Origin of the sequence: Paraburkholderia sp. BL23I1N1, from assembly GCF_003610295.1 — a bacterium.
Classification (GTDB): Bacteria; Pseudomonadota; Gammaproteobacteria; order Burkholderiales; family Burkholderiaceae; genus Paraburkholderia.
This window is the reverse complement of the sequence record NZ_RAPV01000001.1, coordinates 5,749,707-5,805,798: the sequence shown is the minus strand read 5'-3', so window position 1 is coordinate 5,805,798 and position 56,092 is coordinate 5,749,707. Positions and strand designations below refer to the sequence as shown.

Here is a 56,092-nt window from a genome sequence, read left to right as displayed (position 1 = left end):
ATCGAGCGTGCGCAGATAATGAAAATTGGCTTGCTTTTCGATTGCTTCGATACCCGGCAACGCAAGCCTCCTCGCGTGTCCACCGGTCGCGATCACGAGTTTCGTATAGCCGATTTCACGGCCGTCCGACAAGGAAACCGTATGCGCCGCGCGGTCGATGCGCTCGGCCCGCGTACCCGGAATGAACTCGATTTGCGCCTTGTCGTAAGTGGCTTGTGGCTTCAGATAAAGCTGTTCGGCGTTCAGTTCGCCCGAGAGGAATGCCTTCGACAACGGCGGCCGTTGATACGGCAGATGCGGCTCCTCGCCGACCAGCACGATGCGGCCCGCCCATCCCTGATCGCGAATGCTGGTTGCGCATTCGCCGGCAGCATGGCCGGCACCGACGATCAGCGCAGTGTCTTCTGGGGCTGCAGTGGTCATGAAGGCGAACTCCTGTCTCACGTCACCGTTGTGTGTTTCGTGACGCATGAATAGCTCTTGTAATTTGTGAATACTGTTCTTAATTGTGAACGTTTCCGTGGGCAGCTGTCAATGCTCGTGAATCCGGGGAGGACGAGATGGCGGTGTAAGTGCATCGATTCCGCCAACAGCGAAGCGAACGAGGTACGTATGCATCCGTTCGATCTCAGCCAACGACAGTGGCGCAGCACCTGCGTTCGAACTCGCCTTTGCGGCACGCGCATACAACTCATTCAGCACGAGATGAAATACCGATTCGACAAAACCCTGCACCAGCCTGATCGCGCCGGAATCCGCCGTGGGTAGCGCAAGCGCAAAGGCTTCGCGATAGCGCGCAGCGGCTGGCGAATACTGATCGTAGAAGGGCGCCGTCAGGTCGGGCCGTTCGAGCAGGCAACCGGTTTGCGTCAGCAACCGGAGATAGTTGTGCCAACCGCGCTCGCCGTTCTTCAAATGTTCGAACGCGGGCGTAGACAGTGCGGTAACAATCGCCTCGATGCCGGGTGGCACGTCGCCCGTGGCACCCAGCAACGGATCGAGCGAAGCGATCACCTGCTGGCTGATTGCCCCCGCGCGCCGAGCGATCGCTTCGCGAAACAGCGCGTCCTTGTTGCCGAAGTGATAGCGCGCAAGGCTGAATTCCAGACCGCAGGCCCGCATGATGTCGCGGATCGACGTGCCGAAGTAACCATGCAGCGCAAAGAGTTCTTCGGCGGTATCGAGAATGCGCTCGGCGGTCGTTCGCCGGGCGAGCGCGACGGGTTCGGTCGTGGTGGCAGTTGCGTTTGCGCTTGCAGCGCGCGCGGAGATGTTGCCGCGAGACGGCATGGTTTGATTCCTTGTAGTCGGCAGCGACGATGTCCCCGGTCGCTGATTTTGACACGATCTTTCGACAACAAATTTTCTTGCACAACCGTGCAAAGTCGAACATAGTTCATATATTAGCACCGTGCGGCGACTCTGCGTGCGAGCCTTTTTGACTTCATCAATTCAATGACAGGAGACGGCATCATGGGCGAGCGCCTGAGACTTCAGGATTTCGACGATCCTGCGTTCAATCCCTTTTTCGAAGATTCCCTGGCCTACGGCGCGCATAGCGATCCTTATCCGCGCATTGCCGCGTTGCGCGAGCAAGGCTCGGTGCAGAAGGGGGATTACCGTGTACTCATGGGCACGCATGCCGACCTGACCATGTCCGACGTCGAGCATTACTGTGTGTTCGGCTATGACGAGGTGGCGCAGGTGCTGGGCGATCCGGCGACGTTTTCGAACCGCTCTTACGAACGCAATATCGGTATCAGTTTCGGCCGCAGCATTTCGACCATGGACGCGCCCGAGCATCCACGCTATCGCCGCATTTTTCAGAAAGCCTTTCTGCCCAATACCGTGGCTGCATGGGGCGATACGCTGGTCGATCCGGTAGTGAGCGACCTGATGGAAAGGTTCACCGGCCGCGGTCATGCCGACCTCGTGCAGGAATTCACGCTGCACTATCCGTTCAACATCATTTACCGTCAGTTGGCGCTGCCGCCGGAAGACGTTGGGGTGTTTCACAAGCTCGCCATCGCGCAGACGCTCGTCTCGGTCGATATCGAGCACGGCGTCGAAGCGTCGACCAAGCTGGGCCGCTACTTCGCACAACTCGTCGCGCAACGCCGGGAAAGTCCAGGCGACGATCTCGTCAGCATGCTGGCCACCGCTGAAGTCGAAGGCGAGCGCTTGCCCGAAGAGGTCGTCATCTCATTCCTCAGGCAACTGGTGAATGCGGGCGGCGATACGACCTATCGTGCGACCAGCGTCTTGCTGCTTGGCTTGTTGCGCAATCCGGATCAGCTGAACGCGGTGCGTCTCGACCGCACGCTCGTGCCGCGAGCCATCGAGGAGGCGTTGCGCTGGGACGGACCGGTATTGATGCAATCCCGCATGGCGGCGCGCGATGTGACATTGGGCGGCGTCGAGATTCCTGCGGGCGCATTCCTCGACGTGCTCGCCGGTAGCGCCAATCGCGATCCCAGCCGTTTCCCGGACCCCGATCGCTTCGATATTTTTCGCACCGGCACACATCGGCATTTCGCATTCGCGTACGGGCCGCACGTCTGCATAGGCCAGCATCTAGCGCGCGTCGAGATGACCCGCGCACTCAACGCTATCCTCAATCGCTTGCCGACCTTGCAGCTCGATCCCGAGGCGCCCGCGCCGCTGATCAACGGAATCATGATGCGCGTGCCGCATTCGATTCCGGTCGTGTTCGATCCGGTTTGAACCTCCGCCGGAGATTGAACCGATGACCGGATTCGACTATATCGTCGTGGGTGCGGGGAGCGCTGGATGCGTGCTGGCCTATCGTCTGTCCGAGAATGGGCGCCATCAGGTGCTGTTGATCGAGGCGGGCCCTGAGGACGCGAGCCAACTCATTCGAATGCCGAAAGGATTTGGCAAGCTGCTCGGTGATCCCGCTCACGCGTGGTTCATTCCGGTGCAGCCGGAGGGCGGCAATGGCCATCGCAACGAAGTCTGGTTGCGCGGCAAGATGCTCGGCGGATCGAGCAGCATCAACGGCATGGTGTACATGCGCGGTCACCCCGAAGATTATGACGGGTGGGCGGCGCTCGGTGTGGAGGGCTGGGGATGGCAGGACGTGGCGCCATGCTTCAGGCGCATCGAAGACCACGCGCTGGGCGCCGATGAACTACGCGGCGCGGGCGGCCCGCTGAAAGTTTCGCTTCATGCACAGCGTAGCCGTCTCGATGAGGCAGTGCTCGAGGCCTGTCAGTCGCTTGGTGTGCGGCGTCTCGAAGACATCAACCGGCTCGATCACGAGGGTGTCGCGTATTTAACCTACACGATCCGCAACGGGCGACGGCAGAGTTCCGCGGAAGCCTTTCTCAAACCCGCGAGGAAGCGCAAAAACCTGACTGTCATCACGGGCACGGAAGTCAGTCGAGTTCTCTTCGAGAGCACTCGCGCCGTGGGCGTGCAATGCAAGCGCGGCGGCGTCGAGGCCACCTACAAGGCCAAACGCGAGGTTGTGCTGTCAGCGGGCGCGCTGGAGACGCCAAGGCTATTGCAACTCTCCGGCGTGGGCGATCCCGAGCATCTGCAGCCGCTGGGTATCCACGTGATTGCCGCGAGCCCTGGGGTTGGGCAGAACATGCGCGAACATTTGCTGTACATGATGCAGGCGCGCCTCGGACAATGGCGCGATTCGCAGAACCGGGAGTTTGCCGGAGTTCGTCTATGGCGCAATGCAATGCGCTATTTTCTGTTCCATAGTGGCGTCCTTGCGCTCGGTTCGTATCCGGTGGGCGGCTTTGTTAAAACCGGGCCCGGCGCCACCCGGCCCGACGTGCAATTGATGATGGCGCCGCATTCACTCGATTTCAGCGCAGGCGGGTATGGCTTCGAACCGTTCCCCGGCATGCAGCTATTCAGCTATCCGCTGCGGCCCGAGAGCCAGGGGCACGTGCGGATCGTATCGGGTGAGCACAACACGCCGCCGGAAGTGGCAGCCAATTATCTCGCCGATCCCTACGACCGGCGACTCGCGATCAACGCATTCCGGCTGATGCGCCAGGTGTTCGCAGCGAAGCCGTTGGCTGATCTGCTGGACGGGGAAACGCGACCCGGTTTCGAGATTCAATCCGACGACGAAATCCTCGACCTGTACCGGCGCGAAGGCCAATCGGGCTATCACGCCTGCGGCACCTGCAAGATGGGTGGCGATCGCCTTGCCGTGCTCGATTCGCGGCTACGCGTGCGGGATGTCGACGGACTGCGCGTGATGGATCTGTCCGTCACGCCGACGATGATTTCCGGCAACACGAACGGCCCGATGATGGCCATGGCCTGGCGGGCCGCCGACCTGATTCTGGAGGACGCACGATGACCCGGCCTCACGCGATTCATGCGGCTCGTGCGTCCACGCAAATTCATTTTCCGGGAGACATCACCCCATGGACGTATCGAGCCACACGTTGCATGACACGAAAATCGTCCAGCAGGCGCTGGACTATGCGACCCGCGAAGGCGGTGAAACCGGTGTGCAGGTCGCGGCTTATCTGAACGGCAAACTGGTGGTCGACGCATGGAGCGGAGTGGCCGATCCTGCGACGGGACGCCTCGTGGACGGCGAGACGCTGTTCAATGTCTACTCCGTGACCAAGGCCGTTGCGGCCACGGCGCTGCACATCCTGGCCGATCGCGGCCACATCGATTATGACGCGCCTGTTGCGCGCTACTGGCCGGAATATGGTGTGCGCGGCAAGGCACGCACGACGGTTCGCGATGTGCTGACGCATCGAGCGTGCGTCCCGCAGATGCCGGAGGGCGTGACGCCCGCGAGAATGTGCGACTGGAACTGGATGACGGCTGCGATCGCCGATCTGGAACCGCTGGCGGAACCGGGCACGAAGACGCTTTATCTGTCGATGACCTTTGGCTGGATCGTCGGCGAACTGGTGAGGCGGGCCGATCCGCAACGGCGTTCGCTGGGGCGCTTCGTGCGTGAGGAAATCGCGGAGCCGCTTGGCATTTCCGACCTCTGGATCGGCATCCCGGACGCGGCCGAGTCGCGCATCGCCAGGGCTCATCGACGCAATGGTGCCGGTGCCGGCGGAATATTTGCCGCCGCTTTTCCTCGCGTCGATGCCCGAGGAGGTGGCGCTCAATCCAACTGTCTTTGAGCGGGCCGATGTGCGTCGTGCGGAAGTGGCCGGCGTCGGCGGCATTTTCAACGCGCGCAGCGAAGCGTGCTTCTGGGCGATGCTGGCTGGCGGCGGCGAAATCGACGGCGTGCGGCTGCTGTCAAAAGAGCTTGTCGCGACGCTGAATACGCCGCGAGCGAACAGTGAAGAACCCGATCCGGTCATGTTCGGCTTCCCGATTCCGATCACCATCGGCGGATTCTGGTTCGGGGGCGCGCATCCGCCAGTGACGGCGGTTCATTCGCCGCGTGCGTTGTGTCATCCGGGGCAGGGCAACTCGATCGGCTGGGCCGATCCCGACACCGGCCTCGCCGTTGCGATTTGCCACAACAAGCTGTTCAATCCTGCCTCGCCGGAAGAAGATCCGTTGCTGCCCATCGCGAAGGCGATCCGCCAGGCGTTGAACCTGAGCTAGCCGACGTCGCTGGCGTGACCGGCAGTTGTTCGCTTTTGCTGGCGGCTCTGCGGCTGCCTCGTTCGAGGTTGCCGCAAAGACAACGAGCCCAGCGCGTGAAAAACGCGCGTTAAACCGGATCCCAAGGCGTCAGCGTGAGCGAAGGCACGTTCGGGAAGAAGCTGGATTCGAAGGCGGGCATGACCTGATCGGCGATCGATTCCGGCGTCCAGCCAGCGTCGCGGTGCAGCGAACGCACCATGCGGATCTGGTTGAAAAAATAGATTTCATTCGCGCGCACGCCGAAGATTTGCCCCGACACCTTCGCGGCACGATCCGATGCGAGGTAAACCGCGAGCGGCGCCACCTTGCGCGATTCCATTTTCTTCATGATCTCGACGCGGGCCTTTTGCTCCGGCGTGTCGGACGGAATCGACGCGGTCATCGCAGTCCATGCCCACGGTGCAATACAGTTCGAGCGCACGTTGAACTTCGCCATGTCGAGTGCGATCGACTTCGACAAACCCACGACGCCCATTTTCGCGGCCGAGTAGTTGGCCTGGCCGATATTGCCGATCAGGCCGGACGTCGAGGTCATGTGCACATAGCTGCCGCCGTTCTGCGCCTTGAAGTGCGGCGCGGCAGCGCGCGCCACAAAAAACGAACCATTCAGATGCACGTCGACGACGGCCTTCCATTCTTCCGGGCTCATGTTGAAGAACATCCTGTCGCGCACGATACCGGCGTTGTTGACCACGCAGTCGATCCGCCCGAACGTATCTAAAGCAGCCTGCACGATCTTTTGCGCCGAGTCCCATTCGGCGACGCTGTCGGTACTGGCAACCGTTTCGCCGCCTGCTTCCCTGATTTCCGCGACGACGCGATGCGCCGCGAACTCGCCGCTTTCCACATGGCGTCCCAGATCGTTGACCACCACCTTCGCGCCAGCCGCAGCGAACTGCAGCGCGAAATCGCGGCCGATGCCGGCCCCCGCTCCCGTTACCACCACAACCTTGTCTTTCACGATATCGCTCACTGTCGTCTCCAATTCGTTACGGGCGTTGATGTAGAAAGTTCGCGGATCTATAATAGCAAAACTGAACGACGTTGCACATTATGAACGAATAGCGATGTGGGTTCTAACCTGCAAGGAGACCAATCGATGAGGTATCCGGAGAACTGGAGCGTGCCCAGCCACGTGCCGCATGACCGGGTGGTGGATTTCGACTACATGAACCCACCCGGCGCCGCCGAAGATGTCCATCTCGCGTGGAAGGCGTTGCACAATGGGCCGGACATTGTCTGGTCTCCCTACTATGGCGGACACTGGATCGCAACGCGCGGAGACGATATTGAAACGATGCAGAAAGATCATACGCATTTCTCGCATCGCAGCGTCAACATTCCGTCTTTGAGCGCGGTGCAGCTCGTACCGCTCGAACTCGATCCGCCCGAGCATACCGCGTACCGGAATCTGATCACGCCGTCTTTTTTGCCGAAGGCAATCGCTTCGCTCGAAGAGGATGCCCGCGTTCTCGCTGTGGAGTTGATCGAAAAACTCACGCCGCGTGGCGAATGCGAATTCGTTTCCGAGTTCGCCAAGCTCCTGCCTATCGTGATCTTTCTGCGCCTCGCCGATCTGCCGCTGAGCGACCGCGAACGGCTGCTCGAATGGGCCGAAATGGCGGTGCGCGGCAAGGTCGAGGAGCGTATCGAATCGCAGAATCTGCTGGGCGCCTACATCTCCACCTGGGTGGCGCAACGCCAGGCCAACGCGGGCGGCGACCTCGTCAGCCTGATTGCGAATGCGCGCATCGACGGCGAACCGATGCGGGCCGACCGCATGTTTGGCATGTTTATCGTCGTGCTGTTCGGCGGCCTCGACACGGTCGCGTCGCTAATGGGTTTTATCGCCCGTTTTCTTGCTGAGAACCCTCGCCATCGGCGTCAGCTCATCGACCACCCTGAACTGATGGTTTCTTCCGTCGACGAACTGATCCGCAGATTCGGCGTCGCGAACACGGCGCGGCTCGTCGCCGAAGACCTGGACTATAAGGGAGTGACGCTGAAGAAGGGCGATCAGATTCAGTTGCCCAACGCGTTGTTCGGTCTGGATGAGCGCAAGTTTGCCAATCCGCTCGAAGTCGACCTGACCCGCAAGCCGGTGCTGCATGCGGCCTTCGGAAATGGGCCGCACCGCTGCCCTGGATCGTTCCTCGCGCGCACTGAAATCAAGGTGTTCTTGCAGGAATGGCTGAAGCGCATTCCCGATTTCGGCATTCGCGAAGGCGACAAGCCGCGTTGCAGTTCAGGCGCCGTGAACGGCATGCTGTATTTGCCGCTGACGTGGAACGTCGCGTCCTGAATCTTCTCCCTCAAACCATGACAGAACGACGGCGATGAAACAATGGCAATGCATTTTCTGCGGTTTTTTCTACGACGAAGCGGCCGGACTTCCGACTGAAGGTTTTCCGCCCGGTACGCGCTGGGCAGACATTCCCGACGACTGGGCCTGCCCCGAGTGCGGCGCAGCGAAGGTGGACTTCGTGATGATCGAAGTTTGATGCGGCGCGTGCACTACGTTTGCGTCGACGGTGTTGCAACGATCACCCTCGACTCCCCGCCGGTCAATGCATTGAGCCTCGCGGTGCGATCGGAAATGTTGCGAGCCTTCGAGTGGGAAAAAGCAGACGAGCACGCGAGAGCAGTCATTCTGACGGGGGACGGCAAGGGCTTTTGCGCCGGCGGAGATATCGGCGAATTCGGAACACCTGCGGCCGCCGCGCCGCCTGGACTATCGCTGCATATTCACTTGCTCATCGAGTCGATGAACAAGCCTGTCGTTGCCGCCATGCAGGTCATTTACAACATGTTGATGGCCTCGGATGAAGTGCGTCTTCAGCGCGAGCGGTTTTTCAATCGAAAATGAAACATGGCCATTTGACTGGTTGAAGAACAGCGCCGCTCAAGCACGCTCGAATAGCGCGGCCAGACCCTGGCCGCCTCCGATGCACATCGCCTCCAGACCATAGCGCCCCTTGCGGCGCTGCAGTTCGAAGAGCAGCGTGGTCATCATTCGCACACCGGTAGCGCCGATAGGATGACCCAGCGAGATGCCGGAACCGTTGACGTTCAAGCGGTCCGGATCGTTCCATCCCCATCCCTTGAGCACGGCCAGCACCTGGCACGCGAATGCTTCGTTCAGTTCGACGAGATCCATCTGATCGATCGACAGTCCGGTGCGCGACATCAGTTTCTGCACGGCGGGCACGGGGCCGATGCCCATGCGTGACGGCTCGCAGCCCGCCGCGGCCCAGCCATTGAAATACGCCATCGGCGCGAGGCCCAAGGCTTCCAGCTTGTCCTCCGCGACCACGAGGCACGCGGCTGCCGCATCGTTTTGCTGGCTGGAATTGCCGGCGGTGACGGTGCCGCCCGCGATCAGCGCACGCAGCTTGCCGAGGCTCGCGAGGCTGGTGTCCTCGCGAAAGCCTTCGTCTTGAGCAATGAGCAAGGGCGGCCCTTTTTTCTGCGGCACGGTCACCGTCACGACTTCATCGGCCATGCGGCCCGACGCCCAGGCATCGGCCGCGCGCCGATGGCTGCGCACAGCGCATTCATCCGCCTCTTCGCGGCTGATGTGATAATCGCTCGCGAGATTTTCCGCGGTTTCGATCATGCCCGAAATGTAGCCGAAGCGTTCCTCGGGCTGCGAACGCTCGCGGCCGCGTGCGAGCCGGTCATGAAACTGCACGGAACCCGAGCGGGCGCCCCAGCGCATGTCCGTGCTGTAGTACTCGATGTTGCTCATGCTCTCGACACCGCCCGCCAGCACGACATCGGCTGCGCCGGTCTGGACCATCATCGCCGCGGTCGCGAGCGCCTGCAGGCCGCCACCGCAACGCCGGTCGAGCTGCATGCCCGGCACATCGACGGGGAGTCCTGCCTGCAGCGCGATCCAGCGCCCGACACATGGCGTCTCACTATTCGCGTACGACTGCGCGAAAACCACATCGTCGATGCGGGCGGGATCGAGCCCGGTGCGCTTCAAAACCTCCCGGGTCACGAGCGCGCCGAGTTCTTCGACCGGCACGTTGCGCAGACTGCCGCCAAAAACGCCTACGGGTGTGCGCACAGGAGAGACGATCGCGGCTCGTTTCATACGGATTCCTTCAAATAACGCGTAAAGCGCGGGCCGACGTTACGTGTCTTGCCATGATCCGATTGCATCAGCCGGCTGCGCGGGTTGAGTGTTCGAGCAGGGCTCGGTGGTCCGGGTGAGCGATCGCCAGCAGACGCTCGCGCCGCTGTTTGAGCGTGAGTCCGCGCAGATCCGCTACGCCATATTCGGTCACGATGATGCCCGCGTCGCTGCGCGGCGTGCTAACCGGGCCGCTGAGCGTCGCCACGATGCGGCTCGCACCGTTGCTCGCGGTCGAAGGCAACGCGACCACCGGCAAGCCGCCTTTGGCGCTCCGTGCGCCGCGCAGGAAGTCGAGTGCGCCGCCCACCGCGCCGACGTAGCCGCCGCCGGCCACTTCAGCGTTGATCTGCCCGCCGAGATCGACCTCGAGCGCCGAATTGAGCGCGATGAAACGGTCAAGGCGCGCCAGCACATCCGGATCGTGCGTGTAGCTCGTCGAGCGAAACTGCACGGCGCGGTTGCGATGCGCGAAGTCGTGAATGCGGCGGCTACCCATCATGACGCCTGCAACCGTGATCCCTCGGTCCACGCTTTTTCGCGCATTGTTGATCACGCCGGCCTCCATCAGATCGGCGACCCTGTCGCCAATCGTGCCCGAATGAATGCCCAGGTCCCGCCGGTCCGACAGGCGTGCGAGTACGGCTTCGGGAATCACGCCCATACCGAACTGAAGCGTCGAACCGTCTTCGATCCAATCGGCGACGTGACCGGCTATCGCCAGTTCAATGGCGCCCGTTTTGCCACGCGCATTTTCGAGTGGCGCGCGCGACGTCGGCAGGATGAAGTCGAGATCGTCGTCGCGCAGATAACGCTCGCCATACGTCCATGGCGCCTCTTCATTGATCTCCGCGACGATCACGCGGGCCGTGTCGAGTGCCGCAATCAGATACTCGTGCGCGATCGACAAACTGTAGCGGCCTTCGGTATCCGGCGGCGCGAGTTGCAGCATCAGCACGTCCACCTTGAGCGCGCCGTTCCTGATCATCTGCGGAAACTGCGAGTAGTGGCATGGCAGCACATCGAGTACGCCCGCGCGCGCCAGCGCGCGATTCGCGCCGGTGCCGCAGTAGGCGACGAAGTCGATGCAGTCCGCGTGCTCGGGCCGGCACGTGTCGGTGGCGCTTGCGCCGAGAAACACGCGGAACCGGCCAATGCTGTGCCGTTGCGCGACGAGCTGTTGGGTCAACGGCAACGGCTCCGCGTTTGCCTGGCCCCACATCACCAGGTCGCCGGGACGAACGATGGAAGCGAATTCGATGGAGCTGGGTTGCAGCAGCGTGGGCATGAGGCTACGCCTTCTCGGTGGTGTTCTGCGTGCGGATCACGCCGGCGGAATCGAGTGCGGAGATGTGTTCATCGGCATAACCGAGCGCCTCGAGAATCTCCACCGTGTGCTCGCCGATGCCGGGGATTGACAGGACCGGTTGTGCCGGATCGCGCAGGAACCGGATCGCATTGCCGACGTGCCCTCGGCCAGCCGCATCGACGCTGACCATCTGGCGAGCCTGCGTGTGAGGATGCACGAGCGCTTCACTGAGCGACAAAACGGGCGCAACACTGATGCGGCGGCCCTCGAACCACGAGAGCCAATCGCTCAATGTGCGCGTCAGGAAAACCTCGGTGAGGAACGCACGCAGTTCGGCCTGTGCTTCGCCGCCGGGCCCGATGGCGACTGCAATCAGATCCGGCCGGCCGAGCGGCGTCAGCAGATGGGTCGCGAAGTCGAGTTCGCGGCCGCCGAGGCAAAGCCATTGCGAATCGGCTGTTCGATACGCGGCGAGCAGCGCAATCGCATTGCCGCCGTGCGCGGTTGCGCCGGTATCGACGAAGTCCTCCTGGCGAGCGCTGAGTGCGTGGCCTGTCAGATGCGGTTGCGCGTTCAGCGCCGCGTCGTGGAGCGAAATGTCGACGAAGTCGCCGCGACCCGTTTCGCGCGCGTGCAGCAATGCCATCAACACCGCGGACAATGCGGTCAACGAACCCGCGAGAGCGGCGACAGAGACGCCCGAGGTCACGGGCGCGCCGCGCTCGTCGCGCGGCAAGGTTCCCGCCAGTGACTGAATCACGGAATCATGCGCGGGCAATTGCGAAAGCGGGCCGGTCTGGCCGAAGGCCGTCAGCGAGCAGTAGACGAGGCGGGGATGGGCGCGGCTCACCGTGTCGTAATTGATGCCCAGACGCGCCGCGACACCCGGGCGCGACGACTCGATCACGACATCGGCCTCGCCGATCAATCGCAACGCGATGGCAAGGCCCTCGGGACGCTTCAGGTCGAGCGCGATACTGCGCTTGCCGCGATTGAGCCCCACGAAAAACTCGCTGTCCGATTCGAGCGGGCCGCGTGCCGCGTCGCCCGTCAGCGGTTCGACCTTGATGACGTCGGCGCCATGATCGGCAAGATTCGACGCGAGCATCGGCCCCGGCATGAACTGCGAGAAATCGACGACGCGAACGCCCGACAGCTTCATGCGGCCGGCACCTCGAACGGAAACGCGCGCTGCGCAATGGCGGCGGCCTCGCGCATAATTCTCGCGATAAGTTCGGCACAGGTTGGCAAATCGTGAATCAGGCCCGTCACCATGCCGGCCGGAAATGCGCCGCCCTCGACATCGCCGCTCGCAAATGCGTCCATCCAGTGGCTCGCGCCGGTCAGCGCATACAGATCGGCCAACGTGACGCCTCCCACGCGTTCCAGTTCGACCGCCGCGAGACTGACGCTGTTTTTGATCACGCGGCTCGAGTCGCCGAGCGTGCGTCCGACCAGCAACGTATCGCGTTCGGTGGCTTCCAGCATGCGTTGTTTGATCGCGGGATGAACACGCGATTCCTGGGTGAGCATGAAGCGCGTGCCCATATTGATGCCTTGAGCACCGAGCGCGAGCGCGGCCATCAAGCCACGTCCATCGGCGAAGCCGCCCGACGCGAGCAATGGAATCTTCAGACGGTCGGCGGCGGCGGGGATCAGGATCAGCCCCGGAATATCGTCTTCACCCGGATGTCCGGCGCATTCGAAGCCGTCGATACTCACCGCGTCCGCGCCGAGTGCTTCGGCTTTTAGTGCGTGACGCACCGCGACGCACTTGTGGATCACCTTGACGCCGCTTGCCTTGAACGCCGCGATGTACTTCGCGGGATTGCTTCCCGCGGTTTCGACGACCGGCACGCCCCGCTCGATGATCGTGCGCACGTAGCCGTCGTAATCGAGCCCGGCGTTGCTGCCGAGCAGCGTCAGATTCACGCCGAACGGTTTGTCGCTCAATGCCCGCACCCGGTCGATCTCTCGCGCCAGCGCATCGGCGCTCGCATGCGTGTGCGCGGAAATGAATCCGAGTCCGCCGGCATTGCCGACCGCTGCCGCGAGTTCCGCGCGCGCGACCCAGCGCATGCCGCCCTGGATGATCGGATAGTCGATGCCGAGCAAGTCTGTAATGCGATTCTTGTGAGAGTTCATGGCCGGTCGTTTAGCAGTAGGAGCGAATGACGGGTTGAGAAAGAATCAGTCGAATGCGGATTGATGCATGCGCATGGCGCTCAACAGTTGCGAAACACGGGCTGGCGCTTTTCCGCGAATGCGGCCATGCCTTCCTTGCGGTCTTCGGTCGCGAAGGTCGCGTAGGCCATGCGTCGTTCGAACAGGACGCCTTCGGCGAGACTGGACTCGTATGCGCGATTCACGCATTCCTTCGCGATTGCCACGACGGGTTGCGAGAATCCACTGATGGCGTTCGCCGTTTTCAACGCCTCATCGAGCAATTCGCCGAGCGGCACGATCCGGCTGACGAGGCCGCAACGTTCGGCTTCGGTCGCATCCATCTTGCGGCCCGTGAGGATCATCTCCATCGCCTTCGATTTGCCGAGCGCGCGTGTCAGACGTTGCGTTCCGCCAGCGCCGGGAATGGTCGCCAGTGTGATTTCAGGCAGCGCGAAACGGGCGTTGTCGGCAGCGAGAATGAAGTCGCACATCATCGCCAGTTCGCAACCGCCGCCCAACGCGAGGCCGGCTACCGCGGCGATCACCGGCTTGCGGCAGCGCGCCGTGCGTTCCCAGTTGGACGTGATGAACTGTTGTTTGAACACGTCCATGTACGTCCATTCGTTCATCATCTTGATGTCGGCACCGGCGGCAAATGCCTTGTCGTTGCCTGTCAGCACGATCGCGCCGATCGCTTCGTCGGCTTCGAAACCGTCGAGCGCAACGGTCAACTCGTCCATCAAGGCATTGTTCAGCGCGTTATACGCTTGCGGCCGGTTGAGCTTGATGAGGCCCGTTTTGCCGCGCGTTTCGACGATGATAGTTTCGTAGGCCATGAGTTTTCCTTGCATGAATCCAAACGAACAGGAGCGTCAGCCTGGCGCCGCTGCGACAAAGATCTCGACCTGCGCGTTCGCGCAGTGGCGCTGCATCGCAGCAAGTATCTTCGCCTGGCCGACATTGCTCACGGTTGCCTGTAATATGAACGATGTTTATAATTCTGAATGCGCAATGAGGCTTTGTCAATCGAGCTTCGAGTCGGCGCATCATCCAGAGACGCGAGGAGGCACAGCATGACGACACGCCATGAGGACGGACAGATTCGCGTGGAAGAGCGCGGCCGTATTCTGTTGATCGGCGTTGACCGTCCAGAAAAGCGCAACGGCTTCACCCCCAAGATGTTCGATGAGTTGGCCAAGGCGTACACGCGTCTTGAAGCGAGCCCCGAAATTTTCTGCGGGCTGCTTTACGCGGAGGGCGACCATTTCACCGCGGGCCTCGACATGCCCAAGATCGTACCGTTGCGCCGCGAGGGTAAGCCGCTGCTTCCCGTCGGCGAAGTCGATCCGTTCAATTTACGCGAACCGCTGCGCACCAAGCCGGTCGTGATCGCGCTGAAGGGCATCAGCTTTACGGTGGCGGTCGAACTGATGCTGGCTTCCGAGGTGGCGGTCGCCGCCGACAACTGCCGCTTCTCGCAGATGGAGGTCAAGCGCGGCATCATGGCGGGTTGCGGCGCTACGATACGGATGGTGCAGCGCGCCGGGTGGGGCAACGCGATGAAGATCCTGCTCACGGGTGACGAGTTCACCGCGCAAGACGCGTATCGCCTGAATTTCGTGCAGGAAGTCGTGCCGGCCGGCGAAGAGTTTCAGCGGGCGCTGGAGATCGCGGAGCGCATCGCCGCGCAGGCTCCGCTGGCCGTGCAGGCTACCATGGCAAATGCGCGCGTGTCGCTCGGATCGGGCTGGCAGAATGCCTATGCCGGGATCCAGTCGGCCCAGAAGATTCTCTATAACACCGAGGATGCAAAAGAGGGCGTCCAGTCGTTCGTCGAAAAGCGCACGGCGAGATTCATCGGACGCTAGCCCGGCAACAGGCGAGGCGCCAATGTACGCACAGGGGCGCTGGCGGGCGCCACTCGCGCTATCAGGCGAAGAGCCCGGACGCGGCGCCCGGCATGAGGTCAACGGAAACGGTTCGATATGACAAAAGCTGCTTTGTCCGGGGTTCGCGTGCTCGATCTGAGCCGCATCCTCGCGGGGCCATGGGGTGCGCAGATGCTGGCGGACCTGGGGGCGGAAGTGATCAAGGTCGAGCGGCCGGGCAAGGGCGACGACTCGCGCCAGTTCGGTCCGCCGTTCCTGAAGGACCGCGATGGCAACGACACGCGCGAATCGACTTTCTTCATTAGCGCGAACCGCGGCAAGAAGTCGATCACCTGCGATATCGCGACTGCCGAAGGCCAGGCGTTGATCCGCTCGCTCGCGGCGAAATGCGACGTGCTGCTGGAAAACTACAAGGTGGGTGACCTGAAACGATATGGTCTCGACTACGCGAGCCTGAAGCTCGTGAATCCGCGCCTCATCTATTGCTCGATCACGGGGTTCGGCCAGACCGGGCCTTACAGTTCCCGCCCCGGCTACGATTCGATTTTCCAGGCGATGGGCGGCCTGATGAGCATTACGGGCAATGGCGACGACATGCCCGGCGGCGGCCCGATGAAAACGGGGCCGAGCCTCGCCGATATTCTCTGCGGTCAGTATGCGGTCTCCGCTATCGTGGCGGCGCTTTATCATCGCGACGCCGGGGGCGAACCAGGCGGCGAAGGGCAATACATCGACCTCTCGCTACTCGATTCGATGATCGCCGCGACCTCGCACTATGCGAGCCAGTATCTGGTCTCCGGCGAGGTGCCGGTGCGACGCGGCACCGAGGGCAATGGCGGCATGCCGTCGCGCATGTTCCGGTGTGCGGATCGCGACATCATGATCGTGGCCGGCAACAATGAGCAGTACGCGCGGCTGTGCCAGGTGTTGAACCATCCGGAATTCGCAACGGATCCGCGTTTCAGCGAAATCGCGCTGCGTGTCAGGAATCGCCGGGCGCTCGGCGAGGTGTTCGAGCCGCTGATCGCACAATGGCGGAGCGACGAGTTGCTGCTCGCGCTCGACGCCGCCGGTGTGCCGGCGGGTCCGATCAACGATTTGCAGCAAGTGTTCGCCGATCCGCACGTTCAGACGCGGGGCATGTGCGTGGAAGTCTCGCATCCGCTCTCGGACGAAGCGGTGAGAATGGTCGCTAATCCGGTGAAGATGTCCGGCACGCCGATCGACACTTACACGCCGCCTCCCATGCTCGGGCAGCATACGGAGACGGTTTTGCACGATCTGCTCGACATGTCGCGCGCGGATATCGACGCGCTGCGCGCGCGCAAGGTCATCTAGTCGCCACACACAGGTTCAGCGCAAGAAACAGCCCTGACTTCGGTTAAGGAGTCAGGGCCAATTTCATCAACTCCACCCATTCCATCGCACTTTCGTCATGCCTTGCGCACATCTAGAGCATCGACTGCCCGCCATCGGCATTGATGGTCTGGCCCGTCACGTAGGCCGCGCTGTCGCTGCATAAGAATGCAACTACGCGTCCAATATCTTTCTCCGGGTCGCCCAAACGACCCAGCGCGATCTCGGATAGATAACGTGTGAGTTCGCTCGGATGCGCTTCCAGATACGTTTGTGCGGCAGGGGTGAGCGCCGCCGGGCATACCACGTTGACCGTGATGCCGTAAGCGCCCCATTCGCGCGCGGCGACCCGTGACAGGCCGCGGATGCCTTCCTTGGCCGCGGCATACGGAGCGAATCCGCGTGTGCCTTCAATGCCGGTGCGCGACGCGAAATTGACGATCCGGCCACTCCCTCGCTGCCTCATATGCGGCAGCACGGCCTGCATGAAATACAGCGTGCCGTAGAGGCCGGATTCCAGCGTTTCGCGCCAGTTTTCATCGGTGACGGCTTCCAGAGGCACGCCCGGTGTGCTGCTCTGCGCGTTGTTGACAAGCGCGTCGATACGCCCGAATTGCTCGATTGCGGCGGCGACGGCCTGGTCGGCGTCAGCGCGCCTGCGCGTGTCGCCAGGCACCACGAGCACCTGCACGCCATGCGCTTTCAATGCCGTTTCCGCCTGCCGTAGCTTCGCCTCGGTGCGGCCCGTGAGAACGAGGTTGACGCCCTCGCTGGCCAGCGCATGCGCTATGCCGAGCCCCAGTCCTTGCCCGCCGCCGGTCACGATGGCCACCCGGTCCTGTAATTCGCTCATGACTTGAACTCCTCCATAACAAGACGATTGAAGACGCGCGCTCGGTGCATGTCAAAGAGGCTAGTGCCGCCGCGTCGCGCCATCGAAAGCATATTCGTGAACGTCGTTCAATTATATCGCAGAGTGACCGTTAGATCGCCTTGGCGTTATCCCGGAGCCGTCAGGAATAAGTGTGCTAAACCCGCGTCCGACGTGAGACTATGTGAATGGTTCATTTATAATGAGCGAATTAATAGGAAGGGGAGTGATATGTCGAAAGAAATTCTGGCTTCTGCGGACAAGGATGTCACCGGACCGCGTTCGCTGACTCGCCTGCTCGGGCTGTTCGATGTGCTGGCAAAAGCGCCGGACGGAATGTCGCTTGCAGAGCTGAATGTCGCACTGGAGTCGCCCAAAAGCAGCTTGCTCAACCTGTTGCGGCCGCTTGTGGCAGAAGGGTTTCTGATGCACGACGGCGGCCGTTACCGGCTGGGACCGTCCATTTTCCGTCTCGCCGCGAACGTGATGGCGGTATGGAATTTCTCGAAGGTGCTGCGTCCGTTTCTGCTCGAACTCTCCGAGCTGACTCACGAAACGGTCTACATCGGCGTGCTCGACGCGGAGCATAAGGTCATCACGTACGTCGACGTGATCGAAAGTGCACAGTCCGTTCGATATTCGATGCTTGTCGGCATGCGCCGTCCGCTGTATTGCACTGCCGCCGGGCGCGTTTTGCTGGCTCACCAATCGGAAGAGTTTCTTGCCGAGTACCTGCGCACCGTCAAACTCGAGCGCCACACCGAACAAACTACGGTCAACAAGAAAGCGCTGCGCGAAGAGCTGCAGAACATCGTCGAGACAGGGTTGTCGGTCAGCCGCGGCGAATTGTTGCCGGACTCAGCGGGTCTGTCGTCGCCGATTTTTGGACCCAATGGCGATGTGATTGCGGCCATGGCGGTCGGTGCACCGCTGGAGCGCTTCGATCGCGAACGCGAGCGCCTGGAGCAACACATGCTTGCTGTCGCGCAGCGTGCGTCGGCATTGTGCAACGCGGACGAAGAAGAATAAATCTGCCAGCGTGCCCACGGGACGAAACCCGTTGGGCACCTTGGTGCGTCGTCAGCCGACGCGCTGCCCGAACATTAGCGCGTGCTTGCCTCGCCGCTCAATCCAGAGCCTTCCAGAACACGCGGACGGTTGTCCGATACGCGATGCCTCGGCAGCGCGTACGCGACAACGAGTCCGGCCAGCGCACTGCCGGCGACAAATCCGAACACGGTTTCGTAGCTTTGCGCCGCCGGAAACGACACACCGCCATCGCTCACGGACGCGCCTTGCAGCAACGTGAATACCGCTTGCGCCCCGACCGCGAAGAAGCACGAGAAAAACACGTAGAGCAGGCCGGTCGCTTCGCCAGTCTGTTCGGCAGGCGTCGCTTCGATAATCAGGTTGTAGACCGCCGTGTGCGCGAAAGCGAGGCCGAACGAGCAGAGCATCGCGCCGGGAACGAACAGCAGGAGACTGCGGTGCAGCACGATCAGCAATGCCCATACGAAGACCAGCATGGTCATGCCGATCAGCGCAGCCCGGCGCGCTTCGGAGCGTGCGGCGATGCGCCCGCTCCACGGGCTCGCAATCATCGCGACGATGTTGATGATGAACATCAGCAAGCCCGCCACGGTGGCGCTCAGTCCGAAACCTGCATGAGTCCATGCAGGCTGCTGTAAGAGCAGCGAAAACACTTGTCCGAGTTGCATCGCGCCGATCGCGACGCACATCATGCACACGTTGGCGAGGATCACCTGACGTTGCTTCAGAAGGCGGATATTGATAAGCGGATTGGCCGCGTCGCGCTGGTGTTTCGCCCAGAGCCACAGCACCACCAGGCCGCCGGCCAGCAAGCCCGCTATCCGCGGATCGCGCAGTCCCCACGCATGAATCTGCTGCACGGCAAACAGGATCGCGCACAATGCCGGCGCGAAGGCGAGGCCGCGCACGAAATCGATTCGCCTGGCAGATCCGCGGCGCGATTGCGGCACGCAGAAACGCACCGCCAGGATGGTTGCGACACACAACGCCACCTTGAACCAGAACCCGCCTTGCCACGAGTAGTGATCGATCACGACACCGGCGCAGATGTAGATCAACCCGGCCGACACCATACCCGCCGCGCCGATGAGTCCGACCGCTAAAGGTATCTGCCGGTCAGGCAGGTTTTCGCGGACGAGCCCCATCGAAAGCGGAGTGATGCCCGAAGCGATCGACTGCATGGCGCATCCGGCGATCAGCACGGCAATGCCTGGCGCACAAGCCGCCACCACGCCTCCGACGGCGGCAATCGCCAGCACGATGAGCAGGACGCGCCGGTAGCCGAGCAGGTCGCCCAGGCGCCCGCAGATGGCCGCGAAAGCCGCCGCGCCGAGCCAGTACGCGGTGACGGTCCAGCCCGTTGCCGCAGACCCGGGGAAAACCCGGTAGAGCGTCACAAGCATCGTGTAGATCACGGTGATTCCGGACGACGCCGCCACTGCCGACATCAGCACCGCAAAGAGAAACCAGCGCCGTGGACCGCCCGTGAGCGGTTCGCGCGAGGACGAGTGCGGCGGTGCGTCGGCGTGCATGGAATGTCTCCGTTCGACTGGATTTTTGCGTATCATCTCATAGTTGAATGGTGTGCGTATAGTTGTATTTTAGGGGTGGTTAGAGATGATCGCGTGGCGCGGGAGCGGTAGTCTTTGTCGATATCAATTCGATATGGCGGCTTTTCGTTTCGATATAGCGGTTTGTCTGTCGTGGACGTGCGCCGATACTTTCGTTCAAGGGCACGGCACCTATCTCACGTTCCATAAAGGGAGACTTCTTCATGCAGGCTTATCAAGGAAAGATCTACGACGCCGACACGCACTTCTACGAAGTGGAAGATGCGTTCAGCCGCTATCTGCCCGAAAAATTCCGGAAAGAATGGGGGTTTACGAGCCGGGTCACGCCGGAAGGCAACCGCTGCATGTACGTCGGCGATCGCAAGGTCGAGATCAGCGAAGGCTACACGTCAGCCGAAGGACTCGTGCCGCCGCCGGGAAAACTGCACGAATGGCTGCGGGCGATGAAAGACGGCAAGGACAACGTCGAAATGCGGGTTCCGCCCACGCCGGACATGTTCAACCGCGACGCGCGTCTCGCCAAGATGGATGAGTTCGGTGTCGAAGCGTGCACGATGTATGTCGGCGAAATGGTCGCCTGCATTTCCTATCTGAACGAACCGGTCGCGGCAAGCGCCGTGCTGCACGCGTACAACCGCTGGATGCTCGACGACTGGACCTTCAACTACAAGGATCGCATCTACAGCACGCCGATCGTCGCGCTCGACGATCTCGACGCCGCTGTGGCCGAGGCGAAATGGCTGGTGGCGAACGGCGTGCGCGTGATCCTGATGCCGATGGGGCCGTTCAACGGACGCGCGCCCGCCGACCCGTATTTCGATCCGTACTGGGCGATTCTCAACGAAGCCGGCGTGCGCGTCACGTTCCACGTTTCCGAGGCGATTTACATGAAGGACCACATGGCCGTGTGGGGCGAGCCTGTGCAGCGGTCGCGTCAGCGCCAGACGGCTTTTGTGTGGATGCATGGTTACGGTGAGCGTCCGGTAATCGAAACGCTCTCGTCGTTCATCTTCTACAATTTCTTCGAGCGCTTTCCGAACGTCAAACTGTGCAGCGCGGAAAATGGCGCCGAGTGGGTGCCGTCGATGCTGGTCAAGATGGACAAGTGCCGGGGCATGTCGAAAAACGGCTACTGGCCCTGCGGTCAGTTGAAGAGCCGGCCCAGCCAGATATTCAAGGAGAATGTCTTCGTGGTAGCGTATCCCGAAGACGACCTCGTGCAGATCGTCTCGCAAACCGGCTCGGCGGACTTTCTGCTGATGGGCTCCGACTATCCGCACGCGGAAGGCGTACCGGAACCGAAAGATTTCGCGCGTGAGGCGTGCGAACCGTTGTCCGCGCAGGACACCCAGAAAATCATGTACGACAACGGACGCCGCTTCATGCCGGTCAGCGTGTAAGCGGCCGGATGTCGCGAACAATGGAGAGGCACGTCATGAATTTTCCGGACTATCAGGCGTTATTGCTGGAGCGCGAGGGCGGCATTCTCACTGTCACGCTCAACCGGCCCGATACCTTGAACGCATTTGACGAGCAGATGGACATCGAGATGTCGCGGCTTTTCATCGATGTCACCGAGGATCCCGAAACGCGGGTCGTCGTGCTCACGGGAGCGGGCCGCGCATTTAGCGCCGGCGGCGATATCGAACACATGCAACAGGTGATCGACAATCCGGCGCTGTTCCTCGCCGGCATGCAGCGAGCGAAGAAAATCATCTTCTCGATGCTCGACTGCCCGAAGCCCGTCATCGCGAAGATCAACGGTCATGCAGTGGGTCTCGGGGCGACGATCGCGCTTTTCGCCGACCTGAGCTACGCGGCGAACCACGCGAAGATCGGCGACCCGCACGTGAAGATCGGTTTCGTCGCGGGAGACGGAGGGGCGGTGATCTGGCCGCAACTGATCGGCTACGCGAAGGCCAAGGAATATCTGCTGACCGGCGATCTGCTCGGCGCGGAGGAGGCGGCGCGCCTCGGGCTCATCAATCATGCGGTTCCCGCCGACGAGCTCGATGCGGTTGTCGCCGCGATGGCGAAGCGCCTGGCGACTGGCGCTTCACAGGCTATCCAGTGGACCAAGGCATCGATCAACATCGGTCTGAAACAGCTCGCGCACTCGATACTCGACGCGTCCATAGCGTATGAAGCGCTGTCGAATCAGACCGAGGATCATCAGGAAGCGGTGAACGCGTTTCGCGAGAAGCGTGACCCGGTGTTCAAGGGCCGCTAGTCGCCTGTCTGGCTGCGTGTTCGGCGCAGCCGTGGAAACAGGAGTCTTTCAGATGGAACGTGTAGTCGCGATTACGGGAGGGTTCGGCACACTCGGCCGGGCAGTCGGCAACGCATTTTTCGCGGATGGCTGGACGGTGGCCTTGCTCGACCGCGCTCCGGCGCCGGATGCTTCGAACACCGAGGGGCGGGACGGGCAATGGCGGCTCGGCGGTGTCGATCTGACCGATCTGGGCAGCGCGCGAACGGCGCTGTCGTCGGTGGCCGAACGTTTCGGCCCTTTGAATGCGCTGATCAACGTGGCCGGCGGCTTTCGCTGGGAAACCCTGGCGGACAGCGATCTGCAAACGTGGGACCTGATGTATCAGATGAACGTGCGGACCGCGGCGACCGCATCGAGGGCGGCGCTGGATCGTTTCGCGGCGGGGCCCGAAGGCGGCGGGCGTATCGTCAACATCGGGGCAGGCGCGGCGCTGCGGGCCGGGGCCGGGACCGGCGCGTATGCGGCCTCGAAGGCCGGTGTGCTGCGTCTTACCGAGGCGCTCGCCGACGAACTGAAGGATCGTGGGATCACCGTCAACGCGGTCGTGCCGGGCATCATCGATACGCCGCAAAATCGCAAGGACATGCCGGATGCCGATTTTTCGCGCTGGGTGCAGCCTGCCGACATCGCGGCGGTGATTCTCTTTCTCGCTTCGCGTGCTGCCTCCGCGGTGACGGGGGCGTCGATTCCGGTCACTGGCCGGTTGTAGATAAGCCGGCGTCGAGCCGAGTCCTGCCGCGGCAAATCCGACTCCGGCGTTCAGGTCAGGCGCGTCAAGGAATCCGTGCTGAAACCGAGGAAGGGCTCGCCCGTGCGTGCGCGTCGAGCCCACTGCGCATCGTGCAGCAATGATCGCCCCACGCCGACCAGATCGAATTCACCGCGCGCGAAGCGGGCGAGCAAGGGCGTCAGGTCGGGTTGCGCGAGCGTCTGCTCACCCGCCATCGAATCATAGAAGCCCTTGTTGATTCCGATTCCGCCGACGGCCATCGACAATTTTCCCGTCAGCTTTTTTGCCCAGCCGGCGAGGTTCATTTCCGAGCCTTCGAACTCCGCGCGGTTGAAGTACCGTGTGCTTGCCTCGAAGATATCGACGCCCGCTTCGGCGAGCGGCGCGAGAATCTGCTCGAGTTCGCCGGGCGTCGTCGCGAGACGCGCCTTGAAATCCTGCTGCTTCCACTGCGAGAAACGGAAACTGATGGGCATTGCATTGCCGATCTCCGCGCGGATTTCGCGGACCACTTCAGCGGCGAAACGACTTCTGGCCGTGCGGTCTTTGCCCCACACGTCAACGCGTTGATTGGTCTCGCTCCACAGAAATGAATCGATCAGGTAGCCGTGGCCGCCGTGAACGGCGATTCCGTCGAATCCGGCAGCCTTTGCATACGATGCACTCCGGCGATAAGCGGCGATCACATCGGCGATTTCTTCATCGCTCATTGGACGGGTTGCGGCACTCACGCGGGCCAGATAGCCGGCGTCCAGCGATGTTTGACGGCCCGCCGGACCCCACAGCCCGGACGGCCGGATCGGCGGCGCAGCGGGGACCGGTCCGGTATTGGCTTCCTTCATCGGGCCCATGTGCCACAGCTGCGGAAAAATCACCCCGCCGCTCGAGTGAACCGCATCCGTCACGTGCCGCCAGGCTCCGACCGACGCCGCGCATGACAGCGTCGGAATCGAATTTTCACCGAGCCCGGCTTCACCCAGTGCCGATGGATGATCGATCCCCACACCCTCGGTAATAATGAGTCCCGTCTCGCCTTGCGCGCGACGCTGGTAGTACGCAGCGACATCGGGCCCGGGCAGGCCGTCGGGAGAGAAGCCGCGCGTCATGGGTGACATGACGATACGGTTCGCCAGCGTGACTCCGCGAACTTGCAATGGCGTGAAAAGCGGCGCAGTGATCACCCTTGTCTCCGTACATATAGTTGACTTACGTACAGATAATGATACGCTACATTTTTGCCGTGAAAAAGCGTCTTGTTCTGCCGCAAGGCACAAAGGCGCGCATGAAGGACTACGTCAATGCACCCTCAGATTACTGCTGCTGCCCGCCTTGCGCCAGACGATGACGATGTCGCCCCGGAAGGATTCGAATTAATGCCGGCGTTCGGGCCGTTTCATGAACTCGTCGGCGCGCTCTGGCACAGGAAAAGCGAGCGGGGGCAGGTGATCGGCATGCGTGTACGGGAGCAACATCGCAATCGCGGGCAGATGATGCATGGCGGGATGATCTGCATGCTCGCGGACACCGCTATCACGTGGGCGAGCAAGTATTCGCGCGAGCCCGCGCTCAAGGTGTTGACCACCAGTCTGACGGTCAATTTCATGGGCAACGCTCAGCCGGGCGACTGGGTCGAGGCACACGTCAACGTGCTCAAAGCCGGTCAGCGCGTGGTGTTTTCCGATTGTCTGATCTGGGCGAACGGCCGACGCATCGCTCAGGCGTCGGCACAATTTCAGGTGATGGGGCAGACGGATGCGTAGGGCGAGGATAAAAAGCGCTACGCATGCGGCGCAATGGTCTTGCGAGGCACCTTGTAGCGCCACGCGGCGAGCAGCAGTTGCTCGATGTGTGCGGCACGCTGCTCGCGTTGCGCGGGCGTTGTCGGAATGCCCATCAGCACTTCCGTGCTGCCGGCCACCAGCGTCAGCAGATCGCGTGCGGCACCAGGCGCGTCGGACGCGCTGATCGTGCCGTCGCGATCAGCGCAGGCGATGAAGTCCGCGACCGGCTCCAGCATCTCGTTCACGTATTGAAGAAAGCCGTTCGCCACATCCGGAAAGCGATTCGATTCCCCGACTACGACACGCGTGATTTCGATCGTGCCCGTGGTCGCCATATGATCAGTGAGTATGCGCAAAAGGAGCGACAGTGTTTTCGTGAAGTCGCGGCGCTGCTTGAGCAGTTTCTCGATCCTGCCGCGCAGGTCCTGCATGCCGTGCCATATCGCGGCGCGAAACAGTTCTTCCTTGGTGCCGAACTGCCGGTAGACAGTGGTCTTGCTGATGCCCGCGCGTGCAGCGATCTCTTCGACCCTGGCTGCACCGAATCCTTCCGCGCGAAAGGTCTGTGTCGCGGCGCTCAGCAGTCTTTCGCGCAATTCGGCGGCGACATCCTGCGTGGGCCGTCCTGCCGCACGCGGAGCGGCGCTCGCCATCGTGTCGGCGGAAGGTGCGGGCGAAGCGGGAAGTGCCGGAGATTTGGCCATGGGCAGGTGACGACCAGGGAGAAACTGGCAGTGTACTCACCCGCCTGGCGGTCCGCCAGTAGGACGGACGCGGTGTTATGCGCGATGGCTGCCTGGCGCGCATCCATCGCGCAACGGCCGGTCTCGAAGTGGAACAGGTGGGCGCGTCACACGTCGATCATGCCGCGAACATATGACTCCATCGTTCCCGCGCACGAAAGCTTGTCCTCGCCTTCTTCGAGATCCGCATAGCGGCCGACCTGCCTGATGAGCGGCCCCTGAAGACCGTCGGTTGGCTCCTCGGGCGAGAAGTCGATGGTCACCTTGTCTCCGGTAATGAAACCGCCCCAGTAGCCTTCGGCAAGCAGGTCGAAGAACGCGAAGCGGCCTTCGACACGTCCTTTCCCGTCGACGGGATTCAGCAGCTTTTCGCCTGTTTTGTCGAGCACGAACGGAACGATCCACGGGCAGATCGCGTAGCCTTGCGCAAGGTCCGACCACGGGCCGGTGCCGATCATCTCGGACATGCCGTAACTGTTCTGAACGTTCTCGGGCTCGATGCCGTAGAAGCGGATGATCTGCTCGCGGAAATCCGCGGGCGCGTTGGTGCCCTTCAATCCGCCGCCCGTCGTGATGACGGTTTCACGATGACAGATGCCGTTCGCGACCCCGCGCCGGCGCGCGTGCTCGGCCAGCGTCCAATGCAGCGACCAGTTTCCTTGCACGAGCACAGGCACATCGCGACGCGCGAGCAGATTGTCCAGAAAGCGGTCGATCATCGCGCCGGTATGCCGCTGCCGCGCTGTCGCCTGTTCCTGGAATGCGGCGATGGCGCTAGGTTTTGCGCTGCCGTCCGCGATCGCGCGGCGCATGCGGCCCATCGCGATCGTCGACGATGCCAGCGACGGCTCGTCGAACATCAGTGTGCTTTCGCCGCCGAGCTGCACGGCGGCGCTCAGGACCGGTTCGATATGCCGATGGGCGCCGGCGGGCGGCATCATGAGGAATACCGGACGCTTGCCGAAATCGCGCTTGATGAGCTTGTTGCCGTACACGCCAAGCTTAACGCACGATGCCGTCACACGGTCCAGGTCGGCGCGTGTCTGGCTGATGAAACTGCATTTGCCGGACGTGCCGCTCGAACTGAACACATGGTGTCCGGCGCCGCGCAGGCGCTCTATCCATGCATCGACGTTGTCCACGCCATCGACGTCGACGTTAGTCACGGGTCTGCTTGTCAGCGTTTGCAGCCAGGTATTCAGATGCTTCCACCGGCCGTTTTCCAGGAACTGCTCTGGATAGCTCTTGTAGATTTGATGCGCGAACAGCAACGGGACCATATCGGCCTCGCTGCGGACTTCATCGATGCCCATGTGGGCGGCGCGCCGGCTCAGCAGCTTGATCTGCTCACGGCGCTGCGCGAAACGTTCGCGGATTGCCTCCAGTTGAAGTGTGCGCAGATCGTCAGGATGGCGAAACGGATCGCCGTCCTGTTCGAGCAGATCGTAAAAGCGGTTGAGGCTCGACATGGCGTCTCCAGCGTGACGTGGCTGCGTTATTGATCGAAATCGGTGGCAGTCGAGACTTCGGCCCATGCGTCGAGGTTGTCCTCCACGGACAACAGTTTCTTGCGCAGGATGCTGACTGCATCGGGGCCGAGAGGCAACCTCAGGGGCGGTTCGTCGGCACAGACGGCCCGGACGATTGCCGCGGCGGCCTTGGCCGGATCGCCGGACTGCGTGCCGTGATAGTGAGTCATCTGCTCGCGTATCCTGCCGACCGTTTCCGCGTAAGCCGGTAGAACGGCTTCGCTCCAACGCAGCGAATCGCCGGCGAAATTCGTACGAAATCCGCCCGGCTCGACCAGCATGACGCGCACGCCAAACGGCTGCAGTTCCAGCGCGAGCGACTCGGATAAGCCTTCTACAGCATGCTTGGAAGCGCAATAGAAACTGCATCCGGCGATGCCGATCAAACCCGCGACTGACGACAGGTTCACGATATGCCCGGAGCCTCGTTGCCGGAAGTGCGGCAGCACAGCGCGGATCGTGTTCACGGTGCCGAAGAAATTCGTGTCGAACAGGCGCCTCGCTTCGGTATCCGACACTTCTTCGAGTGCGCCGAACAAACCGTACCCGGCATTGTTGACGAGCACGTCGATGCGGCCCGCGCGGGAGAGTGCCTGCTCGATCGCGTGGGGCACGACCGCCGCGTCGGTGACGTCGAGTTGCAGGCCGTGCGCGTGGCCATGAGAGGACAACGCTTCGAACGCCGCGATCTGCGATGTGTTGCGCACCGTGCCCACCACCTGGTCGCCACGTGCGAGCACGGCTTCGGCGAGACATCGTCCAAAGCCGGACGACACGCCCGTGATTAGCCAGACAGTGGCGGATGTCGATAGAGCAGTCATCTAAAGTTTCTCTCGAATAAAAGCGAATGCTTCATCGGGTTGACACCGAGGGGCTGTTATCGCCGGCTTCTTCAGAGACCCACTTCACGAAGCGATGGACGGGAAACATGCCGTCGTGCGGATAGCCGCCGACGCCGTCCGAAATCGATTCGCCCAGCGTCACGATGCGCTGTACGCCCGCGCATGCAAGCGCATCGCGAACTTCGGCGGCGCGTTGCGGCGGATAGATACCGACAGTCTGCGTCGCCACTGTGGCAAAGCGGGTCGCGTCGCGCAGGCTCTGCACCGGCACGACGTTCACGGTCTTGCAGATTGGATGGAAATCGACCCGTTCGTCCGAGCGCACCACGAGACCTTTTCCGTCATAGCCGCCGAACACGCGATAGAAAGGTTCCATTTCACGCAATACGTCGACGGCTTCGCGGATATCGTTCGGCACCACCGGACCCTGGCCGTCGCCGTAGCGGAAGTCTTCCCCGAGTGCGGCGGCCAGGTATTCGCAGTAGCGGTCGGCGCCGTCTTCATTGCCTTCGATGAACTGGTAGCGGCTCGCGTTGCACGCGTCCTGATTGAACGATTGCACGTCGGCCGCGCCGGCGCGCGCAACCTGCCGCAGCAGTTCCTCCGAGGCAAACGCCTCGCGGCCGATCAGCGAGATCGATACCTTGGGATCGAATGCGACCAGTTCGAGGCCCGGGCCTGCATAACGCATCGCGTGGCGCACGGCGCTTTCGCCGCCCCACACCACGAGCTTGTCGAAGTATTGCGCGCGATACAGGGTCGACTCGACGTTCTCGTCACCGCCACGCCAATACGCCGCGGAAAACGATTGTGTCAGCGGATGCGCCGCGTCGATTTCCGCCATCGTGCGCAGGATCGCGGTCGCCGTAAACAGATCGTTGGACGGCAGTTTCAGCAGATGCACGCCTTTGGTCAGCGCGGCGCGCATTACGGTCATCGCGGCCACCATCGGCGAATTGCCCGCGAGGATGTGCACGAGACGCGGCGGAAATGCGCGTAGACGGCTTGGGCGGCCGCGCAACGTGCGCGGCATCCAGCCGTCGATCACGCTGGAGTCGCCAAGACTCACGCGCAATTCGTCTTCAATGACGCCGCGCGCGAACAGGTTCGGAATGTCGCGATAGCAGTTCTCCAGAATCCGGCGACCGAGCGGGCTGACTTCGATCATTGATTCGAGCGCTTGCTGCATCAACGGATTCGCATCCAGATGCAGGCGCGGGCCGAGTTCGACGAGAAAATCGATCACTTGCGCGATCGGCAAATCGAAGGCCGGACCTGCCTGCGTGCGTGACCAGACGAGATTGTCCAGTTCAACCGCCGGAGTGCAGAACCTTTTGCCGAGATCGCGCGATACGTGCATGACAGCGTCGCCGGAAACCGTACGACCGCGATAGACGTGTGGCACAGGCAACGGTGCGCCGGCGCCATTGTCGAGCGCCGGTCCGGTTTCCTGAGTAGGGGTATCGAGGTGATTCATCTGGTGTTCCTTCTCGAATCGATGCAATGAAATTCGCGCGCGACGACAGTGGCGCGATCTGCGAGTTCGACGTGGCGTTTGTCAGGAGAGGTTGGCGATCATGCGACGAATAAACCCACGCGTTTCAAGGAAATCGAGTTGGCGAGTCATCGCGCCGCTGTCGAACGGCAGGATGCGGCGGAGTGCAGCAGGTGTTCAGTTTCGACGAATGGTCCACAAGATATCTGCTAAAAAAGTAACGTCGATTGAAGGCAAATATATGTACGTCATTCGATATTTGCAACGTATTTCGCCGTCTGGTTTTCCCTGGGATTTATGCGTGAGTCCGAACGATGTTCGCTCAGAAATGCAACTGATAGTTGCATTAAAGCGTGCTGGAGCCTACACTGATTTCAGGTTCCCGCCGTGCGGAGCCATTGACCGTATCGATGAAATACGGCGAACAGCAAGGAGACGGAATGCTCACAGAGCTGGAAGCTGGCGTATTGCCCGCCATGGCGGAACTACACGTATCGAACGATATTCTTGACGACCGCGCTGCGCTCGAAGCCGCGTGGGAACGCGACGGCTACTGGTTCTTTCGCGATGTGCTGGACAAGAGCGCGGTAGGACGGCTGCGTAGTGTCTTTCTGAACGAACTCTCGCAATTCGGTGTGATCGATCCGGATGATCCGCTTGCCCGATACAACGGCAGGAGTCTGGAGGAGTTCCCGTTCCGAATGGAGCCGCTTGCCGAGCGCAAGATATGGAAGCCATTCGTTACAGAGCCGGCGATCCATCAATTTTTCAGTCGCCTGCTTGCCGACGATCCGTTCTGGATTCCAACGGTCGAGTATCGTGCCACGCCGCCGGTGCAGGACCGCTCTCGCGCGCGGTTCGATTACGTCCATCAGGACGGTTTCTACAACGCGGGCATCCCATTCGCTATCTGCTGGATTCCGCTTGCGGAAATCGATTCGGACGTCGGTGGCCTCGTTCTTGCAGAAGGACTGCATAAGGGACCGTATCTGCACGATCTTTCGCAACCGCCGCTGTTTCCGATTCCGGATGGCGCAGTGCCGGCGCATGCGTGGCGCCGCACGACGTATCGTCCGGGCGATGTCGTCATCATGCATCTGAATACGCCGCATACCGGCGTGGCGAACTACTCGGATCGATTCCGGCTTTCGATGGACATCCGCGTAATGGCGGCTTCCGGCGATACACCGATCATCGGCAGGATTACCACGGTTTCGCAAGATGCGGTGGCCGTGCAAGGCGAAGATGGCCGCAGTGGCACGTTCGCGCTCGATGACAGCACGTATAGCCGCGGACTCGACGGCAGGAAGGTCCCGGTCGACGAGATTCCATTGCACTTTCACACGGGCGACGAGGTGATTCTGGCGTCACGTGGTGGGCGCGTAACGGTGTTGCGTCCTCCGCACTGAGCCCGCGCCGTCAACACTCACATCGGGATAAACATGCCTTATCCAAAGACATTTCATCAGCGTCTTGCGGGCAAGGTTGCAATCGTGACCGGTGCCGGTTCGCAAGGTAGCGGCGTAGGGACGGGCAAGGCGATCGCCTGCCTCTTCGCGCGCGAAGGCGCGTCGGTTTGCCTCGTCGATCAGAGCAGGGAACGGGCCGGCGAGACGCTGGCAATGATTCTCGAAGCGGGCGGCAAGGCCTTTGTCTGCGAAGCCGACGTTACCGACGGCGACGCATGCGGGCGTGTCGCGGCCGCCACCGTCGAGCACTATGGCGCGTTGCACGTGCTGGTTAACAACGTCGGCGTGGCGGGTGCCGGCAGCCGCCTCGAGAATCTCGATGAAGCCATGTGGGACCGCACTATCGACGTGAATCTGAAGAGTGCTTTTCTCATGAGCCGAAGCGCGGCACCGCATCTGGTTGCAGCGAGAGCCGGCGCCGTGGTCAACGTCAGTTCGACCGCGGGCATCCGAAGTCATGGGGCGGCGGCGTACGGCTCGTCAAAGGCGGCCCTGATCGCGTTGACGCGCGAGCTGGCCGTGATGTACGGACGCGATGGCGTGCGCGCCAATGTCATTGCGCCGGGGCACATCTTCACGCCGATGGTGGAGAGCATGCTGGACGAAGAGGCGAAAGAACGGCGACGAAAAATCGCGCCGCTCGCCATCGAAGGTGACGCATGGGACGTGGCGGCCGCAGCCCTGTTTCTCGCAAGCGATGAAGCACGTTTCATTTCAGGCGTATGCGTGCCGGTTGACGGCGGTGTGACGGAGATCGCGGCGCTCTGTGCCTTCGAGCAGATGCAGCGGTGAAGGGGAATTGCAAGTGTTCGCCAGGGTCTTCCGGGCCGTTTGGCATCGGGGGAGTGCGGCACGGCGCGATAGGCACGGGCTATGACGGGTAGAGCCCATCGATAGTAGCCGGATCGGGCGAATTCGCGTGTAATAAACGAAACGGCTTATGCAAACGCATGCCCATTAGTTTAGCGAGGAGACCCAGTGTACTTTGACCGGAGCAGCTCGAAGGCGGCCCAGGTACTCCGCGACGAAATCGGCAACGCCAGCTTTTCGCCGCAGTCTTTCCTGTTCGTGCCGGGGAGCCGACCCGATCGCTTCGATCGTGCGCTATTGAGCGGTGCGGACACTGTCATCATCGATCTCGAAGACGCCGTCGAGCCCGCCGCCAAGGAGGCGGCGCGCGAGCACATTGCCAACTGGGTGTCGCGCAGGCATCCTGTGCTGGTGCGGATCAACGGGCGCGCCACGCCGTGGTTCGAGCAGGATGCGAAGCTCGGCGCGCTGGACGGCGTGGCGGGCATCGTGCTGCCGAAGGCCGAGCAGGCCGCCGATATTGCGGCGACGGTTTCTATCGCGCGTCGCCGCGTGCCGGTTTTTCCGCTCGTCGAGAGCGCACTCGGGATGTGGAGCGCGCTGGAGATCGCGAAGGCGCCGTTCGTCAAGCGGCTGATGTTCGGCACGCTGGACTTCATTGCCGAGATGGGAATGGACGACGACGGCGAGCCCTTGAATCAATATCGCGCGCAACTCGCGCTAATCTCGCGTGTAGCGGGCATCGAGACGCCGATCGACGGCGTCACGCCCGACATCCACGATAGCGGCCGGCTCGAGCGCGACGCGTTGAACGGCAAGCGCCAGGGCTTCGGGGCGAAGCTCTGCATTCATCCGAAGCAGATTGAAGCCGTGCATCGCTGCTATCGTCCGAGTGAGCAGGAACTACAGTGGGCCGCGCGCGTCGTCGAGGCGGCGGCCGCGTCACAAGCTGGAGCGATCACGCTGGACGGCAAGATGATCGACCGGCCCGTGCTGCTGCGCGCGCAGCAACTGCTCGCGCTCGACAATGCCGTGAACCGCGGAAATGGGTAGCCGATCGAGCCGGCCGGTAGCGTTGACAAAAAAACCGCCATGGTTGTTTCCGACGTCACGACGCCTTGGCATCTGAAGTGATGCCGAGGCGTTTGCTTTTGCTGGAACGTCGAGGGACGGGGACCGACTCAGACTGTGCCGGTTCGGTGCAACTCCTGGATGCAGTCGTCGGCGTAGCCAAGCTCCTGCAAAATCATGTCCGTGTGTTGGTCAAGCGCGGGCACCGGGTCCATGCGAGGGGTGTCCTCCTGCGTGATGCCTGGGGGATACAGGGCGGGGATTTCACCGGCTGGCGTGGCGACCCGGGTCCAGCGCTTTCTCGCGACGAGTTGCTCGTGCGCCCAGACCGCCTGCATGTCGTTCATATGCGCGTTTGCAATCCTGGCCTCTTCGAGACGTTCAATGACCTGCCGCGCTGTCAGGGCAGTGAACGCTTCTTCGATGAGATGGCCGAGTTCGGCGCGGTTCTTGACGCGGCGGCTGTTTGAACAGAAACGCGCGTCGACCGCGAGGTCCGGCTTCTGGATCACCGTTTCACAGAACCTTTTCCATTCCCGCTCGTTCTGGAGGCCGAGCATGACGGTCTGGCCGTCGCCGGCCTTGAACGGACCGTACGGATAGATCGTCGCATGCGAGGCGCCGGCGCGGTTGGGAGGCGCCTTTCCGTCGATCGCGTAGTACAACGGGTAGCTCATCCATTCGACCATGCTTTCCAGCATCGATACATCGATGCGTCGGCCGCGTCCGGTCTTTCCGCGTTCGATGAGCGCCGCGAGAATGTTGGTGTAGGCGTACATGCCTGCCGCGATGTCGGCGATTGAGCAGCCTGCTTTCGCCGGCTCGCCTTCTGATCCTGTGATGCTGAGAAAGCCCGACTCACTCTGAATAAGCAGGTCATAGGCCTTCTTGTCGCGGTAGGGGCCGTCGAGCCCATAGCCGGAGATGTCGCAGACAATCAGTTTCGGGTAGCGTGCCTGCAGGGCGTCGTCATCGAGCCCGAGTCGCTGCGTGGCGCCGGGCGCGAGATTCTGCACGAACACGTCCGCATCGGCCAGCAGCCCATGGACGACTTCGATAGCGTCCGGCCGCTTTACGTCGAGCGTGATGCTTTCCTTCGAGCGGTTCGTCCACACGAAGTGCGACGCGAGACCGTGAACGCGCTCGTCGTAGTGGCGCGCGAAGTCGCCGGTGCCGGGGCGTTCGATCTTGATGACGCGGGCTCCGAGGTCTGCGAGTTGTCGCGTGCAGAACGGCGCCGCAATCGCATGCTCGAACGTAATGACCTTGATTCCTTCGAGAGGGCGCATGATCGGAAAGTCCTCGTCAGAACGAACGGGGCAGACCGAGGATATGCTCGGCGACATAGGAGAGAATCAGGTTCGTCGAGATCGGCGCAACCTGATAGAGCCGCGTCTCGCGGAACTTGCGTTCGACGTCGTACTCGCAGGCGAAGCCGAAGCCGCCATGGAATTGCAAACAGGCGTTCGCGGCTTCCCACGATGCGTCAGCGGCGAGCAGCTTCGCCATGTTCGCCTGTGCGCCGCACGGCTCATGCGCATCGAAGCGGCGCGCAGCCTCGAAGCGCATCAGGCTGGCCGCTTCGACATTGATGAACGAGCGCGCGATCGGGAACTGGACACCCTGGTTCTGTCCGATCGGACGTCCGAACACGACTCGATCCTTCACGTACCGCGAGACCTTGTCGACAAACCAGTAACCATCACCGATACATTCGGCCGCAATCAGCGTGCGTTCGGCATTCAGGCCGTCGAGAATGTACTTGAAGCCTTTGCCTTCCTCGCCAATCAGGTTCTCGGCGGGAATCTCGAGATTGTCGAAGAAGAGTTCGTTGGTCTCGTGGTTGACCATGTTAGGGATCGGGCGCACGGTCATGCCGTTGCCGATCGCATCCGCCAGATCCACGATAAAAATGGACATGCCTTCGCTCTTCTTCGCCACGTCGGACAGCGGTGTGGTCCGTGCCAGCAGGATCATCAGGTCGGAGTGCTGGATGCGCGAGATCCAGACCTTCTGACCGTTGATCATGTAACGATCGCCTTTGCGCACAGCGGTTGTCTTGATCTTCGTCGTATCGGTGCCGGTCGTCGGCTCCGTTACGCCCATCGACTGCAGCCGCAACTCGCCCGAGGCGATCTTCGGCAGATAGAGCGCTTTCTGTTCGGCTGAGCCATGACGCAGCAGCGTGCCCATGTTGTACATCTGGCCGTGGCAGGCGCCCGAATTGCCGCCGTTGCGGTTGATTTCCTCCATGATCACCGATGCCTCGGTGAGGCCGAGACCGGAGCCGCCGTATTCCTGCGGGATCAGCGCGGCTAGCCAGCCCGCCTTGGTGAGCGCGTCGACGAAGACTTCGGGATAGCCGCGCTCTTCGTCGACCTGACGAAAGTACCCGGCTGGAAACTTGCTACACAGGTCGCGGATGGCTTCGCGGATGTCCTGGAACGGGTCGGCTGCAGCATTCATGGTGTGAATTCCGGGTGAAGGGTTGGGTCAGGCGAGCACGGCGCGAGCCGACATCGTCAGGTAGCCCTCGTGGTCTTTTGCCCACAGATCGGTGGATTGGCCGTCGGCCGCGCGCCGGCCGCAAATGGCGAATGTGTTGCCAAGGAAGGTCGGCCTCACTGCCTTGAACGTGTATTCCCGCACGACCGCTTCAGGCGCGAAGCGCGCGACGGTGTCGAGCAACAGGGTGGCGATAAGTGGTCCGTGGACGACGAGGTCGGGATAACCTTCGATTTCGCGCGCGTAATCGCGGTCGTAATGGATACGGTGACCGTTCAAGGTCAGCGCGGAAAAGCGAAACAGCAGCACCTCGGTCGGCGCAATGATGCGTTCCCAATCGGGGCCGGCCGGCGCGGGTGTGGGCGCGGATTTCAGCTGCGGCTGCGGCTGGCCGGGTTGCGCGGGTTCGCGATAGACGATGTCCTGCTCTTCGCGGATTGCCGTGACGCCGTTCGTCCTGATTTCGTGCTCGAGGGTCACGAATGCGAGCCGGCCGCTGCGGCCTTCCTTGTGCTCGACGGACATGACACGCGAGACGCGCTCGGCGCTTGAACCGATGGTGAGCGCGGCGTTGAAGGTGATCCGGCCGCCCGCGGCCATGCGCCGCGGCAGCCCGAGGTCGGGGAGGAACCCGCCTTTCCGCGGATGGCCGTCGCTTCCCAGTTCCGCTTGCGGTGAGGGTGTCCAAAAATAGAGCCAGTGCCAGATTGGAGGCAGTGGATCGCCGCTACGGGGCGCTTCACGACAGTCGAGTGTGGCGCTGAGCGCGGCAGCCGGCGCAGGGGCAATGATGTCAGTGACGGTCTGAACCGACTGTGGATCCGGGGCGGGCGCTGGCGTAATCATTGGGGTCGTCTCCAGTGCTGGGTGGCCAGCACTTTCGAATTGGAATTAGACGACTCTATGTGAATGATCCGTACTCTGGAAATATCGGTTGAATGTGCCGGGCATAAGCGTATCCTATGGCGCTTCGCTTTCCGCAGGCTTCGATCATGGACATACGCCAGCTCCGTTATTTCGTGAACATCGTCGATTACGGGAGCCTCGGCAAGGCCGCGGAAAAGCTGTACGTCGCGCAGCCGTCGCTCAGCCAGCAGATCGCGAAACTGGAGGACGACGTTGGTGTTCCGCTGCTCATCCGCAGTTCGCAGGGCGTGAAACCGACCGCCGCCGGGCAGGCCATGTATCGGCATGCGCGTCTCGTCCTGCATCAGATGGAGCAGTTGCGTCAGGAGGTTCGGGAAGGTGTCGGGGCGGAATCGGGAACGGTTGCTGTCGGGCTGCCCACCACGATGGCGTCAATCCTGGCGATGCCGGTATTTGAGCGTGTCAGGCAGCGTTATCCGGGCATCCGGTTGCAGTTCTTCGAGAGCATGAGCGGCTACCTGAACGAGTTGCTCGCCAATGGCCGGCTCGATCTTGCGATACTGTTCCGTGATACGAATACACCGGGCATCAGTGCCTTGCCGGTGCTCGACGAAGAGCTGTATGTGATGGGCGAGCCTGGTGGCGCGGTGACGGGACGCTCGCGCACCTGCGCGCTGTCGGCGCTGACCGACGTACCGCTCGTGGCGCCTGGCGTGTCGAACGGATTGCGACTGCTGCTCGAACGCACCTTCGCTCGCGAGCAGGTGCCGCTGAATATCATCGCGGACGTCGATTCGCTTCCCATGTTGCTGTCGATCGCACAGTCCGGGGCGGCCTGCACGATTCTGCCTGCGTCGGCGCTTGCGCTGCGTGCGCCGGCAGATCGGCCCAGGATGCGTCGCCTCGTCGACCCGGTGATCCGTCGGCCGGCGAGCATTTGCTGGCCGAATGCGCTTCCTGTCAGTTCCGCATCGCTTGCGGTACGTCAGTGCATCTGCGAACTGATCGCGGAGCTTTGTTCGCGCGGCGTATGGACCGGCATCGAACTGCGTGACGCTTCGCCTGCTGCTGTCTGATTAAGCGGCTTTCGAACTGACATCACGCTCCCAGCCAGCGCACAGAAGGCCAGTCTCCGCGCTCAGGACCGTTACCAATGCCTACGTGGCGTTTGCGCTGATCGTTGTGGCGCTTGCCGTACTGAGCCTGTAACCGTCTTTCGCTTCGCGCGGAAACAGGAAGGCGGCATACGAGGCTTTCTCCGCGAAGAATCGCTCAGTACGCAGATGCTTTTGCCCCTCGTGCAGCGCAGAAAGTACAGATGCTACGGAAGGCAGTTCTGGGCTCATGCGATCGAGGACCGTTGTGATCCAGCAGGTATTGAACTGGATCCCGCGTTCGCCGCGAGGCGAGGCATCCACGACCACAGAGAAGGTGTAGGCCGCGGATTGAAAGATGCCGCAGGCGTCCCGATTTTCGGTGCAGGTCGTCCCTTGCCTGCTGTACCACTGCCACGTGGCAGGGCTTCGGTCGTTCATTCGAGTGTCGCGAAGGAGACGATGAGATCGACGCGCTCGCTGATCATTTTTTCCCGGGCTGCGTCCCCGTTGCTTGCCGCCGCGATTGCATATTCGAAGTCCCGGTGCTTCTGCAGTGCGTCGAACTGCGAACTGATGTACGTGCGCATTGCGGGATCCGCATGCAGTATTTCGTCGGCAATTTCGGAACGACCATCGATTAGAGTCAAAATGTCTTCAACATCATGGCTGTCCAGCGGGTCGTTATTTCCACGCGAGAGATAGGCCGCGAGCTTCGTGGCGAGGAAGTGTGCAGGGCGGACAATCTTGACCGTCACGCCTTCGCCGATATCATGGGGTTCGGCGCTTTCAAGCGCGTCCCGGTACCAACTGTTTCCGAACTTCAGGATTTCTGCGTCATCGGGCATGAAATCGACCCGCAGGCTATTCAGGAACATCGCGCAGATCGGCGCGTCATTGTCCAGTTGTTCGCGGAAGCCTTTTTCGCGCAGCTGCTCTTTCAGTTTTTCCCAGTGTGGATAGCTCAATACATGCACAATGAGGTCAACGTCATCCGTGTGCCTGACCTGTTGCCTCGTGTAGAGGTCGGTTAGCAAAAGAGCTGTCGTGCAGCCGCCGACGAATGCGACGTCCTGGCAGATTTCCGGTCCAATTGCTTTCGCGACAGCCCGAATCATCGTGATGTGATCGTCGACGGTAGCCATTTTCAGTAATTCAAGAGCTTATGTAGCTGCGTTATGGCGAGCTTGCGTTCGCGGGGCTGGCCGAGGCGAATCGAATCCACCACCGCAAGCAGTTTATAGAGCGTTTCGTCGTCACGGATTGCAGTGGTGACAGTTTTGTATAGCGGTTCCACCGCGAGCCCGAGTGTATCGCCATGCGGGTCGGGCCAGACCGGGAAGTGTTCTCCGGCGCTGCGAAGTATGCCCTGAAAAATGGGCGCTGTGAGTCCTGTCGGGATGCCTCGTGCCAGACCAAGTGTCTGCGCGGGGAATACGAACCTTATGCCATACGACAGGAATTCTTCGAGTCCTCGCCGATTGACGGCTGGACCGCTACCATGCCGGTTCGGTTTCGCGAGGCCGTTGGCGTAGCAACGCCCCAATGCGTTACTCACTTCGGATTTGCTGATGCCGATGGCACTCGACAGGCCTCGCACGCTATAGGGATCGAATTCGAGGTTCAGTTTAAGCGGACGCGCGTTGCCAGCTTCTTCTTCGAGTGCCTCGTGTATGTCGGCGATTGCCGCGTCGAGGTCGTCAGGCGGTTCCCCGGGGACCTCGCCGGCCGAGGCATGGGCTTGCCGCTCCAGCGCCGCGAGCTTGAGCAGAAGCACTACATCTTGACTTTTCATCATGGGCCCAAGATTGCCGTCCACAGTCCATGGACAATGGACGGATTTTTTCGTTCTTTTCTCAGCCTGTCAACCCTTGGGTGGAACATTAGTTGGTGCCGGCAGGCTGTCCACAGTCCACGGACCGGGGACGCAGTCACTGTGATGTTTCGCGCTTGTCAATACCCTATGCACTTCATGTGGTGCCGAGCAGTCGATCTGGTGTTGAGGCACCAGGCGGGACCGCCATGCTCCAGGCGATGGACAGGTTGTGGCGCTTGTAGCGATTTCGCTCGACCGGGACGTTGACCGCAGGGAGTCAGTGTCGCGGAAATGCTTACACGGTGCCTACACAGAATCCGGAAAACAAATCTATGGTCAGCCTGACTTTTGCAAGCGAGTCGGTGTTGACGTAAATTGGGCATGCGCAAATCTATCCGGGGTCGTTGTGGGAACAGGTTCCCGCCCCATGATGAGAGCTGCGCCGGACAAACCTCAAAAAGCCCGCAGCATCGAAGCGCTATTTGCTTTGTCAGGTTGCTTGCCCGGCCGTTGAGCCGTTTATGTCTTCACGTATCTCGCGTCGCAAAACCGGGGAGTGACCTGGTACAGCAGACGATATAAGCGACGCGGCGTCAGGCTGCTGCTACAGCCTGTGCGCCTTGGTAGTGCGTGCCTTTGGCGAGGATGGCCCAGGCGATCCTCGCCAATTTATTGGCCAACGCGCAGGCCACCACGTTGGAATGCCGTCGGGCCAGCAGATCGCGGACCCAGGCGCCCAGGCGATCGGTGCGCCGCTCGATTTGCAGCATGACGGCTCGCGCGCACTGCACCAGCAGTCGCCTCAAATTCTTGTCGCCGCGCTTGCTGATTCCCAGTAGCGTTGGCTTGCCGCCCGTGCTGTATTGGCGCGGGACCAGTCCGATGGACGCCGCAAACTGGCGCGCGCAAGCGAACTGTCGGGCATCGCCCAATTCGGTGGCCAGCACGCTGGCCGTGATCGGACCGATGCCGGGAATCTCCAGCAGGCGCTGGCTGCGTTCATCTTCCTTAAGCTGGCATATCAGATCGCCCTCGATCTCGCCGATTTGCTCATCGAGGTACTTGAAATGGGCCTGCAGACGCTCGAGCAGCGCGACTAGCCGCGGCGGCAGATCATGCGCGACCAGCACACCCGGTAGCCGGCGGATCACGGCCATCCCCTTGGGCAGGCTCACGCCGAACTCCAGCAGGAAGGCATGAATCTGGTTGACCGTGCCGGTACGCTCACGTACCAGCGCCTCACGTACGCGATGCAGCGCCGAGATCGTCTGCTGTACCTCGTTGCGTGGAGTGACGAACCGCATGCTCGGGCGCGACGCGGCCTCGCAGATTGCTTGCGCATCGGCGAAATCGTTCTTGTTACCCTGCAGGAAAGGTTTGACGTATTGCGGAGAGATCAGCTTGGCCTGGTGCCCCAGTGCCTGGATGCGGCGCGCGACCCAGTGAGCGCCCGCACACGCTTTCATGACGGCCGTACAGCCCGGAAGATTGCCGAGCAGCGTGAACATCTGGGTGCGCGAAAGCTTCTTGCGCAACACCATGCGGCCCGATGCGTCCTGTGCATGCAAATGGAAGCAATGCTTGCCCAGATCGATTCCGATCAATGAGATGGTGTCCATGACGATCTCCAAAAAGGAAACAGCCCGATCAGCGTAAGCCGATCGGGCTGTTTCGGTCAGGCTGACCATCTCATTAAGCCCAGTCGCGAGGACTGGGCTAACTGCTTGATTCTTACGGTGCGGGAAAGAGGGATCGAGCCCCGACCTTCGCATTGCGAACGCGGCGAGACGGACTCGCTCGACGTGCGGTGACGGTTCGCATCCAGGACGAAGACGATCGTTCCGTCTGTTGACATCGGCAAGAGTCGGATTTCTCGCAAGCTTGGCTGGGACAACATCATGGTGCGGTATGTCAGTCAACTCGAAAGGCGCAACCGGGCGCAGCCCCGAGGCTACGTACAGACGTTGACAAGCTGCCAACCCAAAACGTCGGGAAGTTTGTCGAGCGGCTCGCGCGGGCCTACGGCATTCAATACCGCCGCTCGGGCCTCGATGATTTCGCGGGGGCAGTGACGCGAGCCGCGGGTCACGATGTCGAACTCGATCTCACGGGTAAGCGGGTGGTTGCACTTGAGAAGCAGAATTGGATTAACGGCCGACAGTTTGCCCTATCGATGGTGAACCATATAAGGGAGATCAAGCGTGTTCGACCCGTTCGGGGACTACGAAGGGAGAACTAAGCTGTGCGCCACCCCTGAGCGGCGAATTTCACGGCATATGTGGCGTAGGTTTTGGCGTAGGTTTCATCGGACAGCATTGCTGGGCAAGGCCCACTCATTACTTCGACGAAAACGAATAAGCGGCGCATGAGCGCCGGCCGCCTTTTGCAAACGGCGGCCGGGGTTCAGGCGTCGAAATCGTCAATGTATTACGGCTTGATGACGGCGGGCTGCGGCGCCTTTACTGTGCATTTGTAGTTCGTCGAGTCGAGTTGCGACGTATCGATCCGAAGCGAGCCCCGTCGAGGCGAATCAGAACAAACTGAAGTCGTCGTTACTGTCGGGAATCGCGTTGAGCACGTCCCGCAGGGCTCGCCAGCCGACCCATTCCGCAAGACCGTCCGAAATCGCCATCCAGTAGCTTGTGTTCGTCGCTCCGCGCGTTCGCGGTGTTCGACGCACAGCGACTTTCCGCGATGCCATCGACGCGCGCAGCAAAGGGCAGGTGTGCATGTCATTCCTCCTATCGCGCGTGCTGCTCAGCGTGCCGATGCTGTTGCAGTTGCGGCCGAAGTTGCAACGGCACGCGCCAGGATCGCCGCGAAAACGTCTGCTAGCGCGGTCGAGCCGAAGCGCCGTTCGCTAATTTCCGATTCGATGTCGATGCGCCCAGCATTGTGTGCGTCGTACAGATCCGTGATGAGACGCGCGTGGTTCTCGCCGAGTCCTGCGCCGTGGAGCATAGCGGTCCATTCGTCACGCGGCACTTCGTAGGCCGTGATCTGACGGTGCGCCAGTTCGCTAAGCGTGCGTGCGACGTCCAACGCGCTGACGCGCGCTTCACCTTCAATACTCACCACCCGTGGCGACACCTTCGCCGGTCTGTCGTCGAGCAGTAGTTCGGCGGCCAGCGAGCCGACGTCCTGTGCGGCGACCGTCGGAAACAGCTTGCTCAACGGATGATGAAGGCTCGGCAGCACGCCCTTTGAGAGCGCGATCGGCAGCAAGCGACCCCAGTTGTGCATGTGTTCCGCCGCGCGCAGAAATATCAACTGCGAGGCAACCGGTGCAAGCCGGGTTTCGATGTAGTGAAACAGCGTCGTGATGCCGGTACCGCTCGCGTGTTCCGCGCCGTAGTCGGAGAGCGCGAGCAGGCGTTGCGGCGGGTTGGCGCGCAATGCGCCCGCGCTCACGTCGATCATGCGCCGCATCGTGGTGACGGGATTGGCATCTGCATGCGGCACCGGGCACAGCATCTGTACCGCATACGCTCCTTCGATAGCGCGCGCTACCGAGGTTGGGTCGAGCAGATCGGCGATGGCGATTTCGCAGCCGATGTCCGCTAACACGTCGCCCTGCCTGGGGTTACGGACCACCGCGCGCACTTCGCGGCCCGCCCGGCGCAATGCCGCGGCGCTCACTCTGCCTACATTGCCTGCTGCTCCAAAGATCACAAACACGTTGAGCTCCTTCCTGGGTCGGTATGCCGCCATCTTAGGGAGGCGGAGAAAGGGAAACGCGCGGGCGCGGATCGTTGTGAGCAGATTCGGATGATTGTTTTGCCTTGCGGCGGCGCGGCATGCAAGTTGATGCGATGCGAGCCCAAGCAAGGCCTCGAAAAACGCAGCACAATGCACGGATGTTGGCCGCCATCCACAAGAGGACGCAATGAATGCCGTGACACCGTTACCGCAGTCGCACAGTGGTTCCCGCATCGCATTGCGCTCCAGCAAGGCACTCGGCTGGTTGGGCTTTGGGGCGGAGTTGGTCAACGTATCGGCCGGGCTGCACCGGATACCGGCGCTCAAGCATCATCGCGTGGGGGTGCATGTCGGCGCACCGGTTAAAGCGCGTTGCCTATGCAACGAGCGGCGCTATTCGCGGATTCAGGCGCATGGCGATGCGGATGTGATTCCCGCGGGCCTCGACGGCCAGTGGACCGACGAATCCGCCTGCACGATTTTCAGTGTGTGGATCGACGAAGACTTTGCGCAGCGGACCATCGAACAGTTGGAATTGAAGACGAGCGAAGCGCGGCTTCGTCCGCAATTCCAGATGCGCGACCCGCGTTTTCAGCATCTGGCGTGGGCATTGCGCGCCGAACTCGAAGCCGTCGATGCATCAGATCCGCTTTACGCCGAGAGTCTGTGCACGGCGATGGTGGTCCGGCTGATTGGCAGCGCGCCGCTGCTCGACAAGCTCGAGAGCAAACGCCGCACGCTCGCGCCGAAGACTGCCGTGCGCGTGATCGAGTTTATCGAAGCGCACCTGGATCAGCGCCTCACGCTTGACGAACTGGCCGCGCACGCCGAATTGAGCGTGCCGCATTTCAAGGTGCTGTTTCGTGAAACGCTTGGGATGCCGGTGCATCAGTATGTGGTGCAGCGGCGAGTGGAGCGGGCGAGAGCGCTATTGCTCCAGGGCAGGCTGAGCGCGAGTCAGATCGCGCTGGAGACGGGCTTTGCGCATCAGAGTCATATGGCGCATTGGATGGGGCGGTTGTTGGGGGTTACGCCGCGGGAGCTGGTCAAAGCGGGGGCGAATCCAGACAGCATGATCGAACTCGAACCCTTCAATGCCCGCCGCATCGCTGCACCCGGTTAAACCCGGCTAAACCCTGAACCCGTGCCGCAATACCCAGTTTGGAGCTCCCGCTCTATTGCCCTCAACCGATTTCCATAGCTAAATGCGGACTTCGCAACCGGAGGCCGTCACATGTCGAAATCGAAGGGTTCTCGCATCGTCGCCTGGGCGATCGCGGCTGCTGTCGCCAATGCTCCGCTCGCCGTTCTTCTGACACTCGCCACACCAGCCGGCATCGATCGCGCGGTCGCGGCGACCTCAACCGCCGGCACAGACGATTACGCGGCAACCCGCTATCCGATCATCCTCGTGCATGGCCTCACAGGCACTGACAAATACCTCGGCGTGCTTGATTACTGGTACGGCATTCAGTCTGATCTCCAGCAGCATGGCGCAACCGTGTATGTCGCGAACATCTCGGGCTTTCAGAGCGACGACGGTCCCAACGGCCGCGGGGAACAGTTACTCGCTTACGTCAAGCAGGTCCTGGCTGCAACCGGCGCGCAGAAGGTCAACCTGATCGGCCACAGCCAGGGTGGCTTGACCTCGCGCTACGTCGCGGCCGTCGCGCCGGAACTCGTTGCATCAGTCACCACGATTGGCACGCCGCATCGCGGCTCGGAGTTTGCGGATTTCGTGCAGGACATGTTGCAAAAAGACCCCACTGGTCTTTCGGCACCGATCATCGGTGCCTTTGCGAATATATTCGGCATCCTGACGAGTAGCACTCACAACACCAACCAGAATGCGGTAGCCGCGCTGCAAACGTTGACCACGGCAAATGCCGCGGCCTATAACTTGCGCTATCCGAGTGCCGGCCTGGGTGCGCCTGGTTCGTGTCAAACCGGCGCGGCGACTGAAACCGTCAACAGCAACACGCATCTTTTGTACTCGTGGGCGGGTAGTGCGATTCAACCGACCTCGCTGTTCGGCATTCCAGGCGCCACCGACACCAGCGTCGCGCCCATTGATTCCGCCAACCTGCTCGATCCGTCGACGCTCGTTTTGTACGGCACGGGCGCGATCATGCTGAGTCGCCAGTCGGGGCAGAACGACGGCCTTGTCTCGGTGTGCAGCGCCCTCTACGGCAAGGTGCTCGGCACCAGCTACAAGTGGAACCATCTCGACGAAATCAACCAGTTGCTCGGTGTGCGCGGCGCGAATGCAGCGGATCCGGTGGCCGTGATCCGCACGCAGGCTAACCGGTTGAAGACGCAAGGCGTGTGAACGGATGCGGCGATTGGATCGGCAGCGGGGCAGTGCGCGGACGCAGTGGCTGATTTTCGTCGCGGTGGGCGCGGTGTCGGCGGGCGCGGCGTTCTGGCTGAACCGCCCGCCGCCCGCGCATGACGCGTCGGCGCTGCACGCGGGGAATGCGGCGAGTTCCGCGCATCCGGCGCGTGCTTTGGGTCCGGACCCGGCCGCCAGTGCTTTGGCGGCCGGCACATTGCCCGCTTCGCTCGAAGGCTCGTCACCGCCACCTTTGCCAACCGATGGCCACGGCCACCTCGCGCGCACGCATGCGGTCCGTGAATTCTTCGATTACTTCCTGACGACGCAAGACGAAATCTCCGCCACGGCATTAGATGCATTGATGCGGCGCCAGATTTCGGCGCAACTCGACGGCACGCCAGCCGCCGACGAAGCGGTGACGGTCTGGCAGCGCTACAACGCGTATCTCACGGCGCTCGCACAATTGCCGCAACCCTCGTCAGACCAAAGTCAGAGCGGTGCAAAGCTGGACCTCGACGCGCTGCAACTTTCGCTCGATCAGCGCGACGCGTTAGGCATGCGGCTCATGGGCGAATGGAGCGAGCCGTTCTTCGGCGCCGAATCGCAGCAGCAACACACGGATGTGGCGCGTCTGCGCATTGCGTCGGATAGCGCGTTGAGCAGCGCACAGAAAGCGGCGCGTCTCGCCGCGCTCGATGCGGCATTACCGCCGGAAACCCGCGCGGCCCACGAGCGCGCACGCCAGCAGCAGGCCGCACTCGACGCGATCGGTCAGGCGCAGAAGCAGGGCGGTTCGCTCGATGCGATGCGTGCGCAGATCACACAGACGCTTGGGCCTGAAGCGGCAGAGCGCGTCGTACACATGCAGCAAGCCGACGACGCCTGGCAAGCGCGCTATGCGGACTACGCGAGCCAGCGCGCCCAGATCGAGAAGCAGGATTTGCCGCCTCAGCAACGCGAGGTGCAGATCGTGCAACTGCGTCAGCAGTTCTTCAGCAATCCGAGTGACGCCATGCGCGCGGCGTCGCTCGATCGCGGGAGCGGTTCAGCGAACTGAACGCTCTGTCGCGGCCTGGGTGACCTCCTAGCCCGGCGCCGCGCCCGTCAACTGCGAATACACGTCGTGCGAGAGTTGCAACAGCACCTTGCGATCGATCCCGCCTGACACCGCATAGCCAAAGTCACCGTCGACCCAGTAGAACACGTTCACCGGCCCGTCCTGATACAGCTTGAACGCCGTGGTATTCGCGTTCACCTGCCGATGCGAAATGCACAGTGTCACGCGTTCGCCGTTTGGCCCGCGATACATGAATTGCGCGGTCGGTCCATCGGCGCCGGGCAACAGGCGGCCGCCCGACAGGTTGAAACCGCTCTTCGAAAGAATCGGCGGATGCACGTTGGTGCCGAGCCGGTTGGAGAGCCACTGCACGAAATCCTGTTCGTGATCGGCATTCATGTCGGCCGGACGGTCGACGGCGGGCATATAGACCACATGCGCCACCGCGGCTTGCCGTGCAAACACCTCGGAACTATCGGCGCTGACAGGGCGCGTGTCCGAGTGACTTGCAGCCGGCGCCACGACATCCTGCCCCATATGCGTGCCTACGCCGATGCCCACGCCCATCACCAGCGCCGCAGCCATTCCGGCGAACTGCGGCCAGTTGGCGGCAATGCGCCAGCGGCGCGCACGGGCCGGAGGCGTCTGCAGACGCTTGGGCACGGGTTCGCTCAGCACGCGGTCATAGCGTTCATGGAACATGTTGTTCAACGAGAAATAATCGCTGACGCGTGTGGCCAACTCGGGGTTCTGTTCGAGCGCGCGCTCCACCTCGACGCGCCGTTCGTCGGACAGCGTGCCGTCCACGTAGGCGTGCAGATCTTCTTCGCCGATCGGCGTGTGTTGGTTGCTCATCGCACCACCTTTAATTTTGCACCGGGCTGCGTGCCCGCCATCAATGCCCGAAGCCGCTCGCGTCCGCGCGAAAGACGCGACATCACTGTGCCGAGGGGGATGTTCAGCGCGAGCGCCACGTCCGCATAGCTCATCTCCTCGAGGCCGACCAGCAGCACGACTTCGCGCTGCTCCATGGGCAGGCGCTGCAACGCATAGTCGAGGTCGCGCATTTCCAGTGAACGGGTCTGATCGGACGGCACGGCAAATTCGCTTTCGGGAACGCTATCGTCGTCGACCGCCACGTGGACGGCGCGCGCCGACGCCTTGCGCGCCTGATTGGCGAACACGTTATGCATGATCGTGAACAGCCACGCACGCAGGTCGGTGCCGGGCTGGAACATGCCGGTGCGGCCAAGCGCGCGTTCGAGCGTGTCCTGCACCAGATCGTCGGCGAGATCGCGATTGTTGATCAGCGCTCGCGCATAGCGCCGCAAACGCGGCACATGCTCCATCAACTCGTCACGGACATCCATTTTTTATCCCAATCGTGGGGCTTCTCGTGGCCGCCGGGTAGGCGCCGTCGGATGAATCACCACACGTATGCGAGGTGCAAACACGCGTGGACGAATTTTATTCCGTTGTTTTTTGCGGCGTTGCAAAAACCTGGCGAAGACCTACCGCATGGTCATCACGTCGGTGGCGCGCATCAGCCCGTGGGTACGGGCGTCGCCGGCGACCACGAAGCGCTGGCGCTGCGCCGTCCAGGTCAGCAACCGGATCTCGCCGATGCGGCGGGCGGTCCACTGCGGCTGGGCCGGCGCGAGCAGTGCCAGAGTGGAAATCACCACGACGGGGCGGTTGTCTCCGTTCAGATAGATGTATTCGCGGGCGCGTTGCAACGGGCCAGGCGATAGAACCCTTTGATCCACGAGTCGCAAGCCGATCGCGGCGAGCTCCGGAGCGGACACGTCGGTTCGCGTCGGCGACGCGGCGGAATACGGTGCGGCGGTGGCTTCCGCCAACGCCATCACAGCGGCATTATTGAGCGCCTGCTGGGACATCTGGGTAGCGGCGAACCATCCGCTTGCAGCCGCCAGTGTCAGAACGAGTGCCGCGAGCGCATTCGCCATCTTGCCCGGACGCCTTGCAGCCTTCAGCCGGCCGAGCGCGCCGCGCCATCCTCCGGCACGATTCGACACGGGCTCGTCGGTTGTCTGGAAAGCCTGCTGCATCTGCGTATTCAGCCTGCCATAGAACGCCACCCGGCGCGCTTCGGCCGGATCCTGGCCCAGATAGTCCCGCAGAAAGGCCGCGCGTTCCGGCGTCAGCGTGCCGTCGGCATAGGCCTGAATGTCGGCTTCGGAAAGCGGCGGGCCGGAGGGGATGTGGGTTGTGGTCATGGTATGGGCGTTCGTCGGATTACAGCTATCGAGCGGCGAACACAAGCAAATGTGGGTTTATTCCCCATTCGAAATATGTTTTTTGCGTATCGCCAAGGCAGGAATAAAAGCCGCAAAGCCGTGGTTCTCCCTCATGCAAACCCGCACAAAACTCTCTGGAGTTCATCATGAAGAAGATCGTTTTTGCCGCATTGTCCATGGTCGTTCTGGCTGCTTCGTCGAGCGCATTTGCAGAAGGCAAGACACGTGCTCAGGTGTACCATGAATTGATCGAAGCCCAACAGAATGGCCTCGATTTCATCACGGATTCATCGTATCCGGATGTGAATCCCGTCTTCGCACAGCAGGTCGAGCATCAAAAAGAAGCACTCGCCGCAAAGGCGGCCGCCGCGAGTCACGTTGCGAGCGGCAGCGTGGCAGTGGACGGCGTAAATTGAAGGGATCGATATCCGGCGCGCGTCTCGAACGGACGCGCCGGATATCGAACGGAATAGATCGCCGATTTCGGTGTTTGCCGATGAGTGCATCTTTCCGCGAGCCAAGGAGTCGTCGTGACAAAACCATCCGTTCCCAACGCTGAACCCCGATGTGTGCCGTGCCGGCTCGCCGCGATTGGCGCGGTCGTTGCAGTCCTTGCAGGCGGCTTTGCCTATACGGCAGGCTGGCTGACACCTGCGCGGCTCACTGCGCCGCGATTCATCAATACATTCGAAGCAGTGGCAGGCCAGCCGCATCCTGGCTACCGCCGCAACCATGCAAAGGGCCTGTGCGTGGAGGGTTATTTCGACAGTAACGGCGATGGTGCGGTGTTGTCTCGCGCTGCGGTGTTCGGCGCCGGGCGCACACCGGTCACTGGGCGTTTTGCGGTGCCGGGTGGTAAGCCGTCCGCGCCCGACACCAGTTCACCGGTGCGCAGTATGGCCTTGCTGTTCCAACTGCAAAATGGCGAGCAGTGGCGCACGGGAATGAATTCGACACCTGTATTTGCTGTTCATACGCCCGGGCAGTTCTATCAGCAACTGATTGCGGCGAAACCCGATGCCGCGACCGGCAAACCGGACCCGGCGAAGCTGAAAGCTTTTTACGACACGAATCCGGAAACCCAACCGTTTCGTGCGTGGGTGAAAGCGCATCCGCCGTCGTCGAGTCTGGCGAACGCCGCGTATTACAGCATCAACGCATTCTGGTTTACCGACAGTGCGGGCAATACTCGTGCCGTACGTTGGGCGATGGTGCCCGAAACGCCGTATGCGCCGATCTCCGATGCCCAAAAGGCCGAGAAGAATTTCCTCGAGGCCGACCTCGACCAGCGCCTGCAAAGCGGACCATTGCGCTGGCATCTGATTCTGACGGTCGCGAGACCCGGCGATCCCGTCGACGACGCCACGATGCAATGGCCCGACGATCGTCAGCATATCGACGCCGGCACGCTGGTGATCGATCACACGACATCGCAGGAAGACGGCACGTGTCGCGACGTCAACTTCGATCCGACGATCTTGCCCGCGGGCATCAAGCCTTCGAACGATCCATTGCTCGCCGCACGCTCGGCGGCTTACGCGGTATCGTACAAGCGCCGCACGCGCGAAGAAGCGTTGCATCCGGCGATTCATGAAATGCAAGCAAACGGAGGCCACTGATGAAGCTGGCGCACTCACATTTCAGTTCGCTCCAGCGCATCCTGCATTGGACGATGGCGCCGTTGATCGTCGCGATGCTGTTCATCGGGGTGGGGATGGTCGCGACCGTATCGCGTGTGCATATCACGCTGATCGCGATTCACAAGCCGCTCGGCATTGCGCTGCTGCTGTTGGTGATCCTGCGCGCGAGCGTGCGTATGAGGCGCGGCAGTCCGCCGCTGCCGACAGACATGCCCGCGCCGCAGCGCATCGCCGCCAGGCTGTCGCATCTCGTGCTGTATGCGCTGATGGCGGCGATGCCGTTGATCGGTTGGGCGATGCTATCCGCAGCGGGATATCCGGTCACGCTTTATGGCCCGCTGCATCTGCCGCCGATCGCGCCGCATAACGTCGAACTGTTCGCGGTGCTGCGCACACTGCACACATGGCTTGCGTTCGTGCTGTTCGCCACGGTGCTGCTGCATCTCGCGGCGGCGTTGTTTCATGGATTGATCCGCCGCGATGGGGTGTTTTCAAGCATGGCGCGCGGTGGGCGTTAGCGCTTCACCCGTTCCGAGCGCGGATCGTAGGGCGCCTTCAGATGCACGGTCGCCGGCAGCAGATCGCCGGCGACGTCGATCATGTATTGGCCGCTGGTCAGATACGCTGCATCGGCAACACCATCCGGATTGTTGATATAGCCCATCGCGACCGGACAGCCGAGCGTGTGCCCGAAGGCGGCCGAACTGACGAAGCCGACCGGCTTGCCGTCACGCAGAATGGCTTCGCCGCCCCATAGCATGCGATCGGCGGCGCCGTCGGCGGTGAGCACCACCATCCGGCGGCGTTGCGGTTCGGCGCGCATTTTCAGCAATGCGTCGCGGCCGCGGAACGGGATGTCTTTGTCGAGCTTGCAGGCAAATGACAGACCCGCTTCGAACGGATTCGTATCCGGCGTCAGTTCGCGGCCCCATGCGCGATAGCCCTTTTCGATGCGCAAAGAATCGATTGCATAGTAGCCCGCGTTGACGAGGCCGAACGCCTTGTCCGCAGCGTGCAGCGTTTCGTAGACACCCACTGCGAATTCCACCGGCACGTACAGCTCCCAGCCGAGTTCGCCGACGTAGGTGAGACGCGTGGCGCGCACCGTCGCGTAGCCGAGGTCGACCTCGCGGCTTTGGCCGAACGCTAACGCCTCGTTGCTCCAGTCCGCCTTCGACACGCTTTGCAGCAGTTCGCGTGAGCGCGGGCCCATCACGGCGAGCATGGCGTATTGACCGGTGACGTCGACCAGGGTGCAGTGTTTGTCGTGCGGAATCGCTTTTTCGATGGTGTCGAAATCGCGCGTGGTTTGCGCGGTGCCGGTGACGAGCAGATATTGATCGTCGGCGAGGCGTGTCAGCGTGAAGTCGGATTCGTAAGTGCCGCGCTCGTTGAGCATGCCCGTATACACCGTCGTACCTGGCGGCACGGCGACGTCATTGGCGACGATGCCTTGCAGCACGCTTTCCGCATCGCGTCCTTTGACGAGAAATTTGGAGAATGACGTCATGTCGAATAGCGCGACGCCTTCGCGGCACGCGCGGTGTTCCGCGCCGCTCCATGGCAACCAGTTCTGCTGACCGAACGCGTATTCGATCTGCGCTTCGGCGGGTGTCGGCGCGAAAAAGTTGGCGCGCTCCCAGCCCATCTTGCTGCCGAAGGAGGCGCCGTCATCGCGCAGCAGCGAATACAGCGGCGAGCGGCGAAACGGCCGCGCGCTGTCGAGTTCGCGATTCGGCCACGGCATCGCGTAGTGCAGGCCGAGCGTTTCCTTCACGCGGTCGTGCAGCCACGTGTCGTTGCCGTTAAAGCGCGCAAAGCGGCGGATGTCGACCGGCCACAGGTCCATGGTCGGTTCGCCCGCGACGATCCATTCGGCGAGCGCCATGCCCGCGCCGCCCGCCGACGCGATCCCCATCGAATTGAACCCCGCGCCGACGAAAAAACGCCGCAATTCCGGCGCTTCGCCGAGCATGAAGTTGTTGTCCGGTGTGAACGACTCCGGGCCGTTGTAGAACTGCTTCACCTGCGCCGTTTCGAGCGCGGGCACGCGCTGCAGTGCATTTTCCATCAGGATTTCGAACTGATCCCAGTCGTCTGGCAGCAACTGGAATTCGAAATTCTCCGGGATGCCGTTCATGCCCCACGGTTTCGCGTTCGGCTCGAAGCCGCCCATCACGAGGCCGCCCACTTCCTCCTTGAAGTAAATGAAGCCGTCCGGATCGCGCATGACCGGCAGGTCCGGATGCACGCCGGCGATGCGCTCGGTGACGATGTAGTAGTGCTCGGCCGAGTGCAACGGCACGGTCACGCCGCACAGGCGGCCAACCGCCTTGGCCCACTGGCCCGCGCAATTCACGACGATATCCGCGCCGATTGTGCCTTCCTCGCCGTCCTTGTTGCGCCACGCGAGGCCGCTGACTTCGCGCGCGCCGGTCGTGCTGTTGGTCTTGTCTTCGAGAGCGGTGCGCGTGTGAGTCGCCGTGACGCGGGTGTTCTCGACGATGCGTGCGCCGCGCATGCGGGCGCCACGGGCGAGGGCCTGGGTCAGATCGGTGGGATTCGCTTTGCCGTCGCCGGGCAGCCAGACGGCGCCGAGCAGGTCGTCGGTGCGCATCACCGGCCATAGCTCGCCGGCTTCCTGCGGGCTGATTACGTCGCACGCTACGCCGTAGGCGCGCGCGACGGCGGCGGTGCGCTTGAGCTGGGTCATGCGCTCGGCCGTGCGGGCCACCGAGAGCGAGCCGCATTGCTTCCAGCCGGTCGCGAGACCGGTGTCGGCTTCGAGTTCGGCATAGAGCGCGGTCGAGTAGCGGATCAGCCTGGTCATGCTCTCCTGGGCGCGCAGTTGGCCGACGAGACCGGCCGCGTGCCAGGTCGTGCCGCACGACAACTGGCCTTGTTCCAGCAGAACCACATCGGTCCAACCCAGTTTGGTGAGGTGATAGGCGACCGAGCAGCCAATGATGCCGCCTCCAATGATGACAACACGGGTGTGGGCAGGGATGGATGTGGACATGCGTGGAAATAGGTTGAATTAATGCGCATAGATTGCAACAAAACTTGGCAAAAAGCAATGATCGATTTGGTTCGCGTGCGATCAAAGGAAGCGGCGGATGCGCTGGCGATAGACGGCAGCAGCTTTTTCACGCTACGAGAATGGCAAGACCCGGCCGCCGCTCGCGCTGATCAAGCTCCTGAAGGTGCTGGATCGGCACCCCGAGTTGCTGGCGGAAGTGAGGGCAACGTGAGCATGGCCGCCCAGTGTGTGGGTTCGTATGGAAATGCATTGAGTTTGCTTGGCGATTAATGAGGGTGTTTGCTAGACTGGGCGCCGTCATCCCGGTCTCCCTCTTATGTTCTCCACGCAACGCCAAGCCGAAATTCTGCGACTCGTCCGCGAACAGCGCACCTGCACGATCACTGATCTCGCCGGTCGCTTCGAGGTTTCCGACGAGACCATCCGCCGCAATATCAAGCCGCTGATCGCCGATGGCCTGCTCATCAAGGTCCACGGCGGGGTCATGCTGCCGGAGCGTCTCGACGAGCCGCCGTTCCAGCGGCGCATGGTGGCCAGCCGCGAGGGCAAGCAGGCGATTGGCGCGCGCATCGGCGAGCTTGTGCGGGACGGCGACTCGCTGATTCTCGAGGGCGGCACGACCTGCCTGCATATCGCCCACGCGCTCGCCGCGCGTTCGCAACTCACGGTGGTGACCAATTCCATCGAAGTGGCCCGCGTGCTGGCGCCGCGAAACGGTAATCGGGTATTCATCACGGGGGGCGAACTACGCGCCGACGACTCCGCGGCGGTCGGCGACAGCGTGCTGGGTTTCCTGCGCCAGTTCCACGTGCGCTACGCGATCGTCTCGGTCACCGCTATCGACATGCAAGGTCGTTTCATGGACGCGCTGCCCGCCGACGTGGCGTTTTCGCTCGCGGCGTTCGCGCAGGCCGAGCGGCGCGTGGTCGCGGCGGATCACGCGAAATTCGGCCATAGCGCGCTGGTCCACGCTTTCGGCGCGGATGCGGTCGATCTGCTGGTGACCGATGAGGCGCCGGCTCCCGCGTTAGCTCAGGTGTTTGCAGCAGCGTGCCTGGAAGTCAGTGTCGGCGCGGCGCTCCAAGCCGAGCCAAGCCAGGCCATTCGCCCCTAGGAGTCCGCGCGGCAGACAGAATTTGAGCCTCCGGAGTTGACGCCAGATCGGGCGGCGTCAACTGCGATTGCAGTTTTGCCCGCCAGTGCGCGCAAAAATGGTTTGCCCGGGGGCGAAATCAGGCAAACTTGCCCCCTTCCGGGCTTACGCAAGTTTCATTTTCGACATTCTGCGCAGGTTCAGCGCCACGCAGACGAGCTTCCACTCGGCCTGAGCCTTGGCCAGTCCGCGCATGCTGAATTGTCGAAATCCGAGAACGCTTTTTACCCAGGCATTCGGCGGTTCGGACAGCCATTTGCGCTTTCGATAGGCCGCCTGAGTTTGCGCAGAAGTAAACTTTTCTGCCATCGCGGCGCACAGCGGGCGCTTCAGGGCATCGACCCTCACATCTTTCTTGCCCTCGCGTCCGGGCGCCACAATCAGCTCGGCGGGATGCTCGCGCAATTGCTCGAACGTCGCTTCCGACCGGTAGCCCGCGTCGGCAAGGACTTGCCTGGGATTGGCGCCAGCGTCACGCAGCACGGCAGCAAGAACGCCTGGCAACTGGCCGCTGTCGGCGGCACTGTTACCCAGTTCGGCCGCGACGATGATGTGGGCCGTGTCGTCGACGGCAGCCTGGGCATTGTAGGAATAGTCGAAGCCGCCGCCGGCGTGCTTCATGATCCGGCTTTCCGGGTCAGTAAAATTCTCCTGGGCGTCGGGCTTGGGCTCGCCGAACCTGTACTTGAAGCGCGACTTCTTTTTCGGCTTGTCGCCGCCGTCCGGCGGCGTGTCGTCGTCGCTACGACCACGCGCGATATCGGCCTGGCGCTGGCGCTCTTCCAGACGCGCACGCGCAGCACGGATGACCGCAAGCCGGTCCTCGCGCCGCGTGATCTCGGCCGGAATATCGAGTTCAGGCTCGTTCTTCTCAGCGTCATCGGCCACTTTCGCTTTTGCCAGCAGCGCATCGATCTGTTCTTTCAGTTCAAGCTCGGCTTTCTTCATCCGGTCGTAGCTCATCGCCTTGTGGCGCGAGGCATTGGCCTTGATCTTCGTGCCGTCAACGGCAATCGTCCCGAGCCTGATCAGTCCGCACTCCCTGGCCAGTTTCACCACCTGCACAAACAGGTCCGACAGTTCTTTGAGGTGAAAGGCGCGGAAGTCGCACAGCGTCCGGTGCGCCGGATAGTTGCCCGCCGCCAGGACCCGGAACGCGACATCCTCATGCAGCTTCCTGGCCAGCTTGCGCGACGAGAACACGCCGGTCGCATAGCCGTACACGAGCACCTTCACCATCATCGCCGGATGAAAGGGCTGGTTGCGCTGACCACCGCCGGCATACCGCGCATGGAAAGCGGAGAGGTCGAGTGAGTCCACCGTGTCGCTGATGTAGTAGGCAAGGTGCCCTTCGGGCAGCCAGTCTTGCAGCGCGTGGGGCAGCAACATCTGCTGCTGCGGCTCGTAGGGGAGATAGCTTGTTGTCATCTGCTAACAACGTTTACCCTGCCCGACCGGATGACATCAGACTTCTGCCGCGCACGCTCCTAGCCCCACCTTCAAATCTGTCTCCACAGCCCTTTGCCTCCAACGCGTAAAATGGCCGGCTACCACAGGCAACCTGTGCCGGGCCGAAACCGCGCCGGCAGGCGCGACCCATCGCCTGCTGCGCCAATATGCGTCCGCGCCCGGTCATTGTTGCCGGCTTGAAGAGGAATGGACCCTGATGTCGTCAGTTTTCTTTGATCGGGAACGGATTGCGGAATGGCTCGGTGACCAGACTGTCGCCAAGGCGCGTTCGGTCGGCGCCGTCACGAACGTGAAATGGGACGGCGCGACGCTCAGCGGCTATGTGCAGGGCACCCGCGTGCTGCCGTATCACACGCGGGTGCGGTTTCGCACCGACGGCCGCACACCTTGGGCGCAGAGCGACTGCAGTTGCCCGGTCGGCCGCAACTGCAAGCATGTCGCCGC

At 62.0% G+C, this 56,092-nt stretch carries 55 protein-coding genes and 1 pseudogene (2 of these 56 only partly in view); 27 read left to right on the top strand and 29 right to left on the bottom strand.

The window, feature by feature from the left end:
• Positions 1-423: the 5' portion of an NAD(P)/FAD-dependent oxidoreductase gene (locus tag B0G76_RS27150; RefSeq protein WP_120296854.1), read on the bottom strand. Its footprint begins 837 nt before the window's first position; only the first 423 of its 1,260 coding nucleotides appear in the window; the start codon lies at positions 421-423; its stop codon lies off the left edge, out of view.
• A 108-nt stretch (positions 424-531) separates the two neighbouring features.
• Entirely contained in the window at positions 532-1,290 is a 759-nt protein-coding gene (locus B0G76_RS27145; protein WP_120295221.1) for a TetR/AcrR family transcriptional regulator, read from the bottom strand.
• A 183-nt stretch (positions 1,291-1,473) separates the two neighbouring features.
• Here B0G76_RS27145 and B0G76_RS27140 point away from each other — a divergent pair, with 183 nt between their 5' ends.
• The 4 genes from B0G76_RS27140 to B0G76_RS44155 all read left to right on the top strand — a co-directional run bounded on the left by B0G76_RS27140 (position 1,474) and on the right by B0G76_RS44155 (position 5,580).
• The gene (locus tag B0G76_RS27140; RefSeq protein ID WP_120295220.1) at positions 1,474-2,724 is read left to right on the top strand and encodes a cytochrome P450; all 1,251 of its coding nucleotides are present in this window, start codon (positions 1,474-1,476) and stop codon (positions 2,722-2,724) included.
• 22 nt (positions 2,725-2,746) lie between these two features.
• On the top strand, positions 2,747-4,348 hold the full coding sequence (locus B0G76_RS27135; protein WP_120295219.1) for a GMC family oxidoreductase: 1,602 nt from the start codon (positions 2,747-2,749) through the stop codon (positions 4,346-4,348).
• A 67-nt stretch (positions 4,349-4,415) separates the two neighbouring features.
• Positions 4,416-5,144: a serine hydrolase domain-containing protein gene (locus B0G76_RS44160; protein ID WP_259460743.1), complete on the top strand. Its 729-nt coding sequence runs from the start codon at positions 4,416-4,418 to the stop codon at positions 5,142-5,144.
• Positions 5,119-5,580 carry a beta-lactamase family protein gene (locus tag B0G76_RS44155; protein ID WP_259460742.1) on the top strand — a complete coding sequence of 154 codons (462 nt, stop codon included), beginning with the start codon at positions 5,119-5,121 and terminating at the stop codon, positions 5,578-5,580. Before B0G76_RS44160 ends, B0G76_RS44155 begins: the two co-directional genes overlap by 26 nt.
• A 109-nt stretch (positions 5,581-5,689) precedes the next feature.
• Here the strand turns inward: B0G76_RS44155 and B0G76_RS27125 are convergent, their stop codons facing one another.
• Positions 5,690-6,595 carry an SDR family NAD(P)-dependent oxidoreductase gene (locus tag B0G76_RS27125; protein WP_120295218.1) on the bottom strand — a complete coding sequence of 302 codons (906 nt, stop codon included), beginning with the start codon at positions 6,593-6,595 and terminating at the stop codon, positions 5,690-5,692.
• Positions 6,596-6,721: 126 nt separating this feature from the next.
• Between B0G76_RS27125 and B0G76_RS27120 the strand changes: the two genes are divergently transcribed.
• The 3 genes from B0G76_RS27120 to B0G76_RS27110 are packed head-to-tail and all read left to right on the top strand — an operon-like array spanning position 6,722 to position 8,488.
• Positions 6,722-7,924 carry a cytochrome P450 gene (locus B0G76_RS27120; protein WP_120295217.1) on the top strand — a complete coding sequence of 401 codons (1,203 nt, stop codon included), beginning with the start codon at positions 6,722-6,724 and terminating at the stop codon, positions 7,922-7,924.
• 34 nt (positions 7,925-7,958) lie between these two features.
• On the top strand, positions 7,959-8,123 hold the full coding sequence (locus B0G76_RS27115) for a rubredoxin (protein WP_120295216.1): 165 nt from the start codon (positions 7,959-7,961) through the stop codon (positions 8,121-8,123).
• Positions 8,081-8,488, top strand: a complete 408-nt coding sequence (locus tag B0G76_RS27110) for an enoyl-CoA hydratase/isomerase family protein (protein ID WP_147394089.1) — start codon at positions 8,081-8,083, stop codon at positions 8,486-8,488. The genes B0G76_RS27115 and B0G76_RS27110 overlap by 43 nt, the downstream gene beginning before the upstream one ends.
• 36 nt (positions 8,489-8,524) lie before the next feature.
• Here the strand turns inward: B0G76_RS27110 and B0G76_RS27105 are convergent, their stop codons facing one another.
• The 5 genes from B0G76_RS27105 to B0G76_RS27085 form a co-directional block, all read right to left on the bottom strand.
• Complete coding sequence (locus B0G76_RS27105) at positions 8,525-9,721, bottom strand: acetyl-CoA C-acetyltransferase (protein WP_120295214.1); 1,197 nt, start codon at positions 9,719-9,721, stop codon at positions 8,525-8,527.
• Between the two features lie 67 nt (positions 9,722-9,788).
• Positions 9,789-11,048 (bottom strand): acetyl-CoA hydrolase/transferase family protein, encoded by a 1,260-nt coding sequence (locus tag B0G76_RS27100; protein ID WP_120295213.1) that lies wholly within the window; start codon positions 11,046-11,048, stop codon positions 9,789-9,791.
• Positions 11,049-11,052: 4 nt separating this feature from the next.
• Complete coding sequence (locus tag B0G76_RS27095; RefSeq protein WP_120295212.1) at positions 11,053-12,231, bottom strand: CaiB/BaiF CoA-transferase family protein; 1,179 nt, start codon at positions 12,229-12,231, stop codon at positions 11,053-11,055.
• Complete coding sequence (locus B0G76_RS27090) at positions 12,228-13,214, bottom strand: nitronate monooxygenase family protein (RefSeq protein ID WP_120295211.1); 987 nt, start codon at positions 13,212-13,214, stop codon at positions 12,228-12,230. Before B0G76_RS27090 ends, B0G76_RS27095 begins: the two co-directional genes overlap by 4 nt.
• A gap of 80 nt (positions 13,215-13,294) precedes the next feature.
• Positions 13,295-14,071, bottom strand: a complete 777-nt coding sequence (locus tag B0G76_RS27085) for an enoyl-CoA hydratase (protein WP_120295210.1) — start codon at positions 14,069-14,071, stop codon at positions 13,295-13,297.
• A 237-nt stretch (positions 14,072-14,308) separates the two neighbouring features.
• Between B0G76_RS27085 and B0G76_RS27080 the strand changes: the two genes are divergently transcribed.
• Both B0G76_RS27080 and B0G76_RS27075 read left to right on the top strand, forming a co-directional pair.
• Positions 14,309-15,103 (top strand): crotonase/enoyl-CoA hydratase family protein, encoded by a 795-nt coding sequence (locus tag B0G76_RS27080; RefSeq protein WP_120295209.1) that lies wholly within the window; start codon positions 14,309-14,311, stop codon positions 15,101-15,103.
• A gap of 117 nt (positions 15,104-15,220) precedes the next feature.
• On the top strand, positions 15,221-16,462 hold the full coding sequence (locus B0G76_RS27075; protein WP_120295208.1) for a CaiB/BaiF CoA-transferase family protein: 1,242 nt from the start codon (positions 15,221-15,223) through the stop codon (positions 16,460-16,462).
• Positions 16,463-16,574: 112 nt separating this feature from the next.
• Here B0G76_RS27075 and B0G76_RS27070 read toward each other — a convergent pair whose 3' ends face one another.
• Positions 16,575-17,333 (bottom strand): SDR family NAD(P)-dependent oxidoreductase, encoded by a 759-nt coding sequence (locus B0G76_RS27070; protein WP_120295207.1) that lies wholly within the window; start codon positions 17,331-17,333, stop codon positions 16,575-16,577.
• Positions 17,334-17,582: 249 nt separating this feature from the next.
• Between B0G76_RS27070 and B0G76_RS27065 the strand changes: the two genes are divergently transcribed.
• The gene (locus tag B0G76_RS27065) at positions 17,583-18,380 is read left to right on the top strand and encodes an IclR family transcriptional regulator (protein ID WP_120295206.1); all 798 of its coding nucleotides are present in this window, start codon (positions 17,583-17,585) and stop codon (positions 18,378-18,380) included.
• A gap of 74 nt (positions 18,381-18,454) precedes the next feature.
• Here the strand turns inward: B0G76_RS27065 and B0G76_RS27060 are convergent, their stop codons facing one another.
• Entirely contained in the window at positions 18,455-19,933 is a 1,479-nt protein-coding gene (locus B0G76_RS27060; protein ID WP_120295205.1) for an MFS transporter, read from the bottom strand.
• A gap of 242 nt (positions 19,934-20,175) precedes the next feature.
• On the opposite strand from B0G76_RS27060, the gene B0G76_RS27055 reads away from it, so the two are divergent.
• Genes B0G76_RS27055 through B0G76_RS27045 form a run of 3 tightly spaced genes read left to right on the top strand, consistent with a single transcriptional unit; the run spans position 20,176 to position 22,953 of the window.
• On the top strand, positions 20,176-21,372 hold the full coding sequence (locus tag B0G76_RS27055) for an amidohydrolase family protein (protein WP_120295204.1): 1,197 nt from the start codon (positions 20,176-20,178) through the stop codon (positions 21,370-21,372).
• Positions 21,373-21,407: 35 nt separating this feature from the next.
• A complete protein-coding gene (locus B0G76_RS27050) occupies positions 21,408-22,202 on the top strand; it encodes an enoyl-CoA hydratase/isomerase family protein (protein ID WP_120295203.1) in 795 nt (264 codons plus the stop codon).
• 52 nt (positions 22,203-22,254) lie between these two features.
• Positions 22,255-22,953, top strand: a complete 699-nt coding sequence (locus B0G76_RS27045; protein ID WP_120295202.1) for an SDR family NAD(P)-dependent oxidoreductase — start codon at positions 22,255-22,257, stop codon at positions 22,951-22,953.
• Positions 22,954-23,003: 50 nt separating this feature from the next.
• On the opposite strand, the gene B0G76_RS27040 is transcribed toward B0G76_RS27045, so the two are convergent.
• Positions 23,004-24,155: an NADH:flavin oxidoreductase gene (locus B0G76_RS27040; RefSeq protein ID WP_120295201.1), complete on the bottom strand. Its 1,152-nt coding sequence runs from the start codon at positions 24,153-24,155 to the stop codon at positions 23,004-23,006.
• Positions 24,156-24,272: 117 nt separating this feature from the next.
• Between B0G76_RS27040 and B0G76_RS27035 the strand changes: the two genes are divergently transcribed.
• Complete coding sequence (locus B0G76_RS27035; RefSeq protein ID WP_120295200.1) at positions 24,273-24,734, top strand: PaaI family thioesterase; 462 nt, start codon at positions 24,273-24,275, stop codon at positions 24,732-24,734.
• A 17-nt stretch (positions 24,735-24,751) separates the two neighbouring features.
• Here B0G76_RS27035 and B0G76_RS27030 read toward each other — a convergent pair whose 3' ends face one another.
• The 4 genes from B0G76_RS27030 to B0G76_RS27015 form a co-directional block, all read right to left on the bottom strand.
• Positions 24,752-25,459, bottom strand: coding sequence for a TetR/AcrR family transcriptional regulator (locus B0G76_RS27030; RefSeq protein ID WP_120295199.1), 708 nt, complete (start codon positions 25,457-25,459; stop codon positions 24,752-24,754).
• A gap of 146 nt (positions 25,460-25,605) precedes the next feature.
• Complete coding sequence (locus B0G76_RS27025) at positions 25,606-26,967, bottom strand: hypothetical protein (RefSeq protein WP_120295198.1); 1,362 nt, start codon at positions 26,965-26,967, stop codon at positions 25,606-25,608.
• 26 nt (positions 26,968-26,993) lie between these two features.
• Positions 26,994-27,848, bottom strand: a complete 855-nt coding sequence (locus tag B0G76_RS27020; RefSeq protein ID WP_120295197.1) for an oxidoreductase — start codon at positions 27,846-27,848, stop codon at positions 26,994-26,996.
• A gap of 31 nt (positions 27,849-27,879) precedes the next feature.
• Entirely contained in the window at positions 27,880-29,346 is a 1,467-nt protein-coding gene (locus B0G76_RS27015; RefSeq protein ID WP_120295196.1) for an acyl-CoA reductase, read from the bottom strand.
• 458 nt (positions 29,347-29,804) lie between these two features.
• Here B0G76_RS27015 and B0G76_RS27010 point away from each other — a divergent pair, with 458 nt between their 5' ends.
• The 3 genes from B0G76_RS27010 to B0G76_RS27000 all read left to right on the top strand — a co-directional run bounded on the left by B0G76_RS27010 (position 29,805) and on the right by B0G76_RS27000 (position 32,696).
• A complete protein-coding gene (locus B0G76_RS27010; protein WP_183082153.1) occupies positions 29,805-30,773 on the top strand; it encodes a phytanoyl-CoA dioxygenase family protein in 969 nt (322 codons plus the stop codon).
• Between the two features lie 33 nt (positions 30,774-30,806).
• A complete protein-coding gene (locus B0G76_RS27005; protein ID WP_120295194.1) occupies positions 30,807-31,625 on the top strand; it encodes an SDR family NAD(P)-dependent oxidoreductase in 819 nt (272 codons plus the stop codon).
• A 237-nt stretch (positions 31,626-31,862) separates the two neighbouring features.
• Entirely contained in the window at positions 31,863-32,696 is an 834-nt protein-coding gene (locus B0G76_RS27000; protein ID WP_259460873.1) for a CoA ester lyase, read from the top strand.
• 128 nt (positions 32,697-32,824) lie between these two features.
• Here the strand turns inward: B0G76_RS27000 and B0G76_RS26995 are convergent, their stop codons facing one another.
• The 3 genes from B0G76_RS26995 to B0G76_RS26985 are packed head-to-tail and all read right to left on the bottom strand — an operon-like array spanning position 32,825 to position 36,065.
• Positions 32,825-34,003 (bottom strand): CaiB/BaiF CoA-transferase family protein, encoded by a 1,179-nt coding sequence (locus B0G76_RS26995; protein ID WP_120295193.1) that lies wholly within the window; start codon positions 34,001-34,003, stop codon positions 32,825-32,827.
• A 16-nt stretch (positions 34,004-34,019) separates the two neighbouring features.
• Entirely contained in the window at positions 34,020-35,180 is a 1,161-nt protein-coding gene (locus tag B0G76_RS26990; protein ID WP_120295192.1) for an acyl-CoA dehydrogenase family protein, read from the bottom strand.
• Positions 35,181-35,207: 27 nt separating this feature from the next.
• Entirely contained in the window at positions 35,208-36,065 is an 858-nt protein-coding gene (locus B0G76_RS26985) for an acyl-CoA dehydrogenase (RefSeq protein WP_120295191.1), read from the bottom strand.
• Positions 36,066-36,211: 146 nt separating this feature from the next.
• Between B0G76_RS26985 and B0G76_RS26980 the strand changes: the two genes are divergently transcribed.
• Positions 36,212-37,162, top strand: coding sequence for a LysR substrate-binding domain-containing protein (locus tag B0G76_RS26980; protein WP_120296850.1), 951 nt, complete (start codon positions 36,212-36,214; stop codon positions 37,160-37,162).
• 81 nt (positions 37,163-37,243) lie between these two features.
• Here the strand turns inward: B0G76_RS26980 and B0G76_RS26975 are convergent, their stop codons facing one another.
• From B0G76_RS26975 to B0G76_RS26945, 6 genes are all read right to left on the bottom strand, one after another.
• Positions 37,244-37,621 (bottom strand): hypothetical protein, encoded by a 378-nt coding sequence (locus B0G76_RS26975; protein ID WP_120295190.1) that lies wholly within the window; start codon positions 37,619-37,621, stop codon positions 37,244-37,246.
• Positions 37,618-38,325, bottom strand: coding sequence for a hypothetical protein (locus tag B0G76_RS26970; RefSeq protein WP_120295189.1), 708 nt, complete (start codon positions 38,323-38,325; stop codon positions 37,618-37,620). The genes B0G76_RS26975 and B0G76_RS26970 overlap by 4 nt, the downstream gene beginning before the upstream one ends.
• Positions 38,326-38,327: 2 nt before the next feature.
• Complete coding sequence (locus B0G76_RS26965; protein ID WP_220700778.1) at positions 38,328-38,978, bottom strand: hypothetical protein; 651 nt, start codon at positions 38,976-38,978, stop codon at positions 38,328-38,330.
• 611 nt (positions 38,979-39,589) lie between these two features.
• Positions 39,590-40,615: an IS110 family transposase gene (locus B0G76_RS26955; RefSeq protein WP_120295188.1), complete on the bottom strand. Its 1,026-nt coding sequence runs from the start codon at positions 40,613-40,615 to the stop codon at positions 39,590-39,592.
• A 911-nt stretch (positions 40,616-41,526) separates the two neighbouring features.
• Positions 41,527-41,727: a hypothetical protein gene (locus tag B0G76_RS26950; RefSeq protein ID WP_120295187.1), complete on the bottom strand. Its 201-nt coding sequence runs from the start codon at positions 41,725-41,727 to the stop codon at positions 41,527-41,529.
• A 26-nt stretch (positions 41,728-41,753) separates the two neighbouring features.
• Entirely contained in the window at positions 41,754-42,674 is a 921-nt protein-coding gene (locus tag B0G76_RS26945) for an NAD(P)H-binding protein (protein ID WP_120296844.1), read from the bottom strand.
• A gap of 208 nt (positions 42,675-42,882) precedes the next feature.
• Here B0G76_RS26945 and B0G76_RS26940 point away from each other — a divergent pair, with 208 nt between their 5' ends.
• The 3 genes from B0G76_RS26940 to B0G76_RS26930 all read left to right on the top strand — a co-directional run bounded on the left by B0G76_RS26940 (position 42,883) and on the right by B0G76_RS26930 (position 46,087).
• Positions 42,883-43,818 (top strand): AraC family transcriptional regulator, encoded by a 936-nt coding sequence (locus tag B0G76_RS26940; protein ID WP_120295186.1) that lies wholly within the window; start codon positions 42,883-42,885, stop codon positions 43,816-43,818.
• Positions 43,819-43,929: 111 nt separating this feature from the next.
• Entirely contained in the window at positions 43,930-45,024 is a 1,095-nt protein-coding gene (locus tag B0G76_RS26935; RefSeq protein ID WP_120295185.1) for a triacylglycerol lipase, read from the top strand.
• A 13-nt stretch (positions 45,025-45,037) separates the two neighbouring features.
• Positions 45,038-46,087, top strand: coding sequence for a lipase secretion chaperone (locus B0G76_RS26930; RefSeq protein WP_310793950.1), 1,050 nt, complete (start codon positions 45,038-45,040; stop codon positions 46,085-46,087).
• Between the two features lie 27 nt (positions 46,088-46,114).
• Here the strand turns inward: B0G76_RS26930 and B0G76_RS26925 are convergent, their stop codons facing one another.
• From B0G76_RS26925 to B0G76_RS26915, 3 genes are all read right to left on the bottom strand, one after another.
• On the bottom strand, positions 46,115-46,942 hold the full coding sequence (locus B0G76_RS26925) for an anti-sigma factor (protein ID WP_120295183.1): 828 nt from the start codon (positions 46,940-46,942) through the stop codon (positions 46,115-46,117).
• On the bottom strand, positions 46,939-47,457 hold the full coding sequence (locus B0G76_RS26920) for a sigma-70 family RNA polymerase sigma factor (RefSeq protein ID WP_120295182.1): 519 nt from the start codon (positions 47,455-47,457) through the stop codon (positions 46,939-46,941). The genes B0G76_RS26925 and B0G76_RS26920 overlap by 4 nt, the downstream gene beginning before the upstream one ends.
• A gap of 141 nt (positions 47,458-47,598) precedes the next feature.
• Positions 47,599-48,324 (bottom strand): anti-sigma factor, encoded by a 726-nt coding sequence (locus tag B0G76_RS26915; protein ID WP_120295181.1) that lies wholly within the window; start codon positions 48,322-48,324, stop codon positions 47,599-47,601.
• 167 nt (positions 48,325-48,491) lie between these two features.
• Here B0G76_RS26915 and B0G76_RS26910 point away from each other — a divergent pair, with 167 nt between their 5' ends.
• The 3 genes from B0G76_RS26910 to B0G76_RS26900 all read left to right on the top strand — a co-directional run bounded on the left by B0G76_RS26910 (position 48,492) and on the right by B0G76_RS26900 (position 50,503).
• Positions 48,492-48,761: a DUF4148 domain-containing protein gene (locus B0G76_RS26910; protein ID WP_120295180.1), complete on the top strand. Its 270-nt coding sequence runs from the start codon at positions 48,492-48,494 to the stop codon at positions 48,759-48,761.
• Positions 48,762-48,875: 114 nt separating this feature from the next.
• Positions 48,876-49,964, top strand: a complete 1,089-nt coding sequence (locus tag B0G76_RS26905; RefSeq protein WP_120296842.1) for a catalase family peroxidase — start codon at positions 48,876-48,878, stop codon at positions 49,962-49,964.
• Positions 49,964-50,503 (top strand): cytochrome b, encoded by a 540-nt coding sequence (locus B0G76_RS26900; protein WP_120295179.1) that lies wholly within the window; start codon positions 49,964-49,966, stop codon positions 50,501-50,503. The genes B0G76_RS26905 and B0G76_RS26900 overlap by 1 nt, the downstream gene beginning before the upstream one ends.
• On the opposite strand, the gene B0G76_RS26895 is transcribed toward B0G76_RS26900, so the two are convergent.
• Positions 50,500-53,004 carry an FAD-dependent oxidoreductase gene (locus tag B0G76_RS26895; protein WP_120295178.1) on the bottom strand — a complete coding sequence of 835 codons (2,505 nt, stop codon included), beginning with the start codon at positions 53,002-53,004 and terminating at the stop codon, positions 50,500-50,502. The genes B0G76_RS26900 and B0G76_RS26895 overlap by 4 nt on opposite strands.
• A 121-nt stretch (positions 53,005-53,125) precedes the next feature.
• Here B0G76_RS26895 and B0G76_RS26890 point away from each other — a divergent pair.
• Positions 53,126-53,236 (top strand): annotated as a pseudogene (locus B0G76_RS26890) (type II toxin-antitoxin system MqsA family antitoxin); the annotation flags it as partial.
• 105 nt (positions 53,237-53,341) lie between these two features.
• Entirely contained in the window at positions 53,342-54,139 is a 798-nt protein-coding gene (locus tag B0G76_RS26885; RefSeq protein ID WP_120295177.1) for a DeoR/GlpR family DNA-binding transcription regulator, read from the top strand.
• Between the two features lie 144 nt (positions 54,140-54,283).
• Here B0G76_RS26885 and B0G76_RS26880 read toward each other — a convergent pair whose 3' ends face one another.
• Positions 54,284-55,606, bottom strand: a complete 1,323-nt coding sequence (locus B0G76_RS26880) for an IS1182 family transposase (RefSeq protein ID WP_120289662.1) — start codon at positions 55,604-55,606, stop codon at positions 54,284-54,286.
• A gap of 238 nt (positions 55,607-55,844) precedes the next feature.
• On the opposite strand from B0G76_RS26880, the gene B0G76_RS26875 reads away from it, so the two are divergent.
• A protein-coding gene (locus B0G76_RS26875) for a DEAD/DEAH box helicase (RefSeq protein WP_120295176.1) crosses the window boundary here: on the top strand, positions 55,845-56,092 show its start. Its footprint extends 3,241 nt past the window's final position; 248 of the gene's 3,489 nt are visible here — the first part of the coding sequence; it begins with the start codon at positions 55,845-55,847; the stop codon falls past the right edge of the window.

Bases quoted from the DNA above. Each gene is read 5' to 3' on its own strand.
- B0G76_RS27145 (WP_120295221.1), bottom strand. From the start codon at position 1,290: ATGCCGTCTCGCGGCAACATCTCCGCGCGCGCTGCAAGCGCAAACGCA.
- B0G76_RS27140 (WP_120295220.1), top strand. From the start codon at position 1,474: ATGGGCGAGCGCCTGAGACTTCAGGATTTCGACGATCCTGCGTTCAAT.
- B0G76_RS27135 (WP_120295219.1), top strand. From the start codon at position 2,747: ATGACCGGATTCGACTATATCGTCGTGGGTGCGGGGAGCGCTGGATGC.
- B0G76_RS44160 (WP_259460743.1), top strand. From the start codon at position 4,416: ATGGACGTATCGAGCCACACGTTGCATGACACGAAAATCGTCCAGCAG.
- B0G76_RS27120 (WP_120295217.1), top strand. From the start codon at position 6,722: ATGAGGTATCCGGAGAACTGGAGCGTGCCCAGCCACGTGCCGCATGAC.
- B0G76_RS27115 (WP_120295216.1), top strand. From the start codon at position 7,959: ATGAAACAATGGCAATGCATTTTCTGCGGTTTTTTCTACGACGAAGCG.
- B0G76_RS27105 (WP_120295214.1), bottom strand. From the start codon at position 9,721: ATGAAACGAGCCGCGATCGTCTCTCCTGTGCGCACACCCGTAGGCGTT.
- B0G76_RS27100 (WP_120295213.1), bottom strand. From the start codon at position 11,048: ATGCCCACGCTGCTGCAACCCAGCTCCATCGAATTCGCTTCCATCGTT.
- B0G76_RS27095 (WP_120295212.1), bottom strand. From the start codon at position 12,231: ATGAAGCTGTCGGGCGTTCGCGTCGTCGATTTCTCGCAGTTCATGCCG.
- B0G76_RS27090 (WP_120295211.1), bottom strand. From the start codon at position 13,214: ATGAACTCTCACAAGAATCGCATTACAGACTTGCTCGGCATCGACTAT.
- B0G76_RS27085 (WP_120295210.1), bottom strand. From the start codon at position 14,071: ATGGCCTACGAAACTATCATCGTCGAAACGCGCGGCAAAACGGGCCTC.
- B0G76_RS27080 (WP_120295209.1), top strand. From the start codon at position 14,309: ATGACGACACGCCATGAGGACGGACAGATTCGCGTGGAAGAGCGCGGC.
- B0G76_RS27075 (WP_120295208.1), top strand. From the start codon at position 15,221: ATGACAAAAGCTGCTTTGTCCGGGGTTCGCGTGCTCGATCTGAGCCGC.
- B0G76_RS27070 (WP_120295207.1), bottom strand. From the start codon at position 17,333: ATGAGCGAATTACAGGACCGGGTGGCCATCGTGACCGGCGGCGGGCAA.
- B0G76_RS27065 (WP_120295206.1), top strand. From the start codon at position 17,583: ATGTCGAAAGAAATTCTGGCTTCTGCGGACAAGGATGTCACCGGACCG.
- B0G76_RS27060 (WP_120295205.1), bottom strand. From the start codon at position 19,933: ATGCACGCCGACGCACCGCCGCACTCGTCCTCGCGCGAACCGCTCACG.
- B0G76_RS27055 (WP_120295204.1), top strand. From the start codon at position 20,176: ATGCAGGCTTATCAAGGAAAGATCTACGACGCCGACACGCACTTCTAC.
- B0G76_RS27050 (WP_120295203.1), top strand. From the start codon at position 21,408: ATGAATTTTCCGGACTATCAGGCGTTATTGCTGGAGCGCGAGGGCGGC.
- B0G76_RS27045 (WP_120295202.1), top strand. From the start codon at position 22,255: ATGGAACGTGTAGTCGCGATTACGGGAGGGTTCGGCACACTCGGCCGG.
- B0G76_RS27035 (WP_120295200.1), top strand. From the start codon at position 24,273: ATGCACCCTCAGATTACTGCTGCTGCCCGCCTTGCGCCAGACGATGAC.
- B0G76_RS27030 (WP_120295199.1), bottom strand. From the start codon at position 25,459: ATGGCCAAATCTCCGGCACTTCCCGCTTCGCCCGCACCTTCCGCCGAC.
- B0G76_RS27025 (WP_120295198.1), bottom strand. From the start codon at position 26,967: ATGTCGAGCCTCAACCGCTTTTACGATCTGCTCGAACAGGACGGCGAT.
- B0G76_RS27020 (WP_120295197.1), bottom strand. From the start codon at position 27,848: ATGACTGCTCTATCGACATCCGCCACTGTCTGGCTAATCACGGGCGTG.
- B0G76_RS27015 (WP_120295196.1), bottom strand. From the start codon at position 29,346: ATGAATCACCTCGATACCCCTACTCAGGAAACCGGACCGGCGCTCGAC.
- B0G76_RS27010 (WP_183082153.1), top strand. From the start codon at position 29,805: ATGCTCACAGAGCTGGAAGCTGGCGTATTGCCCGCCATGGCGGAACTA.
- B0G76_RS27005 (WP_120295194.1), top strand. From the start codon at position 30,807: ATGCCTTATCCAAAGACATTTCATCAGCGTCTTGCGGGCAAGGTTGCA.
- B0G76_RS26995 (WP_120295193.1), bottom strand. From the start codon at position 34,003: ATGCGCCCTCTCGAAGGAATCAAGGTCATTACGTTCGAGCATGCGATT.
- B0G76_RS26990 (WP_120295192.1), bottom strand. From the start codon at position 35,180: ATGAATGCTGCAGCCGACCCGTTCCAGGACATCCGCGAAGCCATCCGC.
- B0G76_RS26985 (WP_120295191.1), bottom strand. From the start codon at position 36,065: ATGATTACGCCAGCGCCCGCCCCGGATCCACAGTCGGTTCAGACCGTC.
- B0G76_RS26980 (WP_120296850.1), top strand. From the start codon at position 36,212: ATGGACATACGCCAGCTCCGTTATTTCGTGAACATCGTCGATTACGGG.
- B0G76_RS26975 (WP_120295190.1), bottom strand. From the start codon at position 37,621: ATGAACGACCGAAGCCCTGCCACGTGGCAGTGGTACAGCAGGCAAGGG.
- B0G76_RS26970 (WP_120295189.1), bottom strand. From the start codon at position 38,325: ATGGCTACCGTCGACGATCACATCACGATGATTCGGGCTGTCGCGAAA.
- B0G76_RS26965 (WP_220700778.1), bottom strand. From the start codon at position 38,978: ATGATGAAAAGTCAAGATGTAGTGCTTCTGCTCAAGCTCGCGGCGCTG.
- B0G76_RS26955 (WP_120295188.1), bottom strand. From the start codon at position 40,615: ATGGACACCATCTCATTGATCGGAATCGATCTGGGCAAGCATTGCTTC.
- B0G76_RS26950 (WP_120295187.1), bottom strand. From the start codon at position 41,727: ATGCACACCTGCCCTTTGCTGCGCGCGTCGATGGCATCGCGGAAAGTC.
- B0G76_RS26940 (WP_120295186.1), top strand. From the start codon at position 42,883: ATGAATGCCGTGACACCGTTACCGCAGTCGCACAGTGGTTCCCGCATC.
- B0G76_RS26935 (WP_120295185.1), top strand. From the start codon at position 43,930: ATGTCGAAATCGAAGGGTTCTCGCATCGTCGCCTGGGCGATCGCGGCT.
- B0G76_RS26925 (WP_120295183.1), bottom strand. From the start codon at position 46,942: ATGAGCAACCAACACACGCCGATCGGCGAAGAAGATCTGCACGCCTAC.
- B0G76_RS26920 (WP_120295182.1), bottom strand. From the start codon at position 47,457: ATGGATGTCCGTGACGAGTTGATGGAGCATGTGCCGCGTTTGCGGCGC.
- B0G76_RS26915 (WP_120295181.1), bottom strand. From the start codon at position 48,324: ATGACCACAACCCACATCCCCTCCGGCCCGCCGCTTTCCGAAGCCGAC.
- B0G76_RS26910 (WP_120295180.1), top strand. From the start codon at position 48,492: ATGAAGAAGATCGTTTTTGCCGCATTGTCCATGGTCGTTCTGGCTGCT.
- B0G76_RS26900 (WP_120295179.1), top strand. From the start codon at position 49,964: ATGAAGCTGGCGCACTCACATTTCAGTTCGCTCCAGCGCATCCTGCAT.
- B0G76_RS26895 (WP_120295178.1), bottom strand. From the start codon at position 53,004: ATGTCCACATCCATCCCTGCCCACACCCGTGTTGTCATCATTGGAGGC.
- B0G76_RS26885 (WP_120295177.1), top strand. From the start codon at position 53,342: ATGTTCTCCACGCAACGCCAAGCCGAAATTCTGCGACTCGTCCGCGAA.
- B0G76_RS26880 (WP_120289662.1), bottom strand. From the start codon at position 55,606: ATGACAACAAGCTATCTCCCCTACGAGCCGCAGCAGCAGATGTTGCTG.